Genomic DNA, 51293 nt, shown 5'->3' with positions numbered 1-51293 from the left:
TAGTAATACGTACTTCTTGGAATTTGTAGGACGTCACACATTGCTGATACCGAGTATTTGTGAGCATTATTGCGAATCACATCTACTTTCGTCCCATGATCAGCGCGGCTTGCTTTAAAATATCATTCTCCATTTCCAATTGTTGATTACGTTTCCTAAGCCTGATTAGTTCTTCCTGCTCGGGAGTTCGATTGTCTTTTTCTTCAAACGATCCAGAAGTCTTGTGTTGGCGAACCCATTTATCAAAGGCAGAAGGCGTCAGCTCATATTCTTTGATAATTTCGGCTCTTGATTTTCCTGAGGCATGAAGCTTAACAATTTGTTCTTTGAATTCTTTAGTGAATGTTCTTCGCTTTCTTTTAGTCATAGTTGATTCTCCTCCGATATCCGTTGAATCAAGTTTATATGACCTTAACGAATCTGTCTAGTTAAGTATAACCTATCCAATTCATAGTTGACTTATCGTAGGAAGAAGCTCAAAGTTTGATAGTTGCTGGGCGCTTTAGCTGGCTGGTGTCAGCACAGCACAAAAGCTTAAAAAGAGCCAAAGTTCTATACATTCTTACCCTTGAGAAAAAGGCTGTCTCCTTTATTATGAGACAGCCCTTTTGAATCTGTATTATTTCGTTTTGCTCAAAAAATCCAAACAAAAGATGCAATCCTCATTTTGTCTTGGGCTGCCAAATTCTAAGTTACAAATATGGAAGCCTTCCTCGTACAAACGGGCTAAATTGTCATAGCCTTCCCCTGGAATTCCTTTCACCGATTGCTGCTTAGCAATCTTCTGATCGGCATCCTCCTGGCTATCAAAATGCTCACGCAAATGATGATTTTCCATTGCCAACCGGTGATTTTCCTCTAACAAATCGCCAAGCTTTCCCTTTAGCTCACCTAGTCGTTCATACAACTCACCGATTTGCTTTTCCATATCCGACACCTGATCAAATATCTCTCTATTAGACTGCACGCCTTATCACCCCGCTACTCCGTGGCTTGCGCTATTTTGATGATTCCTTCTTCGACTAGCTCGTCTACTGTATATTCGATAACCCGTTCTTTCTCAGGAATTTCAATTTGCACCAAGCGCTCCAGCATATTCAATCCAACAACACGTCCTTTTCCGTAAGGCGTTTTAATGGATTGGCCAAGATCCGGAAGCTCCCGTTTTGCTTCCTCATACGCATCATTCTCATATTTCAAGCAACACATTAACCTGCCACAAAGACCAGAGATCTTTGCTGGGTTCAATGATAAATTTTGGTCCTTTGCCATTTTAATCGACACTGGCTCAAAGTCTCCAAGAAATGTCGAGCAGCATAGCATTCTACCACAAGGACCAATTCCACCTAACATTTTCGCCTCATCCCGGACACCAATCTGACGCAGTTCAATTCTTGTTTTGAACAATGCAGCCAAATCCTTTACTAGATTACGAAAATCCACGCGTCCATCAGCTGTAAAGTAGAAAATAATTTTATTTCGATCAAACGTATATTCAACATCCACTAGATTCATATCTAGCTGATGGTCCTTGATTTTATCCGTGCAAGTTGTAAAAGCATTATCTGCATACGCTTGATTTTCAAGCACGACAGCTTTATCCTTTTCGTCTGCGATGCGAATTACCTTTTTCAGAGGAAGCACAACATCCTCCTCATCGACGGTACGATCGGCAACAACAACCTTGCCAAACTCTACTCCTCTTACTGTTTCCACAATGACATAGCTGTCCTGTGGAATAGTATACCCATCAGGGTCAAAATAATATATTTTACCCGCTTTTTTAAAGCGGACACCAACAACATCTACCATTCTATGATTCACCTCTGTATTTGAAGCGTTAGTTGTTCCATTACCAAAGTAGCATGGACATTCTGCTTCAAATTCCGTTTTGCCTGCAGCAGTTCATGAAGGATGGTAATTAGTTTCTGCTGTGAGTAAAACATAACCAGCTGATTGAGTTGTTCAGCTGGCATATGCAGCATAGCTGTGTCCTCCCCACTGCCCAAATGCGCATACAGAATATCCTTAAAAGCTAGCAGTAGCAGATCCAAGCCCTGTTCTTGCTGGCTCCGTTCCTTAAAATGTGGAATCCAATGCTGATGTATAAATAAAAAGACATCCTCTGGTTTATGGACAAACATTTCAACCAATTGTACCACTAATTTTCGACCCTCTGCAAACCATGCATCGGTACTCCAAGCGATTGCATCGTCTACATTGTTTGTAAGGGCACTCATTAATACTGCATCCTGCTGCTGAAGCCCGGCATCCATTAGCTGCCTCTTGAAGGAGGTCGGATTCAATGGCTGTAAATCAATGACCTGACACCGCGAACGAATCGTTGAAATGATGGACTGACTATTTTCAGTCAGCATAATCGCCGTTGTCTGCTTACTTGGCTCCTCTAAAAACTTTAGAATTCGATTAGCAGCATTTAATGTCAACGTATCAGCAGCTTTAATAATATAGACCTTACGATTTGACTCCAGTCCGGAATAGGTGAATTCTTTTTGCAGGTTTTTAATTTGTTCTATTTTTATCGATTGACCATCTGGTTCAAGCCAATGCACATCGGGATGGTTTCTAGACTCAATCCGCCTGCACATGTTACAAACACCACACGGCTCAACATCTGATTTATTTGTACAAAACAGCCCCTTGGCTAATAAGAGCGCAATTGCCTCTTTCCCAGTTCCACGCTCACCCTGTAACAAATAAGCATGGGATATCCGCCCTTTTCGAATGCTGTTCATTAATATTTTACTTGCCAATGGCTGGACTTCCGAAACATCAGACCATGTTTTCATCATTTTCCTTCTCCGTTCATTTGGAACAGCTCACATATACAAATTAACTAGCAGACCTTTTATTTCACCTATCAATCCCAGTAGATCCACTGATTTTTTTTCATGGCTCATTATTTCCTCAGTTAATTGCAGTAGCTTTTCATCTATTTCTTGGATAATCGTTAAATTACGACTTTCCCCACTCAAACTAAAATGATGATTTTGCTTTAATTCAAGACCGTTCGAAACAGCCTCCTCCAAAAATCCTTTTACCAAACGCTTAAATTTCACTAGATCCCGTAAAGAACGATAACGGGCCAGCTTATTTCCCTGCACGGTTATTTCCTGTACGAGACGTTGTAACTCCTGATTACCTAATTTATTCGTATGAGACTGGACAAGTCCCTTGAAGGACGTATTTACCTCTCCCGTAGTTCGTGTATTCCGCTGGATGGTATCCAATTGTGTGCGCATATCCTGGTTGACCTTCATTGTCCAGCCTCCTTTCTAACCAAATCATTAAAATTGTAAAAACGATTCGATTGGCAGAATAAATACCGTAGCCCCACCAACCTCGACTTTAACCGGTTTTGGAATATAAGAATCAGCATTACCACCCATCGGTGAGATTGGTGCTACCATTTGCTGACGCTGTGAGCAATTATCGCGAATGATATTCAATGCTTCATCCACATACTCATCCTCACACCCAATCATGAGTGTCGTATTCCCTTCCTTTAAAAAACCTCCAGTTGTAGCTAGCTTCGTCGTTTGAAAATTACCCTTACCAAGGGCATCTGTTAAACGATTTGAATCCTTATCTTGAATGACAGCAATAATTAACTTCATCATCTTACCTCCTTTAAAATGGATGGTGCTTCAAAAATTCAGAAACTTGAAGAAGCGTTTCATTCTCAACCTGTTCAAGTGTTTGATCCGCCTGAATGGTTTGAATGCGATCGGAAAATCTTTCCACAACCAATTGATAGCCTTCATATACTTGTTTATGAAAGGATAACGCCTCCAAATCCAAACGGTTTCTTTCTCTATCTTTATTCACTGCAATTCGATTCAATCCCTTTTCCGGATCAATATCAAAAAACAGTGTTAAATCCGGCATGCAATCACGAATTGCAAACCGATTAATGGCAAACACTTCATCTATTCCAAGCCCTCTTGCATATCCTTGGTAAGCAAGGCTGCTATCAATGAAACGGTCACATAAAACAATTTTACCCGCTTGTAAGGCCGGTAATACCTTTTCGACTAAGTGCTGTCGTCTCGCAGCAGCATATAATAAAGCCTCCGTTCGGCCATCCATCATCGTATGTTCCGGCGTCAGGATAATATTTCTGATTTTCTCGGCAATCTCTATACCGCCGGGCTCTCTCGTTGTCAGAACAGCATAGCCCTGCTCTTTTAAATGATCTGCAAGTGCAGCGAGCACAGTCGTCTTACCCGCTCCCTCGCCACCCTCAAATGTAATAAAACATCCATGCATGCAAGTATGCTCCTTTATATGAAGTGTAACGTTAGTCGGCGAGCATAGCTTCTACCTCGACCGTCCTTGTAGCCTCCTGCCATCCTCCACCAAAAGGAATGAGGAATAGCTTGAAATGATTAAATACCAGTGAAAGCAGTATTGTTTTGTTCGATTAATTGATACGAACCTACACACAGACCCTTTGAAACTTAGTCAAATGTCAAATCACAGGATTTTTGAAAAAGCACCTATTTTAAAAATAGGTTATCCACTTCTATTGTATCATGCTTTTGCAACCTTTTTCACGTTTCAATATTCTTTTTCTGTTCCGATATCATTCATATGTAAAATGCTCATCATACACGATACAAATCTGCATGCCGATTACATTTCAAAAATAGATATACCAGTATCCAAAGCCCGATGCTGGAAGGTTGCACCCTGCATGTGCATTTGTTGAATCACATTAATATGATGGGATGTGATCCTTTCACCCTTTAGCAAAATAGGAATACCCGGTGGATATGGAATCACCGCTTCCGCTGCTACAAATCCAGCAGCAGCCGGAAGAGGAATCCTCCGCACTTTTAACGTTTGCATCTCCGGATAGGAATACGCCAACTGTTGAAACGTATGAGAAAAAAGATGCACAATTGGCATGGCTGCCTTTTCGATATCTTTTTTTAACCGCTCATCGACCTGTTTGATTGCTAACTGTAGCCGTTTCCTTTCCTCCAAGCAAGCCAAGCCATGGATAAAGAGCACCTCATGATCAGTTGCCAATTCCGGATAAATGCCTTCCTGTTCAAACGCATCTGCTATCTCATACCCTGTTAACCCAGCTGCAGCTTGCAAGGTAATCTTTAACGGATCATTACTATCAATTACCTGCCAGTTTTTCGCTGTTTGAAATAGCTTCCTAACCTCTTCTGCACTTGTTAAAATACTTGCCAATTTCTCCTTTGTCAGCGTTGCAAGATAAAATCGTGCCACATCCAAGGAGGCCATTAACGGATAGGAAGGACTACTAGATTGCAGCATTTGTAAATAATGTGCCAGCCGCTCCTTTGAAACAAGGTCGGATTGGCAATGCAAATACGAGGCCATTGTCATCGCAGGTGCCATTTTATGAGCGGACTGTACAACCACATCTGCACCAAGTTCGAGTGCAGTACGTGGAAATGGCTTCCCCAATGAAAAATGCACACCATGCGCTTCATCCACCAATACCGGCATGCCATAATCATGTGCCAACCTTGTTATGCTTTCCAAATCATAAATGGTACCAAAATAATCCGGATAGGTTAGCACAACCCCTTTCGCATCTGGATGCTGCTGAATGGCCTGCTCCAACCCTGCCTCATCCGGTGCAATATATCGCATTTTTTTATCGTCATATGTCGGAGAAATAAATATCGGTGCCGCGCCAGCCAATTCTAAACCATTCATAATGGACTTATGGCTATTACGCTGTACAATTAGCTTATCCCCCGGTTGACATACAGCCAAAATCATTGCCAAATTCCCTACTGTACTTCCACCCACCAGAAAAAAAGTTTGCGCAGCTTGAAAATACATGGCTGCCAGCCGCTCCGCATCCCCAATGACATCGGTTGGTGCATGCAAATCATCCAAGCCCGTTAACTCCGTCAAATCCATTCCAAGTATATTTGCAAAAGCATGTTCTGCTTCCCTTGGAAAAATCGTACCATTCTTATGCCCTGGGACATGGAATGATAAAGTGCGACGCTTACCAAATTCCTGCAATCTATTAAAAAGCGGCATCCGCCTCTGATCTATTGTCATGATTGAGTCCCCTTCTACACATGAAATTAAACTTATCTTAAGACAATAAAAAAAGCCTTTGCAAGCAAAGACCCTTTCCAATCTATGAAAATAAAGTTGGTTGGTTTATATTTTTTAGCTTATCCAAGTAATATTGATATTTTTCTTCACGCGGTTCAGTATGAATCATATTATACTCACATTCACAACAAATGAACATCGTATACAAATGAATCCCCCGCTCCTTCTTCTCCTCACAGATGCCACAGCGTTCCATATAAGTGGACTCCTTCATATTCCCACCTCCGTTAGCCATTAGCATCTCCCAATCTAGCGAAAAATATACCATGAAACTGGCAAACTTTTTTTAAACTCGCATGGTTAGAAGATAAACCACTGGATTGCGGCAAGTGACGCCAGACCAAACACACCTAAAAAACCGGATATTGCTGCAGTAAATAGATTAATTGGAATATGAAGTCCAAATGAGCCACCAATTACATTGATAAAAAACAATAACAGAATACCAATCCCAAACTTAACCGTCCCCGTTGCAATCAAACGCATCGGTTTCGCTGGAGCACCAATAAATAACAATAAAATAATCAGCCCAACTATGACTGAAATAACAATTACAGAGCTCACGTCAGCCTCTCCCTTCCCTTGTCCACCTAATATTATGTATGATGTAACAATAGAAAAAAGAACGGATTTGGCTTGATGACATCTGTTTCTTTATACCAAACCCGTTTATGGGCCATTTCTATCATCCATATTTTCCGTATAGGGTAGGTAATGAATTCATTTACGTCTGAAGGCACCAATTCATTACTTTTCTCCAACCGATTAATCAAAACCTGTAAGCGACCATTTGTATCCATGCGTAAACGTTTAAAAAGATCTTGGACCCGCTTAAATCCAGTTATCGAAGGTGTATCCAATGTCATGACATAATAGATAAGTTCAGACTCTGATAGCGCTGTAAATGTTTTTGAATCCATATGTGCTGGTAAATCAATAATCACCATGTCATATGCCCGTCGACAAGTGCGCAGTAAACGAATGATGTGGTCTTCTGTCATCCGTTCAGCCACCTCTGCATCCTGGGGGCTTAGTAATAAGTCGAGCTTGGAATTTGGCTCCTTTACAGCAACATTCCGAATATGGTTTTCATTGAGCTCGTCCATTACCGGAAGTAGCTCCGCATAGGAACGGATTTTTTCAATTCCAAGAAATGTTTCTGCTCCACCATATTGGATATTCAAATCGATAAATAATACTTCAGCTGTCGATTCAAACTTTATGGTTTGTGCATATAGCGTGGATAATAAGGAGCAACCAACCCCACCTTTTCCACTGTAAAATGCATGTATTTGTCCTTTACCTTTCTTGAAAGGCTGGGTTTGTCCAGTAGCAAGTGCCTCTGTTTGGTACTTAATTCGTTCCTTCACTACATACATCACGCGTTCCAGTCTTTCTTTCAGGCTTGGTAACTCTTCAGGAAGCACAAAATAATCATTTACACCTTCCCGTATCAATTCACGTAGCAAAGTAAAGTTTTGCAGGTTTGTAATATAAAAGAATACCGGCTCAAATGAATCACTAATTTCATGTTGAATATACTGAACTACTTCAATGTCCATCGCATGATCATAGTCTGCTAAAAGCACAATATGCGGTGAAATCCGATCAATTTCTGTTTTTATTTCTCTCGTTGATATTGCGCGAAGGGACGCATCATTTCTATTTATATACGATATGATTTGGTTTTTCAGATCCTTGTTATCACAAACTAGTAATATTCTCACTTGGGTATCCATTGTTTATCCTCCAAAGTCCATTCTTGAAATATCGACAAAATGACCATTACATATAATGAAAGCTAGTGGGGTTTTCCTTCTTCCCACACGATGGTTTGATGAACGATTTGGGTGTTCTTCCGTTATCTCCCACTTAACCTATGTTGAATCATCTAAAGTTTTGAGATGAGCGTTTTGCAGACGGTTCACAGGAGTACACGACCAATTGCTATTTTTGATCTTTGTCCTTCTTTTTATCTGTATTTTTATTGGTATCTTGTTTATCTTTCTTTTTGTCCTGCTTGTCGTCGGTTGAATCTTCAACCTGCTCTTCCATATGCTGATTAGATTCCTCCGACTCTATTACATCAGCTTGTACATCCCCGGGTTCTTCATCTTTCTGTTCTACTGCTTTGGTATCAGCAAGCTGTTTATCACCAGCACCTGATTTCAGAACCCTAATATAATCTGCATAATTTTCCATATGAATTAGTTCTGTTGCAGCCTCTGACTTTACTTCCAATGCAACACCACTCATGCCGCCATCGCCCATAAATACTTTTTGTACAGGCACATCCGCCATAAACAATTCTGTAATAGGGTCACCGTCCTCGTTGAAACTATGAGAAACGATGATATCCACTAAATCAAGGTATTCCAGTTCATCATCAAAATGTACATTGCCCTGTTCCAGGAGTATTTCCACCAGCCGATTCCCGTTTGAAGTTAAATCGGTATATGGTTTCAAAATGTTACTTGTAATAAGATCTCCTTCTTTTAATGGAATAATTGATACCTGATTTTCCAATTGATCAAGGGATAAAATATGTGCATCTGTTACATATCTGTTTGGTATTTCGATGCTTATCACATCATTCCCTTTGATTGTTTGTCGCGATGGAAGATTCTTCCCTGCCACATATACTTTTGTCATCTTTCCCAAATCTGCATTTAAGTCCTGGAATTTACTATAAAATAACGTACCCGCTATAACTGCTAGAATAAATGATAGGATTAAAAATATAAGTGCCCTTCGCTTCGATTCAAACATAAGTTTTATTCTACCTTTCCTTGTATATTTAATGGATTTACATAGATTATTCGGTTAGAATATTCAAAATAATAAAGTTGGAATTATACTGCTTGTAACATGTTCCTTAATCAAGGAAATCTCAATGTGGTCAAACCTATAAATGTATTTGGATTAAAAAGCAAGGGTTGGAGTTTATATCATGGGGTCATCAATCTGCAAGCCTTGTACACAAAGACTTCCATTGGGATTTTGGGTATAACATTTAGATATTTTTTCTTTCTGCGACAATCCTGATCAAAATGATTCATTTTGATCACGCCCATTTTATGGGGTATGGGTGCAAGGATGAAGCAGCTGGACTAGATGAAAAGCCATTTGGCTGATATTTACTTTTATTGCTAATTTAGTCTTATGGTAATCATACTAAATATAAAGTGTAAATGGAATTGGCAAAAAATGAATAACTTTACCTATATTAGCAAAAACAACAGAACTAAAATCAAAAATATGATGTTTGCAAAGAATTTTATTCGTCATTTTTATACATATTCACTCATTATTCGACATTATTCTAGATAAATTAAAAATGGATTGTCGTATTTAGGCGGAGCAAATAGGGTCCAAAGACCTTACCAATGATTATTTTCAGTAGGAATTAACTAGTAATTTAGTAATGTTAATTAAATAATCTAATATGAAAAGTGATAGATTATTAAAGCAAATAAAGGGAAAACTTCAATCAGTGGCGTTTATCCTTCACCTTCCACCGGAGATTAGTTGAACGAATTGGGAGGTTGGTGTTCATTAATCTGAGGTAGTTTTACAGACAGTTATACTGAAAAAAAAGAAGACATGCCAAATCAATAGTTTGGCGCGTCCTCTTTTATGGGGTACTTCCATTACAGATTAAGCATATGTTTTAATCGTTGGAGCTTGATAGGTATGGAACCGATCAAGTAACCGATTAGGCATAGATTCCACAATAGCCATGTCCCGATATTTCTCCTGTAAAAATGCTTCCGTTGTCATATGTTGGAACAGTTCCAATAATGGATCAAAATAATTGTTTATATTCAATAGGCCGCATGGTTTTTGGTGAAGTCCAATTTGAGCCCATGTGAACACTTCAAAAAATTCTTCCAGCGTGCCCGGTCCTCCCGGTAATGCAACAAATCCATCTGCCAGCTCAGCCATTTTTGCTTTCCGCTCATGCATGGAGTCGACCACAATCAATTTGGTTAAGCCTTCATGGGCAATTTCACGTTGCTCCAAAAAGCTCGGCATAATTCCAATAACCTGTCCACCTTCACTTAATACAGCATCTGCCACAGCGCCCATCACACCGACACTAGCACCACCATAAACAAGTGTAATCCCGCGCTTTGCCAATTCAATACCAAACTCCCTAGCACTTTCCACATATACCTCTGATGCTCCATTACTTGAACCACAAAATACTGCAATACTATTCACCATTACACCCTCCTAACCAATTAGCGTTTTCATTATACAAGAGTCTGTGTCATTTGTTAAACTTTACAAAGCAAAGCAGAAGGGAGAACTCATAATGGATGTGACAGAATTTCAGCAATGGGTAAAAGAATATTATGCATCACGAGGATGGTCTGATCTCGATATTTTTATTCGGATCGGCTTTTTGGCAGAAGAAACCGGTGAAGTAGCACGTGCAATTCGGGCACTGGAAATCGGCAGGGACAGACCCGATGAAGAAACGGAATCATATAAAAGCAACAAAACAGCTCTTATGGAAGAATTAGGAGATGTACTGGGAAACGTTATTGTAATTGCCAAAAAATACAATATCTCCCTGGAACAGGTATTTCAATTGCATCAAGAAAAGTGCAGTGCCCGTTCAGCAACGTACAAACTGGAGAGCTTCTGATGAGATAAAGGAAACTTGAAGAGCGGAAGCGATTCATAGTTGACTTATCGTAGGAAGAAGTTCGAAGTTTGATAGTTGCTGGGCACTTAAGCTGGACACCGCTATTGTAGCTGGACATCAATTAAAAGTCATAGTTATATTTATTTTTTGCATCAAGAAAAACTATCCAAAAGATATGCACAGGAATGAAAAGACAATTAAAAAAAGACAAGGGAAACCACATTCTTGTGCCCCTTGTCTTTTGATTGATTCACTTCGTATATCGTATCGCACTTATTTTGCGGCGACGAGCTTCACGCAGCAAAAATAAATACTTGGCTTGTGCGATTGCTTCTCTTTTTTGACCATCCACAGTTGGTTCAATACTCTTCTCTACAATAGAACGAATTTGCTTCCATTCAAATTCTACGTTAAAAATAGCAGCCAACAGCTCTTGATCAATATCTTTTTTCTTTACTTTTCTGCTTCTTCTCGCCATGATGTCACCTAAATTCTACAATTCTCTTCTTCCCTCGAGCGCCTTAGAAAGGGTTACTTCATCAGCATATTCCAAATCCCCGCCAACTGGTAGCCCATGTGCAATTCTGGTCGTTCGGATGCCAGATGGCTTCACAAGACGAGAAATGTACATTGCAGTTGCTTCCCCTTCAATATTTGGGTTCGTTGCAAGAATAAGCTCTTTTACTTCCTCATCCTTTAAGCGATTCAAAAGATCAGGTACATTGATATCCTCTGGGCCAATCCCATCCATTGGAGAGATTGCACCATGTAATACATGATATTTACCATGGAATTCCTTCATCTTTTCCATAGCAATCACATCCTTGGGGTCCTGTACCACACAAATGACGGATGAATCCCGTGATGTATCCTGACAAATCGCGCAAGGATCTTGATCGGTAATATGACCGCAAATACTACAATGCGATAGCTCGCGTTTAGCGTTTACCAATGCCTGGGCAAATTCCATTACATCATCATCGTTCATATTCAAAACAAAAAATGCCAGGCGGACGGCAGTCTTTGGGCCAATTCCCGGCAATTTTGTAAAGCTGTCTACCAGCTTTGAAATTGGTTCTGGATAATACATACGTTAAGCCTCCTAGAACATGCCACCAGGTAAACCTTTTGTAAATTGTCCCATCGTTTCATTCGTCTTATCATCAATTTGTTTCAGCACGTCATTCACAGCGGTTAAAATGAGATCCTGCAGCATTTCTACATCATCTGGATCGACAACCTCTTCATTTATCTTTACTTCTGTGATTTCCTTCTTACCATTGGCAAACACAGTTACCATGCCGCCACCAGCAGAAGCCTCAAAGCTCATTTCATGTAATTCATCCTGAGCCTTCATCATTTTCTTTTGCATTTTTTGCATTTGCTTCATCATATTACCCATATTTCCCATACCTTTCATGGAAAACGCCTCCTTTTATAAGTGAACAGTATTTGTCATTTCTAATCAATCATGGATTTCTACCAGATCATCCCCTACGAGCTTCCTTGCTTCATCAACCAGTGGATTGGCCGCTTGCTCTTGCTGGGGGTCTGATGGATCCTGATTCTTTATATATTCCTCCCGAAGCTCCGTCCATGCATGGATTGGAATTGGGATAATTGTCAGCTGCTTATTCATCGTACGAGCCAATACAGATTCCACTAGCTCCCGATTATCTAAAAACAACGAACAATGAATATCATATTTAAATGCCACGACAACAGCTTGCTCTGAACATGCAGCAGGCTTACTATCTATAATGGTTGCATGTGCCGGTGCATTCGTTGATTTCAATGTATTTAAAAATGTAGCCCATTGAGATTGTACTTCCTTCAGGGGTGGCTTTTGTGCTTCCTGTAAAACCTGACGAATTCGTTCATATGGAATTTTATATTGATTCTTCGAGGCACGCGGCTGTGGCTTTCTAACCGGTGCAGCAGCTGGTGCTCCCTGTGCTGGAGGCGCCTGCTTCAATGCTTGTAATTCCTTTTCCAAAGATGCTAGCTTCGCAGTCAGCCCCGAAATGGCCTCTGTATCAGCTGGCTGTGCTTGGTGCTCCACATGTCTATTGGTAATCGTTATAAGTGTAATCTCAATAAATACCTTTGGATTATTCGTCCATTTAATTTCCTGCTGACATTGATTCAGCTGCATAATGGCATCCTGTATCCAGCCTGCATCCACCTTTTCTGCAAGCTGCTTAAATGCATCATCCAATGCAGCACGCTCCAATATGTTTTCCAGTGATGGTGCACTTTTATAGAGTAGCAAATCACGTAGAAAATACAGCAAATCATACACAAATCGTCCCGGATCTTTTCCATTCTGAATCAAATCATCCAATAATGTTAATCCTTGTTTCATATCCCTCTGATACATGGATTGAACCATATCTGTCAAAATTTGCTGGGATACTCCACCAGTAACGGCCAGTACATCCTCCAGTTCAACAGCCGCGTCACTATAGGACACAGCCTGATCCAGAATACTTAATGCATCACGCATTCCACCTTCAGCAGCCAATGCAACAGCATCCAAAGCTTCCTTTGATGCAGACAATTGCTCTGCATCCATAATCGTCTGCATCCGCTCCACAATCGCCTGATTGGAAATTGGTTTAAAATCAAAGCGCTGGCAACGCGATAGGATGGTAAGCGGTATTTTATGCGGTTCTGTCGTAGCCAAAATAAATACGACATGCTTCGGCGGCTCTTCTAATGTTTTTAAGAGCGCATTGAAGGCATTCACTGAAATCATATGCACCTCATCAATGATGTACACTTTATATGGTACAACGCTGGATGCATATTTTACCTTATCACGAATCTCACGAATATCATCAACACTTGTGTTGGAGGCAGCATCAATTTCAATAACATCTGAAATAGAGCCATCTAAGATTCCCTTACAGGCCGCACATTCATTACATGGTTCCTTTGCAGGTGCATGCTCACAGTTGATTGTCTGGGCAAAAATTTTGGCTGCACTCGTTTTTCCTGTTCCACGAGGACCGGAAAAAATATAAGCATGTGAAAACTTTTGCTGGGCAATCGCATTCTGCAATGTACGAGTAATATGTGTTTGACCAACGACATCCTGAAATGTTCTCGGTCTCCATTTGCGATACAATGCTTGATAGCTCATAATGCACGTTCCCCTCCATGATTTCTCCTTAATTATACCGATTATTACGCAGAAAGTGAACCAATGGGAATGAAATTGACTAGGAAAATTGCTGCAAACTACATTCTTGATAGATACACCATATTTTATCTTGCATATAGATGATTGCAATACATTCACGATGTGTGGAATTAAAGAAGTGGAAAAGAATAACGTAGCATTTGAAATGTATGTTTAGCAAAAATCGCAAGCACCTGTTTAGCAACGGTTTTAGCTGAACTTCCAATTTATCTGACGAGATAAAGGAACTCGAAACGCTTTAGCGATTCATAGTTGACTTATCGTAGGAAGTTTTAAGGAAGGAAGGCTAAAATCGTCCCGTCCTGGGACAACGCCTTCATGACCTACATCGTGTAGGCCCAAGTTTGGGACTGCGCGATGCTCGCCCCATCAAAAGATCTGATCGTTGCTGGGTGCTTAAGCTGGACGATGCCATTGCTGTCAAAGTCTTAAAATAGCATCAGAACTAATACTTTCTTTTACTTGAAAAAAACCGCACCAGGGCTCCTCCCTGATGCAGCTTTTTTAGCTTATGTACGCCGTGCACCCACTCTCGATGCGACGTCCCTATGCGTTACTCTAGTTCATGGCTCGGCTCAGGTGACCCTGCGGCACACGGAAATGACCACTTACTGCTGCTTCCTTCCGGACCTGACAGGGTTCATGGGTTTCTGTTGCGCAGGACCTGTGCGTCAACACCAATTCCTAGAGGCAGACCATAAAATCGCCACACCTCAAATGGGAATTCAGCCTCGCTATAGCGGATTGCGAGTACAGGGCACCGCTAATTCCCCGCCTAGCACGACATTATTTATTATACCGATTTAATACCAAGATTGCAATGGAAATTCATGCGGTGATTACATCATCCTCTTTTTCAAAATGAAAATGAGACAAAATAACCCTTCCATAGCGGCTATTCTGTCTCCTCTTTATTTTTGAATAAAACAGGATTACCAAAATTTAGCTGCCACATCATTTTATCCAATACTAAAGATTGAATGAAGCAAATGCCACCGTTGTACCTTGATCACAGGATTGGAATCCATTTTTTTCATAAAAATGGCGGACATCTGGAGCTTCTTCTGTTAAAAGCACCTTTTGACGAACAGCTTTGTATTTCTCCATCACTTGTTTCATCATTGCAGAGGCAATCCCCTGATTCTGATACCGCCGCAACACTAGCACATCCTGAATATACAAAATGGTTAGTCCATCACCAACTGCCCTCAGCAAACCAACTAATTGCCCCTCATCCCATGCAGATAAAACATACAGAGAATTGCTTATGGCCTGTTGCAATTGGTCCACATCATTTGTATACGCATACCATTCGACATCTTCGTATAATGCCTTTAATTGAACCTGTTCAATATACTTATCTTCCCTAAAAACAATTGTCATATGAAACCCCTCCCCAAAATGTTTATTATTTTGAAGAGAAAATGCGTAATCGTTCCACTGTCTTATACCTCCCTGTAATTACGATGATAAAAAGAATGCCCTGGATTTGAGGAATTTGTACCTTTTCTTTATGGTATTATTTTTTTTTTGCTTTTCTTAACGCACGAAAAAAATCAGTCAGTAATGTGCGGCATTCGGCTTCCATGACACCAGCTTTCATTTCAACCTGGTGATTAAATCTTTTTTCATCTAATAGGTTCATTAACGTACCTGCACAGCCTGCTTTTGGATCTGTTGCACCGTATACAACCCGTTTGATACGTGATTGTACTATAGCTCCTGCGCACATCGGACATGGTTCAAGCGTCACATAAAGCGTACAATCCTCCAGCCGCCAGCTGCCGATATATTTATTTGCTTCCTCCATCGCAAGCAATTCTGCATGGGACAAGGTTGTTTGACTCGACTCACGCATATTAAACCCACGGCCAATAATTTTTCCATCATGGACGATGACCGCTCCAATTGGAACCTCCTGCTGTTCGCCGGCTTTTTTTGCTTCTTGAATGGCTTCCTGCATATATTGTTCATCTGTCATTATAATCACTGCTTTTCTGCTTAGAAATTGTATGCAAAGTCCTTCTGCTCATTATGTTACTGGCAATGAATTGCTTTGGCAAGCACGATGGCATGGGTAGAGAATGTATAGAAGAAAATATTCCTTCATATAGTGTAGGAGGATTGTTTTTTGATACAGAAGGGAGGAAATACAAATGCAAATTCATATTGTTGCTAGCGGAGATACAATTACGTCCATCGCTCAGCTGTATGGGGCCACATCCGCTGCAATTATAGAGGCGAATGAGCTTTCTACCCCTAATGAGCTCGTAATTGGCCAGGCGCTCGTTATTCCAATCATTGGTCAATTTTATTTTGTTCAGCCTGGGGACAGTCTTTATGATATAGCCCAGCGCTTCGGTACCACCTATCAAGCATTGGCAGAAATAAATCAAATCTCAGCCACCGCCACTTTGCCAGTAGGACTTCGATTATACATTCCACCACGACCAAAAAGGGAAATAATATCCATCGCTTACGTGGAACCGATGGGAGATACGGTCTCCACACCACTTATCCACGCCGTTGAAAACCATGCAGAAAAATTAACTTATTTAGCGCTGTTCAGCTATCGGGTTCAGCGTGATGGCAGTCTTGTTGCTCCACCGATAGATAATCTTGCTACAATTGCTGGCAATCATCAAACGGCATTGATGCTTGTCGTGACCAACTTGGAGGAAGGTGCCTTTAGTTCGGAGCTTGGTCATATCATTTTAACTGTCCAATCCGTTCAAAACACGCTATTGGATAACCTCGTAAATACGGCAACTTCCGGGGGATTCCACGATGTACATTTTGATTTTGAATTTTTACTGCCAGAGGACCGCGAAGCATATAATGATTTTTTACGCAAAGCCAAAACACGCTTTGCACAGGCGGGACTTACCCTATCCACAGCCCTCGCTCCAAAAACTAGCTCCACCCAAACAGGAATTGTATATGAAGCGCATGACTATGCAGCACATGGCGAAATTGCCGATTTCGTTATCCTGATGACATATGAATGGGGATATAGCGCTGGACCACCAATGGCAGTATCTCCTATCAATGAAGTTCGGAAAGTGGTTGATTACGCATTAACACAAATGCCAGCAGATAAAATCATCCTCGGACAAAATCTATATGGCTATGATTGGACCTTGCCTTTCGTTGCCGGCGGTCCATATGCACGCGCAGTCAGCCCCCAACAAGCAATCCAGTTAGCGCGTGAAAACAATGCCAGTATTTCTTATGATATCGTGGCACAGGCACCCTTTTTCCAGTACACAGCCGCTGATGGAAAAACACATGAAGTTTGGTTTGAAGATGCCCGCTCTATTCAAGCAAAATTTAATTTAATAGAAGAAAAACAACTCAGAGGGATTGCCTATTGGAAGCTTGGCTTATCCTTCCCACAAAACTGGCTGCTACTAACCGATCAATTCACCATTACGAAAGTCATTTAAGTTCGATTGACATCATTTGCGAAAAAAGCAGCAAATCACATCAAGTAAATGCTGTTTATGTTACTCCAATTTGGAAGATAAACGGTTTCGAGTAACTTAAATACTGTTTAACTTACGCCATTTTGGAAAATAAACGATTTCGCATCACTTAAATGCGGTTTATCTTACTCCATTTCAGAAAATAAACGATTTCGAGTAACTTAAATGCTGTTTATCTTACGCCATTTCAGAAAATAAACGATTTCGAGTAACTTAAATGCTGATTATCTTACTCCATTTCAGAAAATATATGATTTCGCATCACTTAAATGCTGTTTAACTTACTCCATTCAGGATTTAACCAAAAAACACAGGCTGGATTCCAATCAATGGGATTCAGCCTGTGTGTTTATTTCATAAAGGAAAGATTTTAAATAGCCGGGTCTGTTTTTCCTTGTTCTTCCCTTCGTTTTTCATTTTCAGAAATAATGTATGCACAAGCGGCGTCACCGGTAATATTAACGGAGGTCCGTAGCATATCTAATAGGCGATCCACACCGATGATGAGTGCAATTCCTTCTACTGGTAAGCCGACCTGCTTTAAAACCATTGCCAGCATAATCAAACCAACGCCTGGAACACCTGCCGTACCAATACTGGCAAGTGTAGCCGTAAGAATAATCATTAAAATAGCTGATACACCAAGGTGGACATCATAAACATTTGCGATGAAAACAGCCGCTACCGCCTGCATAATGCCGGTTCCATCCATATTAATCGTCGCACCGAGTGGCTGTACAAAGCTGCTGATTGATTTTTTGACACCGAGGTTCTCCTGGGCCGCCTTCATGGAAATTGGCAAGGTTGCATTGGAGCTCGATGTACTGAATGCAACGGACATTGCTGGGAAAAATCCTTTATAAAATTTAATCGGACTTGCTTTTCCTAATCCCCGAATGGCTACACTATACGTTACAAGTGCATGAATAAACAGTGCGAGGATAACGGCAATCATATACATCCCCATTGACCCAAGCGCACTAATGCCTGAATCCCCTACAGCAGAGGCAATTAAAGCAAAGGCACCATATGGAGCCGCTTTCATTACAAGGTTAACAATAAAAATTAACACTTCATTTGCTTGATCAAAGAGCTTTGTAATGCCTGCTGTCTTGTCACCCAAAATAGCGAGTGCGATTCCAACAAAAATCGCGAATGCAATAATCTGAAGCATATCTCCTCCTGTCATCGCTTCAATTGGATTCGATGGGATAATATTAATGATGGTTTCCATAATTGGCGGTGCAGCATTTGGCTCAAAATTGGCCGTATTCACATCAAACATACCTTCTTTTCCTGGCTGCAAAATAAATGCAACAGCAAGCCCGATAACAAGTGCAATAGCAGTTGTTACCAAATAAAACGTTATGGTCTGCACACCAATTCTTCCAAGTTTAGCAGGTTCCCCTAATCCTGCTGTTCCAAGCACAATCGACACAAATACAATCGGTACCACAATCATCATAATTAAATTCAAAAAGATTTTTCCAACTGGGTTGAGCAAATACGTATCAAGAAATGAAAATACATTTTCAGGCGCAAAGCTCAAACCAATCCCAACAATGACACCAAGAACCAAGGCAATCAGTATCTTCTTCGTCAGGCTCAATGTTATTACTCCCTTCTATAAAATAGGATGTCTTGTCTGTTATTCTATGATTCGAATATTATAAATAATCCTATTATTAAAAAGACATTCCCCGAATTCCCTTACATAAAACTAATATTTGGAAGCGCATACATACCAATCCATTCATATCATTCCATATTTCAGATAGCACACAACGTCGCCATTTATCCAGCAAAGCTGACTGTTAATCGGATAAAAAAAGAATTTTAAAAAACCGCCAGCAATGTGGCGGTCTCCCTCTTTTTCTTATTCATATTCGTCTCCATAAAATCTCACATAACGAAGCTTTAATTTGGTAAATAAATATTTAACCATTACTTTTAATATCGCATAACCCGGTATTGCTAAAATAACCCCAATGACACCAAATATTTTTCCAGCAATTAATAAGGTGAACATAATCGTGAGTGGGTGTATTTTCATTGTTTTTCCCATAATATTCGGGGAAATAAAGTGCCCCTCTAAAAACTGCACCACGAACCAGACGATAACTAATTTCAGCAGCATCCATGGTGAGGTAACCATCGCGATGATGATAGCTGGGGTAATGGCAATCATGGGACCCAAGTATGGTACAACACTTGTCACTGCAGCAACAATCGCTAGTGTGACAGCATAATTTAAACCAATGATCCAGTAACCAATAAATAATAACAAACCAATACAAAAGGCTACGAAAATTTGACCCTGAATATATGATCCAACCTGTGTATCCATTTGATGCAAAATCGTATCCAAATCATTTCTGAAACGCTTCGGAAATAACTTAACGAAATAGGACTTGAACTGTTTGCCATCCTTCAATAGGAAAAATAACACAAATGGAAAAGTAATGAATGAGATAACTATCGTGGTAATCGTATTCGCAAATCCAGAGATACTTTCCATTGCATTTCCAATATTGTCACCAATTTTGGATGGTAAATCACCTATTGTTTTGTCCAGCCATTGACGTCCTTCCTCAAAGTAATCCCCCAAGAAAGAGTTTCCGATAAATGCATGGATTCCATCATTTATATTGGCAATATAATCCGGAAAGTTATCAATTAATTCCAGAACCTGTGATTCTATTTTTGGAATCGTAATAATCAACAATCCTGTTACCGCACCTGTAAAGGCAATGATTAGCAGGATGATTCCCCAAAGCCGTCCAATCCGTATTTTCTCCAATGCATTTACAATCGGATTTAACAGATAAAAGGCAATCAACGCCATAATTACAGGTGGTGCAATCGTAGAAATAATAATAATGAACGGATGAAATATGAAAGAAACTTTGTTATATACTATAACCGTTAAGCCAATCAAAATCAGGGTGACAAAAAAGAATATGATATTTCTTCCACCCATAAATCGAATGAATGTATCTTTTCCCTTCATGGCCATCACAACCCTTTAACAAAATTACTATTTATTTCCCATGACCGCCGCTTTTGAAACCATGTTTAATGGAACGGCAGTGTGGTATATAGAATTATACAGTGTTTCCAATGAAGGAGGAATTAATATGAGTGATGGATTTAAAGATAAAGTAAAAGGTGCTGCCGACAAAGCAAAGGGCGAAGCAAAAGAAGCTTATGGCAAGGCAACCGACGACAAAAAGAAGCAAGTGGAAGGAAAAGTAGATAAAGCAAAAGGTGACGCCAAAGAAAAGATTGGCGAATTGAAAGACAAATTAAATCAGGATAAATAAACAAATCCCTCATGTCATTGGATATGGGGGATCATTTTTACATCATTAATTGCTACACAAAAGCGCCCTCGGCAGGATTCGAACCTGCGACGCATGGTTTAGGAAACCAACGCTCTATCCCCTGAGCTACGAGGGCAAATACATATGCAATGTTTTTATTATACAATAAAGCCATTCCAAAATTAAAGCGATATTTCTTTTGGTGAAGGACATTTCATACTGTGGTAAAATAAAAACATCTGTGTTGATGGAAGAATGGATTGGAGGTTTCAGAATGGAACAAGTTCCATTTATAGCGATAGAAGGACCAATAGGTATTGGAAAAACATCCTTAGCAAAAAAACTGGCTACCCATTTTCAGTACCATTTATTAAAGGAAATTGTGGAGGAAAATCCTTTTCTCGGCAAATTTTACGAATCAATTGAGGCATGGAGCTTTCAAACGGAAATGTTTTTTCTGTGCAACCGATTTAAACAGCTGGAGGACATTGAGGTTGACTATTTAAACAACCAAAAACCTGTCATAGCTGATTATCATATATCGAAAAACATGATTTTTGCGAAGCGTACACTTCCAGCGGACAAGCTCGAAAAATACAAACAAATTTATCAGATTTTAACGGCAGATATGCCCGTTCCTAATATGATGATTTATTTGCATGCAAGCCTGGATACCATTTTGAAACGAATTCAGCTTCGCGGAAGAGAGATTGAACAAAACATTCAACCCGCATACCTGAAGCAGCTTGCGGCAGATTATGAGGATTATATGAATGAATTTGAGAGATTACATCCAAACATACCTGTCATTCGGATTAATGGCGATGAATTGGATTTTGTTCAGCATCAGGACGATTTAAAACAAATTATTACGCAGGTGGAGGATTATTTAAAACCACGTGCTGCGGTGCCAAAATGAATAACAAGGGGAATACATCTATGAGTGTAAGAGATATGTACCAAATTCCACAAGACAGCGTGATCACGATTGCCGGGACTGTCGGCGTTGGAAAATCAACCATGACCAAGGCATTAGCCGATGCACTAAACTTTAAAACTTCCTTTGAAAAAGTAGATGCCAATCCATATTTGGAAAACTTTTATGCAGATTTCGAACGCTGGAGCTTCCATCTGCAAATCTACTTCCTGGCAGAACGCTTCAAAGAGCAGAAAAAGATTTTTGAATATGGTGGAGGTTTTATCCAAGACCGCTCCATCTATGAAGATACTGGTATCTTCGCAAAGATGCATTACGAAAAAGGCACCATGTCCAAAACGGATTATGAAACCTATACCAATTTATTTGATGCGATGGTTATGACACCATTTTTCCCGCATCCGGATTTATTGATTTATTTAGAGGGATCCTTCGATGAAATCCTTCGTCGCATTCAATTACGTGGTAGAGAAATGGAAAAAACAACACCCATTTCCTATTGGGAGGAAATGTACGAGCGGTATCAAAACTGGATTAATAACTTTAATGCTTGTCCAATTTTGCGCATTAATATTTCTGACTATGATTTGATGGAGCAAGAACAGTCCATCGAGCCTATTCTAGAAAAAATTGGCCACTTTATTGGTCAATCCCGTAGTTGGAAACGGCATGAACTCATGAAATAAAAGCCAAAAAGGAGCGTGTAATGGAATCATTGCATCAGCTCCTTTTTTTCATCCAAACGGTTCTTCTTCCTTGCTTAACTCGAGCATGAGCGGCTGAACCATCATGCTAACGAGAAAAAGGCCGATACCAAGGAACACCATACCAACTATAGATAGTTCACTGAACATGAATATAAGTATGATCACTGGCAAATAAAGGAGTGAGGACATACCATTCCAATTCCGCGATTTGGCAGTTAGATAATTTTTTTTCCCACATACCGGGCATTTTAAGGAAAAAAGTTGCTGCAACGTTTCCGTATAACGCCACTGTCTGTCACAATGGGCACACTTTGGCATAATAGGAGCCCCTTTCTGAACATTATTCTATTTTGCCCAGCTCCATTGATCTTTGGCAAGCTTGCTTTACACAAGCAACTATTGCTTCTTGAAAATACTGTGCTTCCAATGTACGTATCCCAGCCTCCGTCGTTCCGTTTGGACTGGTAATTTTTTCACGGAGCACAGCTGCAGGTTCATTTGTCTGCTTCAGCATCTCTCCAGCGCCAATAATGGTTTGGATAATTAAATCCTTGGCTATTTTGCCTTGTAGTCCCAGTTCCTCTGCTGCTTGTTCCAACGCTTCCACCATGTAATAAAAATACGCCGGGCCGCTTCCGGAAACACTTGTCACCGCATGCATCAATGATTCCTCTATTCGAACCGTTTCGCCAATCGTCTGAAATAATGTTTCTGCCAGCTGCATATGTGCCTCTGTCGCATATTCTCCTGGAGCTATTGCTGTGGCAGACTGCCCGATGGAGGCAGATGTATTCGGCATCGCACGAACAACCGCATGCTGATCACCTAATAACTTGCCAATATAGCCTGTTTCCATCCCAGCAATAACAGATAACACAAGCTGATCCGGTAAAATATAATCCTTCGTTTCTGCAATTGCATCCTGCATATCATAAGGCTTAGTAGAAAGAATAACGATGGATGCATCACGAATGATTTCCCTATCCTTAAAAATAGTTACACCATAGGTTTCCTGTAAATAGGTCAAACGATCACCATTTTGCTTATTCGTTACTAAAATTTGCTCCCTGGAGACAAAACCAGATTGGATGATTCCTGCAATCATCGCCTCAGCCATGGAACCAGCACCAATAAACACCATCTTCATATCCATTCTCTCCTCTCCAAAATAAAAAATACCCACTCCATCCAAATAAAAGGACGAAATGAGTTTCCGTGGTACCACCTAATTTGACATCCCGAAAGATGCCCACTTTCATTGATAACGCAGCTGTCTGCGATTGGTTTTGCCAATGACTCCAAGGTAGGTTCACAATTGCTGTACACGAGGGAATCTTTCAGCCGGTGAATCCCCATCTCTTTTCGGTCGCATAGATTGCTACTAGCCTTATCATCGTCTATCGATTTAGATATTGTTTGTTATCATATGCTGTATATTCCAAATTGTCAAGCACCTATTAAGTCCAGCATCTGACTGAAACGGTTTTTCAGTAGTTTTTTATTCACGGGCTGACTTATAATATACATATAGAATGGAAGAAAGAAGGTTTCACCAATGGCAATAGAACAGGATCAACTCCAATTACAGCGCATCAAACAATTTAAAGAAGAAATGACCCGATTTATGATGACATATAAATTTGGCTTGGATGAAATGAATACGAAGCTGATGATTTTACAGGAAGAATTTCAGCATTTTCATGATTATAATCCAATTGAACATATTAAATCACGAATCAAAACACCCGAAAGTATTATTCAAAAAATGTATCGCAAAAATTTAAATATGTCACTGGATTCCGTCAAACATCATATCCATGATATTGTCGGTTTTCGAGTTGTATGCTCGTTCGTCTCCGATATTTATCGACTAAGTGAAATGATTCAAAAGCAAAAAGACGTAACCCTCGTTACTTGTAAGGATTATATAAAAAATCCAAAGCCAAATGGTTACCAAAGTCTGCATCTAATCGTTTCCGTTCCAGTATTTATGTCTGATCGGGAAGAAAATGTCTTTGTAGAAATTCAGATTCGCACGGTTGCAATGGATTTCTGGGCGAGCCTGGAGCATAAAATATTTTATAAATATAATAAAGCCGTACCCGATCATTTATTGCAGGAGCTGCAGGAAACCGCTGCAATCGTAAATCAACTGGATCATCGAATGGAAGAACTCCATAAAGAAATTAATGAAATCAAACAGCTCCAACATGTGGAGGATAGTCCTATCTTGGAAATCAATAATGAAAAAATTCATCTTCCCATGAACATTTTAAAAACGTTTATGGATCAAGAAGATCTCTCCTAAATCATTCCATCCGTGTGATATGCATCACCGAAACATGTGCGTAATTAAGCTATAGTAGGGATGAAAACATATCCGAGGATGGAAAGGATGAAACAAGTGGCTCAAATTCGCATGGAAAAAAATGATTTATTACTTGAAGTGGATTTATCAGATTTACAGCCATTAATTGAAGAGGCCAATCGAAATATGGATTTGTACAAAGATGAGATTGCTGTCATTCATGAAAAAATGCCTAAATTCGATTACACTTATTTTTGCTTCTATGCATATTCAACCTATCGGCTACTCGAAGCGACATTTCAATTCGATACTGCTGAGGTTGGGCATTTCCGCCTGATTGCGCCAGATTCCTTTTACTACGCATTTTATGGCATGATTGAAACATTACATGCCCAACAAACTGCTAACGCTTGAGACAACCAGGGGCATATCTCCTTTTAAACTAAAAACCGCTGCAGCCTAAGCCGTAGCGGTTTTTATATCTCCAATTATTATGCGCTTTTAAAAAATGGAGGAGGTAGAGGGATTCGAACCCCCGCGCGGTTTGACCCGCCTGTCGGTTTTCAAGACCGATCCCTTCAGCCAGACTTGGGTATACCTCCGTAGCAACATTTTATAATATACAATATTTTATTTTCCGTGTCAACAAAAACTATAGCCTTATCGTTAATTATTTTTCCCCAAAAAAGAACTTGGGAAAATCTTGCGTCCCAAGTCCTTTTTACCTATTATTCTGCTTGCTTTCTATCTTCAAATTCCTGTCTAATTTCTTGATAAATAGCATCATTGGTTAGAAGCTGTAAAATGGTTAATGCAATTCCTTTCGCCCCTGTAATCAATGCTTCATCGCCTTTTTTGGATCGGGCAGCTTCCCGAAATGGCACGGTATGCCCGATTAAATCACTTGGTCCAATTTTGATATGTGGGTGAATGGTTGGAAGCACCTGACTAATATTCCCGCAGTCGGTGGAGCCAAGAGCCTCTTTCTTTCTCGTGCTTACCGTTTCTCCCAGTCCTTCGATAACCTCTTTAAATACTTGATCAAATCGGTCATTTTGGATAAAGTTATCGACTTCATTTTGAAAAGCAGAAATCTTTACCCTTGCTCCTGTTGTTAAGGATGCGCCTTCTGCAACCTTCTTTATTTTTTCCGACGTTTCATTTAGCACCGTTCTCGTCGCTGCCCGGATGAAGAATCTTGCTTTTGCATATTCTGGAACAATGTTTGGCGCATCTCCGCCATCTGTAATAATACCGTGAATACGAACATCAGAAGGAAGATGCTGACGCAGTGCATTAATTCCATTGAAAAGCTGGATCACGCCGTCCAATGCATTGATACCTTTATCTGGATGTGCAGATGCATGAGCTGGCTTTCCAAAGAATTCAAAATCGAGTGGATCGACGGCTAAGCTCGGTCCTGTCAGACTCGTTTCAGCAGCTGGGTGCACCATAATTGCCGCATCAATATCCTTTACCAATCCTGCCTTTACAAAGCTTCCTTTCGCACTACCATTCGGTCCGCCCTCTTCTGCAGGTGTTCCAAGGACAACCAGCTCACCGCCAACTTCATCTATCACCTGACTTAATGCAACTGCAGCTGCAACACTTGTTGTGCCAATGATATTATGCCCACATGCATGACCAATTTCCGGAAGCGCATCGTATTCAGCTAAGAAGCCTATTGTTAATCCAGGTTTCTTACCTTTTTTTCTGGCTAAAAAAGCTGTTTCATGTCCGGCTACCCCTTTGTCAACATGAAAACCTTCATCTGCCAATGTTTTTGTCAACAGCGATGCTGCGCGATATTCCTGGTTTCCGATCTCCGGATGGTCATGAATATCATGACTAATTGCAATGTACTTCTCCTGCTTTTGCTCAATATCCGCAATGATTTCCTTTTTAATTTGCTCCAACCCGTCTACAACTATTGTCATACCCTTCATCTCCCTTATATTTTTATTCATTTATAATTAATGTCCGATATTGCTGAGGGGTACAAATGTCGGAATAGAGTTTCCTTTGTATTCCTCAATGATAAAATCCTTCACATCATCTGATTGATAAATATCAACGATTTTATTTAACACCTCATCATCTTTGTCCTTGGCCTGCGTTGCGATGATATTAATATATGGCGTCGCTGTTTCATCCTCGTGAAAAATAGCATCATCCAATGGACTAAATCCTGCATCAACCGCAATCCCGTTATTAATAATAGAAGCATCTACATCCGGTAATACACGAGGGGTTTGTGCAGCAACGAGTAATTCAAATTTGAGATTTTTAGGATTTTCAACAATCTTATCGAGTGCACCATTGCCATCAAAGCCTTCCTCCAATTGAATTAGACCTGCTTCCTGCAATAGTAGTAATCCTCGGCCCATATTTGTTGCCTCATTTGCTAAAGCGATGGTTCCTCCCTCGGGAATATCTGATACATCATCATGTTTTTCAGAATATAGCCCCATTGGTGCAATCACCGTTGTCCCGATTGGAACGAGGTCCAAATCATGCTCCTTAATGAAAGCGTCAAAATAAGAAACTGTCTGGAATGCATTGGCATCAATCTCTCCTGCTGCTAATGCCATATTCGGCTGAACATAGTCAGAGAAACGGACAATTTCAATATTTATGCCTTCTTCCTTCGCCTGCTTCGATACATAATCCCAAACTGTAGTATCCGAGCCACTTATTCCAATTTTCACCTTGGAAGCTGCCTTACTGCTGGAGCAAGCTGTCCCGACCAATGCTACTGTAACAATCAATAAACCGAGTAATAACTTTTTCATATCCCAAAACACTCCTTTATCTTCTTCTAATTTTTTTAGATAAAATATTTCCCGCTGATTGAAGCCCCTGTACCATAAGGATTAAGATTCCTACCGTGATGAGCAGAACGATGGTATCAAAGCGTTGATAGCCAAATGTGATTGCTAAATCTCCAAGCCCTCCGCCACCAACTGCGCCAGCCATTGCAGATGCGCCAACAAGGCCAATGGTGGCAATCGTTAAACCGAGCAACAATGAACTGAGTGCTTCTGGAATTAAAAACTTGGTAATAATTTGTCTTGGTGTTGCTCCCATTGCCTGTGCCGCCTCCATCACACCCGGGTCTACCTCCAACAACGAATTTTCTATTAATCTAGCAATATATGGACCCGCGTATAATACCATTGGAACAATTGCAGCTGCTGTGCCAATGGATGTACCAACGACAAGCCGGGTAAATGGAATGACAGCAACCATTAGGATGATGAATGGAACAGATCGAAATATATTGACAATACCATTGAGCACATTGAATACAAAAGTATTTTCCAATAAATGACCCTTTCTCGTAATGACCAATAAAATTCCGAGTGGTAATCCAATCACAACCGAAAATAATAAGGAAAATGAAACCATAATCAATGTTTCCCATAAAGCTTCCACAATTTGTGGCCATTCAACTAACATGTTCAAATACCTCCTTCACTGCAACCTTTTGCTGGTTGATATGCATGATGACACGTTGAATTTCTTTATCTTCCCCTTTAAACTGCACGATTAAATTTCCAAATGGCGTTCCCTGCAGTTCAGTAATACTTCCAAACAAAACATTGATTTCTACGGGATAATGTTTGGCAATTTGTGATAAGAGGGGGGCTCCCGCTGATTCCCCAACGAAGACGATTCGATAAATCCGGTTGGCTTCATCCTGCGTTTCAAGCAGCTGATAAATGGAATCTGGAATATCATCATGCATTACAGTTTTAACAAAGTTCCGAGCGACCTTTGTTTGTGGCTGGGAAAATACGTCAAACACGGTACCAGCTTCCACTACCTTTCCGTGATCAATCACCGCAACCTTATCGCAAATTTCCCGAATTACGCTCATTTCATGGGTAATGATTAGAATCGTAATATCGTATTGTTCATTGATTTTTTTCAGTAGCTGTAAGATGGCATTTGTCGTTTCCGGATCCAGGGCGGATGTGGCTTCATCACAGAGCAGGATGGAAGGCTGCGTAGCCAATGCCCTCGCTATACCAACCCGCTGCTTCTGTCCACCTGATAACTGATCTGGATAGCTATCCGCCTTATCCGCCAATCCAACGAAATCCAACAGCTCCTGCACCCTTTGTTTAATTTCATCCTTGGGCTTTTTTGCCAATAGAAGCGGCATCGCAACATTGGTGAAGACCGTTTTTGAATTTAATAAATTAAAATGCTGAAAAATCATTCCAATATCGCTTTTTGCTTTCCGTAATTCCTTCGGTGATAAAGCCAATAAATCCTGAGAATTGACAATAACCTTTCCTGAAGTGGGACGTTCCAATAGGTTCACACAACGGATTAACGAACTTTTACCCGCTCCACTGAACCCAATCACACCATAGATTTCCCCCTTTTCGATATGTAAATCAACCTGATCCAGCGCCTTCACCTCTGCCGTCGGACTTTGATAAACCTTTGTGACATTTTCAAATGTAATCATCTATATCATTCCTTTCCTTTGCAATAAAAAAATGCCCCTTCTTTCTATTACGATAAGAAGAGGCATTACACGAATACACTTACGTCCTCTTCTTATCTTTCAAGCGATTGCTTGCTGGAATTGGCACGTTGCTTTTATAAAAAGCCGTTGCCGAGGTATCATTGGGCCAGTCCCTCCACCTCTCTGGATAAGAAGTAAATCAATATGCAATTGTTTTTGAGATTGATACGAAGTTTATGATACTTCGTTAAAATTTTTGTTCATATGACCAAAAGAAAAATCCCTTCCTGTAAAAAGAAGAGATTTGCATTCTATCCGCGCACTCTTCTTATTTACCAAGCATTTGCTTGTTGGAATTAGCACAGTACTTATAAAAAGTCCGCTGCCGAGGTATCGTCGGGCCAAGTCCCTCCACCTCTCTGAATAAGAAGTATATAATTTAATTTTTGAATTGCTATCTACATTACAACTGATTTTCGTATTTGTCAAATCTTTTTTTAAAATATTTTTTTAACATCGAAATCCTTCCAGCTAGTGGAGGGACCAGCAGCTTCATTTGGCATGCGAGTTTTGAACAGATATTGGAATCGGCGCGCCGATTCCTACATGCTTTAAAATTTCCCCTGTCAGACGATAAGGGTTGGACTGGGTTCATCACGCGAGTTGGGCACGTTAACGCGCGACTTCAGCTGGTCCATGCGCGAGTTTACCCTGACGGCGCGCGACTTCGGCCATTCCATGCGCGACCCGGTTGGCTCGGCGATTCCGTCCTAAACAGATGCAGAAATATGCAACAGCCGATTTCATCCTCATTTCAGCTTAGCGAATGATGTCTTTGCCACCCATGTATGGTCGGAGTGCTTCAGGGATGACGACAGATCCATCTTGCTGCTGATAGTTTTCCAGGATGGCTGCGACTGTACGTCCAATAGCTAGGCCGGAGCCGTTTAAGGTATGAACATATTCTGGTTTGCCATTTGCGCCACGGCGGAAGCGAATACCTGCCCGACGTGCCTGAAAGTCTTCAAAATTAGAGCAAGAAGAGATTTCACGATAGGTTTGCTGGCTTGGTATCCAGACTTCAATATCGTATTTTTTTGCAGCTGTAAAGCCTAAATCTCCTGTACACATGCTTAATACCTGATACGGCAGACCAAGCAATTGTAATACCTTTTCAGCATGACCGGTTAAAGTTTCTAATGCCTCATAAGAGTCTTCCGGCTTTACAAAATGTACGAGCTCTACTTTATGAAATTGATGCTGGCGAATGAGTCCACGTGTGTCACGTCCAGCAGAGCCAGCCTCAGAGCGGAAGTTCGCGCTGAATGCCGCATATCGCTTTGGTAAATCAGCTTCTTGTAAAATTTCATCACGATGGTAATTTGTTACCGGTACTTCAGCAGTTGGTATCAGAAAATAATCCCAATCTGCTAGCTTAAATACATCTTCTTCAAATTTAGGTAGCTGTCCTGTTCCAGTTAGGCTTGCACGATTGACAATCTGTGGTGGTAACATTTCCACATAACCATGTTCGTCTGCATGCAAATCCATCATAAAGTTAATGAGCGCTCTTTCTAATCTGGCGCCTAACCCTTTATAAAATACAAAGCGGCTGCCAGTTACCTTTGCAGCTCTTTCAAAATCAGTAATGCCTAGATTACCAGCAACATCCCAATGCGGCTGTGCTTCAAATGAAAACTCCGGTGTTTCTCCCCATGTACGAACAACAACATTATCCTCCTCATCCTCACCGACAGGTACACTTTCATGTGGGATATTTGGGATAGATAGCATGATATGGTTTAACTGCGCTTCTATTTCCTTCAAATCATGGTCTAATGTCGCGATTTGATCCCCGACAGCACGCATTTCCTTGATGGCTGGCTCTGCATCCTTTTTCTCTCTTTTCAACACAGAAATTTGTTTAGAAGCTTCATTTCGCTTTGCTTTTAATGCTTCTGCTTCAACAATGAGCTGACGGCGTTTTTCGTCTAATTCGCCAAAATGATCCAGCTCGGATAAATCCTCTCCACGATGGGACAGCTTTGCCTTTACCTCGTCAAAATGATTTCGTAAATATTTCATATCCAGCATGATTATTTCCTCCTACCAATCATATTTTTAAAAAAATATAAAAAACTCCCGTCCCTAAAAATAGGGACGAGAGTATGCTTCCCGCGTTGCCACCCTGATTGAAGAGAACATCTCTTCCGGCTTACAACTGGTAACGGTGTTTAACCGGGTTTGCTTAGCGGATGGCTCCATTTAACAAACCAGCTCCAGGATGGATTCACAGCATTCCAGCATCGATTTTCACCAGCCATCGACTCTCTACAGAAAGAATTACTGTTACTAATTCCCTTCAAAACTTTTCCATTCTTAATTATCAACTATCATAGCCAATATCGTGTCCAATTGCAAGCTTTTCATACGAAGATCACTTATACACCGCGATCTGACATACGCTCTTGAGGTGTCAATGTATTCAAATCAATACCTTTCATTGCAGAGCCCAGGTTTTTGGAAAGCTCGCCAATGAGCTCATAATCCTGATAATTTGCAGTCGCTTCGACAATTGCTTTCGCAAACTTCTCTGGGTTTTCTGATTTGAAAATACCGGAGCCTACAAAGACACCATCCGCTCCAAGTTCCATCATCAATGCAGCATCACTCGGTGTTGCAACACCGCCAGCAGCATAGTTGGATACAGGCAAACGTCCTTCTTTACGAATTTGTAAAAGCACCTCATAAGGTGAACCTGTTTCCTTAGCAAATACCATCACTTCATCCTCAGACATGGCAAGCAGCTTGCGAATATCTGCCTGTACTTGGCGCATATGGCTAACCGCTTCAACAATATTACCTGTTCCCGGCTCACCCTTTGTCCGCAGCATCAAAGCACCTTCCCCAATTCGACGTGTTGCTTCACCGATATTTCTGCAGCCGCAGACGAATGGTACAGTGAAATCGGATTTTTTCAAATGAAAGATTTCATCGGCTGGTGTCAGTACTTCACTTTCATCAATAAAGTCAACATCCATCGCTTCCAATACACGTGCCTCGACAATATGACCAATTCGTACTTTCGCCATTACCGGAATAGACACCGCTTGAATGACTTCTTCTACAATGGTTGGATCTGCCATTCGAGCTACTCCGCCAGCTTTACGGATATCTGAAGGAACACGCTCTAACGCCATTACCGCAACGGCTCCCGCTTGTTCTGCGATTTTTGCTTGTTCCGCGTTAACAACGTCCATAATGACGCCGCCTTTTTTAATTGCAGCTAAAACTTGATTAACATGTTCCTGATTCATCCTTTTTCCCCCATCCAAGTTATGATTCAATCTAGTCTCAGGTATAAGTTACCTATCGTAAAAAGCTAAGCCCATATAGAACTTAGGCATCTTAACCTCTGAATAAAACAGATACGATTTAGCTAAACCAACCTTTTACCATATCCACAATGGACGTGAATAAATTACTGAAAAAGTCGCCAATCGCACTTAAAGTAAGCATAAACCAATTTTTCTTTTCTACATCTTGCTTCGTAACAAGGTCCACTTCGATTTTTTTATCTTTACCACCGAAAATATAACCGAAATCATCACCTTCATAAACCAATTCAGCGGTTCCAACCTTACTGCCCTTTTTGATTGGTGCCACAAGGTTTCCTTCTTTATCCAATAAGGATTTATCGATATGATAATCAATGCTGTATTGATCCTCTTCCCCTTTAAGAATTGGAATTTGGAAGGCTTCTTTTGTCTCTATATCTACTGATTTTTCTTTCCCTTTAACAACTGGGATAGTTGATTTATTCTTCAATGTATAGCCAGCAGGAAATAGTTCTTTATCTTCAAATTGATCAAAACCAAAGTCCAATAGCTTAGCTGTTTCTTCAAAGCGCGCTTCCCGGGAATCTGTTTTCATTACAACAGTAATCAGACGCTTCCCATCCCGTTCCGCTGTTCCAGTAAAGCTATTACCAGCAAGCTCGGTAAAGCCTGTTTTCAAACCATCTACACCCTCATAGAAAAATGGTTTTAAGAATGAAGCATCATGCGGCAACATCCAGTTCCAGTTACGAATTTCCTGACCATCAAAATCCATTTCCGGGATACTGGAAATATCCAAGATTTCTGGATAATCATTTACCAAATAGTATGCCAATAATGCAGTAGAACGCGCAGATAATAGGTTTGTCGCTTTCTCATCTGTACCCTTTGGTCGCATATCTCCAAGTGATTCATTATCCAAGCCAGTAGAGTTCACGAATTCATAATCCGTTAATCCCATTTCCTCCGCCTTGGCATTCATCAGCTTCACAAAGTCTGTTTCTGTACCAGCAATTAATTCAGCTAACGCGATTGTTGTCGCATTATCAGAGTTAATCGCCATCGCTTCATACAATTCTTTTACCTGATAATCTTTATTTTGACGTAAACCTACGCCGGAAAAATATGCGTTTGCTGAGATACTATAAGCATAATCGCTAATTTGTGTTTTTGTATCCCAATCTATATCTCCATTTGCAATCGCCTCTTGTACGAGGTATTCTGTCATCATTTTTGTCATACTTGCAGGTGGCAAAACGAGGTCCGGATTTTTGGCAAATAATACCTTTCCTGTTTCCGCATCTACAAGAATGGCGGATTCTGCTTCCAAATCAAAAGATTTAGCCTGTGATGACATCGGTTGTCCAAACAAAGTTGCTAGCATGACCAGTAAACCAAGCATCAGTGCCATGCTTTTCTTTAGCTTATATTTCATTTCTTTACCTCCACTATATATAAAAACTTTCTCGTCAAACAGCGATGCATCATCCCCCAATTTTTTTTATATGGATGCAAAGCTGCACACATTATTTTACCATAAAAAAAGAATAGATAGAGAAGAATTTTTCTCTATCTATTTTCTCAAATGGTATATGCCTATTCACAGCGCGCATATAGACATGTTTTTTAAAAAAATTATATTTTATTGGACAGAATAATTCGGTGCTTCCTTCGTAATTTGAACATCATGTGGATGACTTTCACGTAAGCCAGCATTGGTAATTCGAATTAATTGTGCATGTTCACGAAGATCCTTCAGGTTTGCTGCGCCACAATAGCCCATTCCAGCACGCAAGCCACCAAGCAGCTGGTGTACTGTATCAGCGAGTGGCCCTTTATAAGCTACACGACCTTCAATACCTTCTGGAACCAATTTTTTCGCATCGTCTGTATCCTGAAAATAACGATCCTTGGAGCCTGCTTTCATCGCACCAACAGAACCCATTCCGCGATAAACCTTATACTGTCTGCCCTGATAAATTTCTCTTTCACCAGGACTCTCGGAAACACCTGCAAACATACTGCCTAGCATCACGACATGTGCACCAGCAGCTAATGCTTTGGCAACATCTCCTGAATACTTAATTCCACCATCGGCAATAATCGGTACACCATGTGGTGCTGCCGCACGTGCGCAATCATGAATCGCAGTAATTTGAGGCACACCAACACCAGCTACGACACGGGTTGTACAAATGGAACCAGGACCAATACCAACCTTTACAATGGTTGCTCCTGCTTCAATCAATGCTTCCGTTGCAGCTGCAGTAGCAACGTTACCAGCAATAATATTCAAGTCAGGAAATGCCTTCCGAACACGTGCCACCTGCTCCAATACACCTTTGGAATGGCCATGTGCAGTATCAATGACAATCGCATCAACACCAGCATCAACTAGTTTTTCAATTCGAACCATGGCATCAGCAGTTACACCAACTGCAGCACCAACTAGCAGACGACCTTGTTCATCCTTCGCTGCATTGGGGAATTCGATGACCTTTTCAATATCTTTGATGGTAATAAGTCCTTTTAAAATAAAGTTATCATCCACCAATGGCAGCTTTTCAATCTTATGCTGTTGCAAAAGCTGTTCTGCGTCCTTCAATGTTGTGCCAACTGGTGCAGTTACAAGGTTTTCACTCGTCATTACTTCAGAAATTTTTATAGAATAGTCTTGAATAAAACGTAAATCACGGTTCGTTAAGATACCGACTAATTTCTGCTCACTAAATGAATTAACAATTGGAACCCCGGAAATCCGATATTTTCCCATCAAATGCTCAGCATCAAATACTTGATGCTCGGGCGTTAGGAAAAATGGATTGGTAATGACGCCACTTTCAGAACGCTTTACGCGATCCACTTGCTCCGCTTGGTCTTCTACAGACATGTTTTTGTGAATGACACCAAAACCACCCTGTCTTGCCATAGCAATAGCCATTGCCGCTTCTGTAACAGTATCCATTCCGGCACTAATTAATGGCGCCTTTAACTTTAGAGTAGGCGATAATTCCGTTTCGATATTGACCTCTCTTGGTAATACATTGGACTCCGCAGGTATGAGCAGCACATCATCAAATGTTAAACCCTCTTGAATAAACTTATCTTCGCGCACTGTTAGGTTCCTCCTTGTTATTGTAATTCTTATTCCCATGCTGGCGGGTTATATAAATAAAGTACATTTGGTTAAACTAACTTAGAAAAATCTATTGTTAATACTTTACGTGATTCATATCGATTTTTCAATCAATTAAGCATGTAATTCAAAAGTAAATACTTTCAAAATCTTTGCATAGTTGGAAAGGTGGACATGATGCAATTAGACACCATTCAAAACCTATATCATTATCTTCATTCTCATCAAACTGCACGTCATTATTTACAAGGCTGCTATGAAAAACTTCCAAATATTGATGCCGAAGCAAAAAGCTATGAAAACTGCACTCCCTTTATGCATGAGCTTGCCCACGCACATGAATTTTATCAGCAAGCGCAAACAACCAAGCCATTGATCCAGCCGATTTTACTTTTTTATGGCATGGTCCATTTATTAAAGGCCGTCCTGCTCACAAGGCGACCATTTTATCCGGAAACAACTGCCATGCTTGCCCATGGGGTGTCTGCCAGAAAACGAAAAAAGAAATCCTATACCTTTTTACAGGATGAGGTTCGTCCACAGCTTCACGGCCTATTTCCTTATATTGCAGAACATCTTTTTTCCATGCGACAGCTATCCTTTGAAAAAATATCCATGCAAAGGCTGTTTCGGCTAGTTCCCGAACTGGCGCCATTATTTCACCTCGAAGGAAAGAAAAGTATGGTAGCTGTTGGCAACACACGCGAGAGCAGGACATTATCCTTTCCATTGCAGCTATTGGATACCTACCATCTAACAGCTAATGCATTTATACAACGGATTCAAATGCATCTGCCTGCCACAGCTTCCATCGATCAAACATCGAGTGATCTGAAGCTCTACCTAACCGAACCGCTCGTAGAAGAACAGGGAGCTTTTTTCATTCACCAGGATGGACGTATCTTTTTTCCCGTTGAACGTGATGATTATCTCCCCATTTCCGAGGTGCTCATTCATTATTTACTCCTCTACAACCTAAGCATGCTAAGTAGATATGAAGCAGAATGGTGGGGGGAATTAGTCAATACAAAGACAGATTTAGAATACCCATTAATCATTCAGTTCATGAATACAACTGCTAAAAAAATGCCGCTCCTACTTGGTAAAATGCTGTGGGAGCGACATATTGCCATTTAGTCTAATAGCTTAGCAACAGACAAATCCTTTTCTTTTGTCAAAGTAACCAATTCCTGTTCACCAGTAACCCGAACAATTGGCAACGCTGGCTGTTTTTCATTGAAATACACAATTTCCGCCTCACGCTGATCTGATAACACTACATGTTTACCAACTAAATGATTGGTCAAGGCTTTGATAATGACTTGTACCTTATCTGCTTCAAATTTGGAATATTGGTCTTTCACCAGTTCCTCCATTACGGTAAAAACAGATTGTCCTTTTTTATATGGTCTATCACTGACCATGGCTAAATAGCTATCTGCAACCGCTAGAATTCGACTATAGGAATGTATTTTATGCCCAACAAGACCAAGTGGATAGCCACTGCCATCCAAGCGCTCATGATGCTGCAGAATAGCTAATTTAGCCTTATCTGTCAACGCTGGTAATGATTCAACCATTCGATAGGAATGGCTTGGATGACGCTGCAGCTGCTCCTGTTCTACAGGATGTAGGGCTTCAGACTTCGTTAACATTTTCCCATCACCCTTTGCCATTCCGGCATCCTTGAGCATGGCAGCAAGTCCAATTTGAATCCATTCCTGTTTTGGATAGCCAAGTTTATTAGCAATATAAGCGGAAAGTGCTGCTGAAGCAGTGCTATGAAAGACAATATAATTCTTCGATGTTTGATACGTATGTAAAAGATATAGTTCTGCCTCAATTTCTGATTGTCGCTCCAGCAACGGAACGATCAATTCTCGAACAGCATATAAATCGATTGGTAAATTACCTTGCCAGCTGGAAAATATTTTTTGAAAACGGGTCTCTATAGTTGCGATATGTTCAGCCAGTGGCCAATCTGCTGGATGATCCTTCTGCGTTAATGGCGTTTTTGGCTTTTTTTCCAGTACCTGTTCCGGTGAAAATTTACTGCCGGACGCAAGGGTATGTGATACCTCTACTGCATCCACTAAGAAAAACTGCAGCATAGAAATATGTTCTTCCGTTAACACAGTCTGTTTCAGAATCATCGGATGCTTTGTTTTTCCCTTCACATCATGTAAAACAATACATCCAGGCACCAATTGATTTGTAGCTACACGCATTGGAATTCCCCCCCGATGGAAAAACAGGTGACCCAATCGGAATACAGTTCCCCCTGAGCCACCTGCAAATAAATGATTAACAAATGGGTGTTAAGCCACCGATTTTATGCTTCTGAATCAGAATCTGCTTCAGATGCTGTTTCATCATTTTCTGGTATACTTTCATCCTGTTGTTGTACTTCTTCCTCTTCTTCGTCTTCATGATCAATCTTCGCAACCGTAGCAACCTCTTCGCCATCCTGTAAGCGAATCAGACGGACCCCTTGTGTATTTCTACCTGTTTGGGAAATACCTTCGACAGGAATTCGAATGAGCACGCCGGCAACGGTAATAAGCATAATATCCTCTTCACCCGTTACTGCCTTCACGGCAACGACATGACCCGTCTCTTCCGTCAGCTTACAAGTAAAGATTCCTTTACCACCACGTCTAGTGATTCGATATTGATCCTCTGGTGTCCGTTTTCCAACACCTTTATTCGTCACATGCAATACTTGCAGACCAGGATCTAGGATTTCCATGGAAACGACCTCGTCTCCCTCACGTAAGGAAATTCCGCGTACACCTGCTGCGGTTCTTCCCATTGATCTTGCTTCATCCTCTGGGAAACGAATAATATATCCAAATTTCGTTGCGATAATAATATCTTTATGGCCATCTGTCAGACGAACAGAAATTAGCTCATCCTCGTCACGTAACCCAACTGCAATCAAGCCGCCCTTACGAATGTTAGCGAATTGCGATACTTGGGTTCGTTTCGAAATACCATGCTTGGTTGTAAAGAAGAAATACGTATCGTCACGGAATTCATTGACAGAAATGACCGCATTGATCCATTCACCTTTTTCAATTTGCAGCAAATTGATAATCGGAATTCCTTTAGCAGTCCGGCTGAATTCTGGTATTTCAAAGCCGCGCAATCGGTAGACCTTTCCTTTATTGGAGAAGAAAAGAATCGTATCATGGGTGGATGTTGAAACGAGATGTTCCACAAAATCATCTTCATTTGTTCCCATCCCTTGAATACCGCGACCACCGCGACGCTGTGTCCGATACGTGTTTGACGGCAAACGCTTGATATAGCCCTGATGTGTAAGGGTAATGACAATATTCTCTTCTGGAATTAAATCCTCGTCCTCGATGAAATCCAACCCGCCACTCATAATTTCAGTACGGCGTGAATCCCCATAACGTTCTTTAATTTCCATCAGTTCTTCACGAATAATTTCAAGTACCTTTTCTTCATCTGCTAGAATAGCCTTTAATTCAGCAATTAATTTAACAAGCTCGGCATATTCTTCTTCGATTTTTTCCCGCTCTAAACCTGTCAAACGCTGTAAACGCATATCCAGAATTGCCTGTGCTTGTTTTTCAGAAAGAGAGAAACGCTCCATCAAACCATTTCTAGCAATTTCTGCCGTTTTGGAATTACGGATTAAAGCAATTACTTCATCCAGATGATCCAGTGCAATACGTAACCCTTCCAAAATATGAGCACGGGCCTCTGCACGGCGCAATTCAAATGCAGTCCGGCGTTTAATGATTTCAATCTGGTGATCTAAATAATGCTCCAGACATTGCTTAATTGTCAATACTTTAGGCTGTCCATCAACAAGTGCCAGCATATTGATACCAAAGGTTGTTTGCAATGCTGTATATTTATATAAATTATTTAACACGACATTGGCATTCACATCACGACGTAATTCCATGACAATTCGCATACCCGTACGGTCTGATTCGTCACGAAGATCAGTAATACCTTCAATACGTTTTTCCCGTACATGCTCCGCAATTCGTTCAATTAATTTCGCTTTATTCACCTGATAAGGTAACTCTGTCACGATAATAGTGGACTTGCCATTCTTTTCTTCTTCAATATCGACTTTGGCTCGAACCGTAATGGTTCCTTTTCCAGTTTCATAAGCTCGACGAATACCACTTCTTCCCAATATCTGACCAGCAGTAGGGAAATCCGGGCCATGAATGTATTCCTCCATCAACTCATCAATCGTAATCTCCGGATTCTTACTCACAGCCAATACAGCATCAATCGTTTCCCCTAAATTATGCGGTGGAATATTGGTCGCCATACCAACTGCAATTCCGGCTGCACCATTAACAAGCAAGTTCGGAAAACGGGCTGGAAACACGACCGGCTCCCGCTCCGCTCCATCATAGTTATCCTGATAATCAATCGTATCCTTGTTAATATCCCGAAGCAGCTCCATGGAAATCTTGGACATTCTTGCTTCTGTATAACGCATCGCAGCAGCGGAGTCCCCGTCAACCGATCCAAAGTTACCATGCCCATCTACGAGCATATTACGGTAACTAAAATCCTGCGCCATTCGTACCATTGCCTCATAAACGGCATAGTCACCATGTGGGTGATACTTACCAATAACTTCCCCAACAATACGGGCAGATTTCTTATATGCTTTATCCGCATGCATTCCCAAATCATTCATAGCATATAAAATCCGGCGGTGCACCGGCTTGAGTCCATCTCGGACATCCGGCAATGCACGCGATACAATAACACTCATTGCATAATCTAGGAAAGACGTGCGGATCTCATCACTAATATTAATATCTTGAACATTTTGACGTTCCTGATCGGCCATTCTGTTACCCTCCTAATAAAAACAAACAAGCACTTATAGCATTCTATTTCCAATCAATCTGATAAGACATTTATGCGTAAATGGTTTACACGTCTAGATTCTTAACATACTGGGCGTTTTCTTCGATAAAGTTCCGGCGTGGCTCTACTTTGTCACCCATCAATACATCAAAAATTTGGTCTGCCTCCATCGCATCTACAAGATCTACGCGCAGGAGCGTACGGGATTCCGGCGCCATCGTCGTTTCCCATAGTTGGGTTGCATCCATCTCACCGAGACCTTTATAGCGTTGAAGTCCTGGCTTCGGAGCCTTTGGAATCTCTGCTAAAATCCGGTCTAAATCCTTATCATCATACGCATAATAAGCTGCCTTTCCTTGCTGAACCTTATAAAGTGGCGGCTGGGCAATATAGACGTAGCCATTTTCAACCAATGGCCGCATAAAACGATAGAAGAACGTTAATAACAAGGTTCTAATATGCGCACCATCTACGTCCGCATCCGTCATAATCACGATTTTATGGTAGCGAGCTTTCGTAATATCAAAATCATCTGCAATCCCTGTACCTAATGCTGTAATAATCGTGCGAATTTCGTTATTCGATAAAATCTTGTCCAAACGCGCTTTTTCTACGTTTAAGATTTTACCTCTTAATGGTAGAATAGCCTGAAAATGTCGGTCACGACCCTGCTTGGCAGAACCACCCGCAGAGTCCCCCTCCACGATATACAATTCACTAATCTCTGGATTTCTTGACGAACAATCCGCCAATTTACCCGGCAAATTAGATATTTCCAAAGCACTCTTACGGCGTGTTAAATCACGTGCTTTTTTCGCAGCTGCACGCGCACGTGATGCCATCAGCCCTTTTTCAACGATTGTTTTTCCGATTGTCGGATTTTCAAATAAATACTTGGAAAAGGCTTCACTGAAAACAGAATCTGTTACAGCACGGACCTCACTATTACCAAGCTTTGTTTTCGTCTGTCCTTCAAATTGCGGATCCGGATGTTTAATCGAAATGATGGCAGTAATCCCTTCGCGGACATCATCTCCAGTTAAATTGGCATCCGTTTCCTTAAATAAATTACTCTTTCGTGCATAATCATTAATGACCCTTGTCAATGCCGTACGGAATCCAAATTCATGGGTTCCTCCTTCATGGGTATTAATATTATTGGCGAAGGAATAAATATTGCTGGCAAAGCCGTCATTGTATTGCAGGGCAACATCGATAATAATGTCCTGATCCTCGCCCTCAGTGAAAAATGGCTCATGCAATACTTCCTTCGAACGGTTAATATATTCAACATAAGAGCTAATTCCACCCTCATAGTGGAAGGTTAATGGCTCTTCATCTGTACGCTTATCTTCGAGTGAGATTTTTAAACCTTTATTCAAAAACGCAAGCTCACGAATACGTTTTGATAAAATTTCTGCATCGTATTCTTGGCTTTCCGTAAAGATTTCCGGATCCGGAGTGAAATGTGTTACCGTCCCGGTGACATCTGTTTCTCCAACAACTTCCAGTGGTTTAACTAGATCTCCACGTGAAAAAGCAATATGGTGTATCTTACCATCCCGATGGACGAATACTTCCAATTTCGTTGACAGGGCGTTTACAACAGATGCACCTACACCATGCAGACCACCCGATACCTTGTAACCCCCGCCGCCGAATTTACCACCGGCATGGAGCACGGTCATAATGACTTCAACTGCAGGCTTACCCGTTGCATGCTGAATATCAACTGGAATACCACGGCCATCATCCTTGACGGTAATGCTATTGTCCTTTTCAATAATGACTTGAATATGACTGCAGTAACCAGCTAATGCCTCATCAATACTGTTATCCACAATCTCCCAGACAAGATGGTGCAATCCTCTGGCACTTGTTGAACCGATATACATTCCTGGTCTTTTTCTAACCGCTTCTAAACCTTCCAGCACCTGAATCTGATCGGCATTATATGTTTCTTGATTGTTCATCTCTTCCATTGCCATTATCCCACCTACAATTCTCCTGCAGCATTACTCCAGATCAAGATCATCGGAATAATCCGCAAGTTTGCTTATTGTTGAAATCATGCTTGCCCGCTTTTTTAAAGTTGGTACAGATAGCGGACTATAGTAAATGAAATCCTCCGTAATGACGATTGATTTCGCTTTTGTCTTTGATCCTTTAAGGTTTTTTTCATTATTTATGATCCATTCTTCCATCGTAATCGAGGAAGATATGATTTGTCGGTCAATAATTGAAATGATCGTACTTGTACGAATGACATTTCCATTTCCAATATGAATAAACATGTGTTCCTCCCACATCAGCCTACAGTTCGATTTTTCCGTCCCGCACCCGGTACAGTTCGGCCTGCTTTAGCGTTTCATGATCGATACCATCTACACTCGTAGTGGAAACAAAGGTTTGAACCTTTCCTTGAATGGTGTCTAACAAGTGGGACTGTCGATAATCATCCAGTTCACTAAGTACATCATCCAATAGCAGTACGGGGTATTCACCAACCTCATTATGAATCAACTCGATTTCCGCGAGCTTGAGGGAAAGTGCAGTTGTCCGCTGCTGTCCCTGTGATCCATAGGTTTGGACGTTTTTTTGATTTACGAAAAATAGTAAATCATCGCGATGTGGTCCTACTAAAGTCGTTCCACGTTCAATTTCTTTTTCTTCCAATTCATGAAATTTCTGCAAGTACATCATTTCTATTTTCTCCGCATTGGCATCTTCTAATACCTCAATAGTAGGTGCATAGCGGATTTCCAGCTGTTCCAATCCCCTGCTAATTTCAAAATGAATGGGGATTGCCCATTTTCGCAGTAGCTCCAAAAATAAAAAACGCCGCTCTAATATCGTTGCCGCATGTTCCAATAATTGTTCTGTAAGCACATGTAGCATCGTCTTATCATCTGATCGCCTGCGTTGCAATTGTTTGAGTAAATGATTGCGTTGACGTAGAATTCGTTGATATTGTGCCAAATGATAAATATAGCGTGGTTGGATTTGTCCAAGTTCCATATCGATAAATCTTCTTCGTATTTGCGGGGGGCCTTTCACAAGTGACAGGTCCTCCGGTGCAAACATGACAACATTTAATGTACCGATATAGTCACTTAAACGCCTTTGCTCCATACGATTGAGCTTTGCCTTTTTCCCTTTGGAAGAAATAATGACTTCTAACGGAAAGCTGCGATTTCGTTTGAGCAACCTGCCTTCAATTTTGGCAAACTCTGTGTCCCATTGAATCAATTCCCTTTCCTTGGATGTTCGGTGGGACTTGGTAAAAGCCAATAGATGGATTGCTTCCATCAAATTTGTTTTTCCCTGTGCATTTTCGCCAATAATGACATTCACTTTATCCGCAAACGAAATATCAAGTGATTCATAATTCCGAAAATGTTTCAGCTGTAATTGTTCAATATGCATGTCTATTCCTCATTACAAAACAACGATGCAATCTCCTCCACTTATTCGAAAAAGGCTGCATTCGGTTCAGAAATTTTACGGACATCGGATAGATAGTGGCTGCCATTATCCGCCCTTTGCCGAAACGATATAGGATCCAACACCATCTACTGTTACGACATCTCCCGGATATAGCTTTCGGCCGCGACGATGCTCTTGCTCCTCATTAACAAGCACGCCCTGCTCCTGTAAAAAGCCTTTAACCATACCACCAGATTCCAGTATATTTGCAAGTTTAATCAATTGACCAAGCGTAATGTACGCTGTATCAATTTCTACTTTTTCATTCATGCTGCTCACCAGCTTCTTTTTTTATATTCAGAACCATTGTTATCAATTGAATGAACATCTTTGATACGACAGTTCACTTATCCATGATTTATTTAACGTAAATTATTCACTGTGCAAATTCAGCTCTTAAAAAAGCCCTTAAACCTATTTTACTAAAGTTTTGGTGTTTAGGGAAGCTTTCCCCCTTATTTATCCGAAAAGCGCTTAAATACGTCTGAAATTATCTTTAAACAGGATATTTACTTAAAAAGTGAAGTTTTTTTACATTGGTCAGAAGAAAAAATGCGTATGATTTCAATAAAAAAAATAAAACTGCCTTGCCAACAATATTTCATGCTGACAATGGCAGTTTTAATTTGAGTTACATTTAGTACGTCCGAACAGGTAGGATAAGCTGCAAGATCGCTTCTCCGTTTTCCGGACGAATAATGAATGGGCGCATAGCACCAGTAAATTCAATTCGAACATCTTCTGCATCAATGGCCCGAAGTGCATCAAGCATATACTTGGAATTAAAAGAGATTTTTAATTCTTCCCCATCAATGGCATGCACATTCAAATCCTCTGTTACTTGACCAATTTCAGGTGAGTTACTTGTAATTTCCAACAGCTCGCCACCTTTTGTTGCCAGGCGTACAATATTTCCACTTTCCTCCCGAGCCAATAAAGATGCACGGTCGATGGTGTGAATTAAATTTTTTGTATGAGCTTTAATCGTTGTTTTGCTTTGTTCTGGAATCAATCTGGAAGTTTCCGGATACGTTCCATCCAATAATCTGGATAGAAAATTTAAATGCTTCGTACGGAAAAGAATTTGATTATTGGTTACACTGATTTCTACCGTTTCTTCATTGTCATTTAAAATTTTATTCAGCTCATTTAAGCTCTTTCCAGGAACAACAATATTAGAAAAGCTTAAGCTTGTACTAGAAATCGGCAGTTTACGAGATGCAAGTCGATGGCTATCTGTTGCCGTGAAATGCAATTCGCCATTTTCCAAGCTAATATTTACCCCTGTTAGAATCGGGCGTGTTTCCATCGTGGATACAGCAAAAACAGTCTGTTTGATCATACCTTTTAGTAAATCTATTGGCATATCAAAGCTATCATCCGTATTCACCTGCGGAAGCTGTGGATATTCTTCTGCATCCAGACCATTTAAGTTATATTCCGCGTTTCCAGATCGAATCGTTACCTTTAACTGATCATCGACATGGATTTCAACTGTTTTTTCAGGAAGCTTACGAATAATATCTGGAAAGTAACGTGCCTGTAAAACAATACTTCCTTCTTCAATATCTTCCACATATACGATGCCATCTGATTCTGCTGGTATGTAAGATTCAATTGAAATATCAGAATCACTACCTGTTAATGTTATTCCATGTTGTTTTGCTACCAGTTTAATACCTGTCAAAATTGGGATTGCCGTTCTTGGAGAAACAGCCTTCATGACATCCTGTACACTTGAAATCAACGTATCCCGCTGAATAATAAATTTCATGGATGAATATCCTCCTGCCAATAGTATATTATTTATTATTTTTATAAAAAAACCAGTAATAATAATAGTAAGCGCTGTGGATTTGTGGATAACTATTATTAATGAATATATTGCAAGGTTATCAACATGTGGATAACCTGTTGATGGATGGTACAACTTATTCTCACTATTCACATGTGGATGACTTTTACAGTGATTTAAGTTCTTCCATTATTTCATCGATATCTTTGCTGAAAACAGGATCATTTTCAATCATTTTAGAGATTTTTTCATGGGCATGGATAACCGTCGTATGATCCCTTCCACCGAATTCCCCACCAATTTTAGGTAAGGAGGAATCTGTCATTTCTCTGGAAAGATACATCGCAATCTGTCTCGGGAATGCGATGGACTGTGTTCTTTTCTTAGCAAGCATATCATCGAGCTTAATATGATACTTATCACTAACAAGCTCCTGAATCGTTTGGATCGTAATTACTTTTGGCTTATTGCTTGGAATAATATCCTTTAATGCATCTGCAGCAAGGGCAGCATCAATATCCTGGTTAACAAGTGATGAATAAGCAACCACACGGATTAAGGCGCCTTCCAGCTCACGAATATTCGTGTCGATCTGGTTCGCAATATAAAGCATGACTTCATTTGGAATATCTAATCCCTCTGCTTTTGCCTTTTTACTTAAAATAGCAATCCGAGTCTCCAAATCAGGTGGCGTAATATCTGTGATCAACCCCCACTCAAAGCGTGAACGCAAGCGGTCCTCCAAGGTCGGAATTTCCTTTGGTGGTCGGTCACTCGAGATAATAATTTGCTTATTTTCATCATGCAATGCATTAAAAGTATGGAAAAATTCTTCCTGGGTCGACTCTTTCCCAGCAATAAACTGGATGTCGTCAATCAGCAGCACATCTACATTACGGTATTTATTACGAAAATTAATGGTTTTATTATCCATGATGGCATTAATAAATTCATTCGTAAATTTTTCCGATGATAGATAAACGACATTCGCATCCTTATCATGCTCTCGGACATAATGGCCAATTGCATGCATCAAATGCGTTTTTCCGAGTCCTACACCACCATAAATAAATAACGGATTATATGCCTGTGCTGGAGCTTCTGCAACAGCCAAGGAAGCCGCATGTGCAAAACGGTTACCGGATCCGATAACAAATGTGTCGAATGTATATTTCGGATTCAGCATGGTTTTCGGTGGTACTTGGTTTCCTGTAATATTTTTCATCGTTTTTGGTGCAGGCTTAATATCTTTATCTTCTTTAACAGATTCAGGAATAACAAACCTCGTAATCAACTCTGCTCCGGTCAATTCAGTTAGAACATCACCAATTAATTCAGTGTACTGTTCCTCCAACCAATCACGGGCAAACTCATTCGGTGCAGAAACCGTTAATTTATTTCCTTCCAGTGACTTTGCTTCCGTATTTTTCAACCATGTATCAAAGCTGGGTTTACTAATTTGTTCTTCAATTTTCTCTAAGGCTGCTGACCATAAATCATTTATGTTTTCCAAAATTATTTCACCCCTCTCGAAAAATGGATTGTTAAAATACGGATGAGCGTTGCTGATGAAAAAATAAACACAGCTGCCTCCGTAACATTTGTTTGCATTCATTTGGTACATACGTGAGCCGAAGCATCTTTTTATTGCTTGCACTGCTGTTTTTTGAGAAAAAAAAACCTTTTTCTATCTTTAAAATAGGAAAGTATATAAAGATGGAAAAGGATGAAAAAAACTATTTAAGTGCTTGGTACATGCTTATAAAACCCGATCTAATCTTAACGGGACAGCATTTGATCGGCTAGTTATGTAGAAAATAAAAGTCGATGATAAAATAAACCACGTTTTATTCGCCTGTGGATACTTATAAATGATTATAACGCGTTTTGAAGAATTTATCAGCAATATCCACAATCTTGTTGATAAGTTCTTAAACAGATCTGTGAAAGGATGTCCACAGGTTATCCACAGTCTGTGAATAACTATGAAATAGAAATCACTTATCAACAGACTAAAACACATTAATCGTACCAAAAAAAAGCAAAGCTTGCAACGGTAGTTTGACAGTTATCCACAATATTCAACAGCTGTAGACAAAAATTATAAACATATGTAGAATTTGTGGGCAACCTGTCGATAGATGTTGTGGATATAAAAAATAGCATAAAATATAAAAACATCTGACTGTGGATAAAAAAGATAGACAAAAATAACGCCAAAAAAATTCAAAAAAGAAAATGACGGAAAAATTATTTGCAGCTCCAAAATGAATGATAAAAATTTGATCCTGTAAATTCGAAGTCGGCAAAAATTGTCGGCTGTAAATGCGGGATAAAAAATCGGTAAAGGATAAAAAAATAGATTTAAGAAAATGCTTAAGAAAAATGGAATCAAAAGTGGGGATAAAATATGATCGCAAAAACGGAAGCAGATTGGAAAGGATTAAAAGAAATTGGGAAAATTTGTGGAGAAATTCGAGATAAATTGGTCGATTGTACAAAGCCAGGTATGTCCACAAAAGAACTGGATGAAATCGCAAAAGAAATGTTCGACAAAGCAGGAGCACAATCAGCACCAAAAGGAGAATATGATTTTCCAGGATATACATGCATTAGCGTTAATCAGGAAGTAGCACATGGCATACCGAATAAGAAACGGATCATCCAAGCAGGAGATATCGTAAATATTGATGTTTCCGGTTCAAAAAATGGATACTTTGCAGATACTGGTATTTCCTTTGTTGTCGGAGAAGGCGAAGCAATATTATATAAAATATGTGAAGTTGCGAAAGAGGCTTTTGATGCTGGTCTAAAGTTGGCAAAACCTGGCGCGAGAAAGAGTGCATTGGGAAAAGCAGTACAACAAGTAGCAAAGCAGCACGGTCTCACCGTTATCAAAGATCTCACAGGACATGGTATCGGTCGCTCCATCCATGAAGCACCAGAACATATTTTCAATTATTTCACCAAATGGGATGATGAATGGTTAACAGATGGTATGGTCATTGCCTTTGAGCCGTTTATTTCTACATATGAAGAAACCGTTTTTCAAGCGGAAGATGGATGGACGCTCTTAACCAATGAAAGTGCTGTGGCACAATATGAACATACGATTATTATAACGAAGGATGGGCCAGTGATTACGACGATATAAGCTGGGAATAATCGGGGTTGGCAATACAGAACAGATATTTAAGAAATGGTGATTGAATCGGATACCGAAATAATTGGTATGGGTGAAATGTATTCAAATTCCTACTGGATGACCTTCTCAAAAATACAAGTTGACAGATGGTAGGGTCGTTCAGTATAATTACAAGGACTGTCTACTGGATAGGATTTAATCTGGATTTTTTGATCCCTCAGGGAGGTGCAAGATAGATGAAAAGAACATTTCAACCAAATAACCGCAAACGTAAAAAAGTACACGGCTTCCGTGCACGCATGAGCACGAAAAACGGACGCAAAGTTTTGGCTCGTCGTCGCCGTAAAGGAAGAAAAGTATTATCTGCATAAGCCACTGAGTTGTCAGTGGTTTTTTTCTAGTTTATAGAGGTAATATGATGCGTTAAAACAGCGGAATACAGTGGAACCGGCCATATGATAAAGCAGGTCTGCATGATCTACATTTGGACATGTTGTTGTACATACGTGTCATTTTAATAGTCGCGTTCGTAGCCTGTATCAGGAGCCACGTCCCGGTGAATTTACTGGTCGTGGCTTCCTTTGGCTATTCAGCAATTATATGCAGCATCATACACGGTGCGGTTGCTGGTAATTTGGGTAAAAGGTGATAGGATGAAAAAAGGTTATCGCATAAAGGACAATAAAGAATTTCAGCTGTTGTTTAAAAAAGGAAAATCCTTTGCCAATCGCCAGCTGGTGATTTATTATATGAAAAATGAAGAGCTGGAACATTTTAGAATCGGTCTATCTGTAGGGAAAAAAATAGGTAATGCCGTGACAAGAAACCAAATCAAACGATATTTGCGTCAAGCCTTTCATGAATTAGAGGAGCAAATAAAACCAGGTCACGATATCATCATCATAGCCCGTCAACCAACGAAAGACATGGGTTTTCATGAGATGAAAAAAAGTCTTATCCATTTACTTTCCAAACAAAAGCTATTCATTAGAAAATAAAATGTCATTAAAATAGAATCTTTTATTGCTTTAATGCTAATATAAAAATAGAATAGGACATGTGGGTAAATATCGTTCTTTATTGAATAGGATTGCCGTTACGCATCATGATCTGAAGAGAGTTAATGTCGGGTTTTTGTCCTGAGTTAGGAGGAAAGAATTTGCGTATGTTTCGAAATAAAAAGGTATTATTGGTTGTCGCCCTTATTGGATTGGTTGTTTTCTTATCTGGGTGTACACAAATTGACGTACCGATAACATCTGAGAGTACAGGTTTTTGGAATAAGTATTTTGTTTATCCCATGTCATGGTTAATCACGTACTTTTCCGATTTGTTCCATAATAATTATGGTTTGGCTATCGTTGTCGTGACGATCATTATTCGGTTGATTTTGCTTCCGCTGAACGTGAAGCAATTGAAGAGCTCCAAAGCAATGCAGGATATTCAGCCTGAATTGAAGGAAATACAGAAGAAGTACAGTTCAAAAGATGCGAATACACAACAGAAGCTGCAGCAAGAAACGATGGCATTGTTCCAAAAGCATGGTGTTAATCCGCTTGCAGGTTGTTTACCGATATTTATTCAAATGCCAATTTTAATTGCAATTTACCATGCAATTATGCGTACAGAGGCAATTAAACAAGGTAGCTTTCTATGGTTTGAGCTTGGGTCACCAGATCCATTCTATATTTTACCAATCATTGCAGCAGGGGCTACATTCCTGCAACAAAAACTAATGATGGCTGGAAGTCCAGCTGCGCAGAACCCACAGATGATGATTATGATGTATGTCATGCCAATCATGATCGGGGTATTTGCAGTATTTTTCCCAGCAGCATTAGCATTATACTGGGTAGTAGGTAACGTATTTATGGTCGCACAGACGATTTTCATTCGTAAACCAATGATGAAAGATGTCAGTACTGGAGGAGACAAAAAGTGAAAGAAGTCACTGCTAGTGGGCAAACGGTTGAAGAAGCGGTCCAATCAGCACTAGAGCAGTTGAATACTACCAGGGACCAAGTAGAAGTAGATATTATTGATGAAGGCAAAAAGGGATTGCTTGGCGTATTTGGATCCAAGCGCGCGATTGTGAAAGTCATCGTCAAGAAGAATCAGGTAGAAGAAGCGAAAAACTTTATTACCGAAGTGATTCGAAATATGGGAGTCGAAGCCCAAATTGATATGACGGTAGACAGCAATCACATTACCTTTGATTTAAGTGGTGAAAAAATCGCAGTATTGATTGGCAAGCGTGGTCAAACCTTAAATGCATTGCAAT

At 40.3% G+C, this 51293-nt stretch carries 51 protein-coding genes, 2 tRNA genes, 1 other RNA gene, 1 pseudogene, 2 riboswitches and 1 other annotated feature (1 of these 58 only partly in view); of the genes and pseudogenes, 13 read left to right on the top strand and 42 right to left on the bottom strand.

All coding sequences use genetic code 11. The features are described from left to right. The 13 genes and pseudogenes from DX933_RS01980 to DX933_RS01920 form a co-directional block, all read right to left on the bottom strand. Positions 1–367 (bottom strand): annotated as a pseudogene (locus tag DX933_RS01980) (transposase); the annotation flags it as partial. 252 nt (positions 368–619) lie between these two features. Next, positions 620–928 (bottom strand): DNA replication initiation control protein YabA, encoded by a 309-nt coding sequence (gene yabA, locus DX933_RS01975; RefSeq protein ID WP_123314797.1) that lies wholly within the window; start codon positions 926–928, stop codon positions 620–622. Positions 929–981: 53 nt separating this feature from the next. Continuing rightward, a complete protein-coding gene (locus tag DX933_RS01970) occupies positions 982–1812 on the bottom strand; it encodes a PSP1 domain-containing protein (RefSeq protein ID WP_123314796.1) in 831 nt (276 codons plus the stop codon). Positions 1813–1820: 8 nt separating this feature from the next. Continuing rightward, complete coding sequence (gene holB, locus DX933_RS01965) at positions 1821–2810, bottom strand: DNA polymerase III subunit delta' (protein ID WP_123314806.1); 990 nt, start codon at positions 2808–2810, stop codon at positions 1821–1823. A 30-nt stretch (positions 2811–2840) separates the two neighbouring features. Then, positions 2841–3281 carry a YaaR family protein gene (locus DX933_RS01960; RefSeq protein ID WP_123314795.1) on the bottom strand — a complete coding sequence of 147 codons (441 nt, stop codon included), beginning with the start codon at positions 3279–3281 and terminating at the stop codon, positions 2841–2843. Positions 3282–3308: 27 nt separating this feature from the next. Then, the gene (locus DX933_RS01955; RefSeq protein WP_123314794.1) at positions 3309–3638 is read right to left on the bottom strand and encodes a cyclic-di-AMP receptor; all 330 of its coding nucleotides are present in this window, start codon (positions 3636–3638) and stop codon (positions 3309–3311) included. 13 nt (positions 3639–3651) lie between these two features. After that, a complete protein-coding gene (gene tmk, locus DX933_RS01950; RefSeq protein WP_123314793.1) occupies positions 3652–4290 on the bottom strand; it encodes a dTMP kinase in 639 nt (212 codons plus the stop codon). 366 nt (positions 4291–4656) lie between these two features. Next, complete coding sequence (locus DX933_RS01945; protein ID WP_123314792.1) at positions 4657–6078, bottom strand: aminotransferase class I/II-fold pyridoxal phosphate-dependent enzyme; 1422 nt, start codon at positions 6076–6078, stop codon at positions 4657–4659. 82 nt (positions 6079–6160) lie between these two features. After that, entirely contained in the window at positions 6161–6373 is a 213-nt protein-coding gene (locus DX933_RS01940; RefSeq protein ID WP_223805843.1) for a sigma factor G inhibitor Gin, read from the bottom strand. Positions 6374–6438: 65 nt separating this feature from the next. Further along, positions 6439–6702: a pro-sigmaK processing inhibitor BofA family protein gene (locus tag DX933_RS01935; protein ID WP_123314790.1), complete on the bottom strand. Its 264-nt coding sequence runs from the start codon at positions 6700–6702 to the stop codon at positions 6439–6441. 32 nt (positions 6703–6734) lie between these two features. Further along, on the bottom strand, positions 6735–7877 hold the full coding sequence (locus DX933_RS01930; RefSeq protein ID WP_123314789.1) for an AAA family ATPase: 1143 nt from the start codon (positions 7875–7877) through the stop codon (positions 6735–6737). A gap of 208 nt (positions 7878–8085) precedes the next feature. Continuing rightward, positions 8086–8907, bottom strand: coding sequence for an SAF domain-containing protein (locus tag DX933_RS01925; RefSeq protein WP_123314788.1), 822 nt, complete (start codon positions 8905–8907; stop codon positions 8086–8088). An 888-nt stretch (positions 8908–9795) separates the two neighbouring features. Beyond that, positions 9796–10362: an LOG family protein gene (locus tag DX933_RS01920; RefSeq protein WP_123314805.1), complete on the bottom strand. Its 567-nt coding sequence runs from the start codon at positions 10360–10362 to the stop codon at positions 9796–9798. Between the two features lie 94 nt (positions 10363–10456). Here DX933_RS01920 and DX933_RS01915 point away from each other — a divergent pair, with 94 nt between their 5' ends. Continuing rightward, the gene (locus DX933_RS01915; protein ID WP_123314787.1) at positions 10457–10792 is read left to right on the top strand and encodes a MazG nucleotide pyrophosphohydrolase domain-containing protein; all 336 of its coding nucleotides are present in this window, start codon (positions 10457–10459) and stop codon (positions 10790–10792) included. A 250-nt stretch (positions 10793–11042) separates the two neighbouring features. Here the strand turns inward: DX933_RS01915 and DX933_RS01910 are convergent, their stop codons facing one another. The 7 genes from DX933_RS01910 to tadA all read right to left on the bottom strand — a co-directional run bounded on the left by DX933_RS01910 (position 11043) and on the right by tadA (position 15978). After that, positions 11043–11270 (bottom strand): YaaL family protein, encoded by a 228-nt coding sequence (locus DX933_RS01910; protein WP_123314786.1) that lies wholly within the window; start codon positions 11268–11270, stop codon positions 11043–11045. Between the two features lie 15 nt (positions 11271–11285). Further along, the gene (recR, locus tag DX933_RS01905; protein WP_123314785.1) at positions 11286–11882 is read right to left on the bottom strand and encodes a recombination mediator RecR; all 597 of its coding nucleotides are present in this window, start codon (positions 11880–11882) and stop codon (positions 11286–11288) included. Positions 11883–11894: 12 nt separating this feature from the next. Next, positions 11895–12212, bottom strand: coding sequence for a YbaB/EbfC family nucleoid-associated protein (locus DX933_RS01900; RefSeq protein WP_123314784.1), 318 nt, complete (start codon positions 12210–12212; stop codon positions 11895–11897). A gap of 45 nt (positions 12213–12257) precedes the next feature. After that, positions 12258–13937: a DNA polymerase III subunit gamma/tau gene (dnaX, locus tag DX933_RS01895; RefSeq protein ID WP_123314783.1), complete on the bottom strand. Its 1680-nt coding sequence runs from the start codon at positions 13935–13937 to the stop codon at positions 12258–12260. A gap of 578 nt (positions 13938–14515) precedes the next feature. Next, positions 14516–14781: signal recognition particle sRNA large type (ffs, locus tag DX933_RS01890), an RNA gene on the bottom strand. 185 nt (positions 14782–14966) lie between these two features. Further along, positions 14967–15380: a GNAT family N-acetyltransferase gene (locus tag DX933_RS01885; RefSeq protein ID WP_123314782.1), complete on the bottom strand. Its 414-nt coding sequence runs from the start codon at positions 15378–15380 to the stop codon at positions 14967–14969. Positions 15381–15516: 136 nt separating this feature from the next. Beyond that, positions 15517–15978, bottom strand: a complete 462-nt coding sequence (gene tadA / locus DX933_RS01880) for a tRNA adenosine(34) deaminase TadA (protein ID WP_123314781.1) — start codon at positions 15976–15978, stop codon at positions 15517–15519. A gap of 175 nt (positions 15979–16153) precedes the next feature. Between tadA and DX933_RS01875 the strand changes: the two genes are divergently transcribed. Continuing rightward, entirely contained in the window at positions 16154–17443 is a 1290-nt protein-coding gene (locus DX933_RS01875) for a glycoside hydrolase family 18 protein (protein ID WP_123314780.1), read from the top strand. Positions 17444–17852: 409 nt separating this feature from the next. Here DX933_RS01875 and DX933_RS01870 read toward each other — a convergent pair whose 3' ends face one another. Both DX933_RS01870 and DX933_RS01865 read right to left on the bottom strand, forming a co-directional pair. Further along, positions 17853–19091 (bottom strand): dicarboxylate/amino acid:cation symporter, encoded by a 1239-nt coding sequence (locus tag DX933_RS01870; protein WP_123314779.1) that lies wholly within the window; start codon positions 19089–19091, stop codon positions 17853–17855. A gap of 267 nt (positions 19092–19358) precedes the next feature. Beyond that, positions 19359–20492, bottom strand: a complete 1134-nt coding sequence (locus DX933_RS01865) for an AI-2E family transporter (RefSeq protein ID WP_123314778.1) — start codon at positions 20490–20492, stop codon at positions 19359–19361. 127 nt (positions 20493–20619) lie between these two features. On the opposite strand from DX933_RS01865, the gene DX933_RS01860 reads away from it, so the two are divergent. After that, the gene (locus DX933_RS01860) at positions 20620–20805 is read left to right on the top strand and encodes a CsbD family protein (protein WP_397315663.1); all 186 of its coding nucleotides are present in this window, start codon (positions 20620–20622) and stop codon (positions 20803–20805) included. Positions 20806–20868: 63 nt separating this feature from the next. Here the strand turns inward: DX933_RS01860 and DX933_RS01855 are convergent. Next, positions 20869–20941: transfer RNA gene (locus tag DX933_RS01855), tRNA-Arg, on the bottom strand. A gap of 138 nt (positions 20942–21079) precedes the next feature. Here DX933_RS01855 and DX933_RS01850 point away from each other — a divergent pair. Together DX933_RS01850 and DX933_RS01845 are read left to right on the top strand one after the other, a co-directional pair. Beyond that, complete coding sequence (locus DX933_RS01850) at positions 21080–21724, top strand: deoxynucleoside kinase (RefSeq protein WP_123314777.1); 645 nt, start codon at positions 21080–21082, stop codon at positions 21722–21724. A gap of 20 nt (positions 21725–21744) precedes the next feature. Then, entirely contained in the window at positions 21745–22428 is a 684-nt protein-coding gene (locus DX933_RS01845) for a deoxynucleoside kinase (RefSeq protein WP_123314776.1), read from the top strand. Positions 22429–22476: 48 nt separating this feature from the next. Here the strand turns inward: DX933_RS01845 and DX933_RS18845 are convergent, their stop codons facing one another. Together DX933_RS18845 and proC are read right to left on the bottom strand one after the other, a co-directional pair. After that, positions 22477–22767 carry a TIGR04104 family putative zinc finger protein gene (locus DX933_RS18845; protein ID WP_123314775.1) on the bottom strand — a complete coding sequence of 97 codons (291 nt, stop codon included), beginning with the start codon at positions 22765–22767 and terminating at the stop codon, positions 22477–22479. A 22-nt stretch (positions 22768–22789) separates the two neighbouring features. Then, positions 22790–23596: a pyrroline-5-carboxylate reductase gene (gene proC, locus DX933_RS01835; RefSeq protein ID WP_123314803.1), complete on the bottom strand. Its 807-nt coding sequence runs from the start codon at positions 23594–23596 to the stop codon at positions 22790–22792. Positions 23597–24004: 408 nt separating this feature from the next. Here proC and DX933_RS01830 point away from each other — a divergent pair, with 408 nt between their 5' ends. Together DX933_RS01830 and DX933_RS01825 are read left to right on the top strand one after the other, a co-directional pair. Then, positions 24005–24757, top strand: a complete 753-nt coding sequence (locus DX933_RS01830; protein ID WP_123314774.1) for a GTP pyrophosphokinase — start codon at positions 24005–24007, stop codon at positions 24755–24757. 87 nt (positions 24758–24844) lie between these two features. Then, positions 24845–25171, top strand: a complete 327-nt coding sequence (locus tag DX933_RS01825) for a hypothetical protein (protein ID WP_123314773.1) — start codon at positions 24845–24847, stop codon at positions 25169–25171. A gap of 95 nt (positions 25172–25266) precedes the next feature. On the opposite strand, the gene DX933_RS01820 is transcribed toward DX933_RS01825, so the two are convergent. From DX933_RS01820 to guaB, 9 genes are all read right to left on the bottom strand, one after another. After that, positions 25267–25359, bottom strand: a tRNA-Ser gene (locus DX933_RS01820). Positions 25360–25485: 126 nt separating this feature from the next. Beyond that, the gene (locus DX933_RS01815) at positions 25486–26694 is read right to left on the bottom strand and encodes a M20 family metallopeptidase (RefSeq protein WP_123314772.1); all 1209 of its coding nucleotides are present in this window, start codon (positions 26692–26694) and stop codon (positions 25486–25488) included. Positions 26695–26730: 36 nt separating this feature from the next. After that, complete coding sequence (locus DX933_RS01810) at positions 26731–27549, bottom strand: MetQ/NlpA family ABC transporter substrate-binding protein (protein WP_123314771.1); 819 nt, start codon at positions 27547–27549, stop codon at positions 26731–26733. Between the two features lie 16 nt (positions 27550–27565). Next, positions 27566–28216 (bottom strand): methionine ABC transporter permease, encoded by a 651-nt coding sequence (locus DX933_RS01805; RefSeq protein WP_123314770.1) that lies wholly within the window; start codon positions 28214–28216, stop codon positions 27566–27568. Beyond that, positions 28206–29237: a methionine ABC transporter ATP-binding protein gene (locus DX933_RS01800; protein WP_123314769.1), complete on the bottom strand. Its 1032-nt coding sequence runs from the start codon at positions 29235–29237 to the stop codon at positions 28206–28208. Before DX933_RS01800 ends, DX933_RS01805 begins: the two co-directional genes overlap by 11 nt. Before the next feature lie 89 nt (positions 29238–29326). After that, positions 29327–29431, bottom strand: a riboswitch (SAM riboswitch). A 131-nt stretch (positions 29432–29562) separates the two neighbouring features. Then, positions 29563–29667, bottom strand: a riboswitch (SAM riboswitch). Between the two features lie 389 nt (positions 29668–30056). Next, positions 30057–31331: a serine--tRNA ligase gene (gene serS / locus DX933_RS01795; protein WP_123314768.1), complete on the bottom strand. Its 1275-nt coding sequence runs from the start codon at positions 31329–31331 to the stop codon at positions 30057–30059. Between the two features lie 59 nt (positions 31332–31390). After that, positions 31391–31612 (bottom strand) — a binding site (T-box leader). Between the two features lie 66 nt (positions 31613–31678). Continuing rightward, positions 31679–32554, bottom strand: coding sequence for a pyridoxal 5'-phosphate synthase lyase subunit PdxS (pdxS, locus tag DX933_RS01790; protein WP_123314767.1), 876 nt, complete (start codon positions 32552–32554; stop codon positions 31679–31681). Between the two features lie 118 nt (positions 32555–32672). Beyond that, the gene (locus tag DX933_RS01785; RefSeq protein WP_123314766.1) at positions 32673–34010 is read right to left on the bottom strand and encodes a serine hydrolase; all 1338 of its coding nucleotides are present in this window, start codon (positions 34008–34010) and stop codon (positions 32673–32675) included. 207 nt (positions 34011–34217) lie between these two features. Next, on the bottom strand, positions 34218–35690 hold the full coding sequence (gene guaB / locus DX933_RS01780; protein ID WP_123314765.1) for an IMP dehydrogenase: 1473 nt from the start codon (positions 35688–35690) through the stop codon (positions 34218–34220). 195 nt (positions 35691–35885) lie between these two features. Here guaB and DX933_RS01775 point away from each other — a divergent pair, with 195 nt between their 5' ends. Next, positions 35886–36848, top strand: coding sequence for a YaaC family protein (locus tag DX933_RS01775; RefSeq protein ID WP_223805842.1), 963 nt, complete (start codon positions 35886–35888; stop codon positions 36846–36848). On the opposite strand, the gene DX933_RS01770 is transcribed toward DX933_RS01775, so the two are convergent. From DX933_RS01770 to dnaA, 8 genes are all read right to left on the bottom strand, one after another. Continuing rightward, positions 36845–37939, bottom strand: coding sequence for an HD-GYP domain-containing protein (locus DX933_RS01770; RefSeq protein WP_123314763.1), 1095 nt, complete (start codon positions 37937–37939; stop codon positions 36845–36847). The genes DX933_RS01775 and DX933_RS01770 overlap by 4 nt on opposite strands. Positions 37940–38043: 104 nt before the next feature. After that, positions 38044–40566 (bottom strand): DNA gyrase subunit A, encoded by a 2523-nt coding sequence (gene gyrA / locus DX933_RS01765; RefSeq protein ID WP_123314762.1) that lies wholly within the window; start codon positions 40564–40566, stop codon positions 38044–38046. 85 nt (positions 40567–40651) lie between these two features. Next, positions 40652–42559 carry a DNA topoisomerase (ATP-hydrolyzing) subunit B gene (gyrB, locus tag DX933_RS01760; protein WP_397315676.1) on the bottom strand — a complete coding sequence of 636 codons (1908 nt, stop codon included), beginning with the start codon at positions 42557–42559 and terminating at the stop codon, positions 40652–40654. Between the two features lie 42 nt (positions 42560–42601). Next, positions 42602–42880, bottom strand: coding sequence for an extracellular matrix regulator RemB (gene remB, locus DX933_RS01755; RefSeq protein ID WP_123314760.1), 279 nt, complete (start codon positions 42878–42880; stop codon positions 42602–42604). Between the two features lie 19 nt (positions 42881–42899). Beyond that, a complete protein-coding gene (gene recF, locus DX933_RS01750; RefSeq protein ID WP_123314759.1) occupies positions 42900–44012 on the bottom strand; it encodes a DNA replication/repair protein RecF in 1113 nt (370 codons plus the stop codon). Positions 44013–44117: 105 nt separating this feature from the next. After that, positions 44118–44342 (bottom strand): S4 domain-containing protein YaaA, encoded by a 225-nt coding sequence (gene yaaA, locus DX933_RS01745; protein WP_123314758.1) that lies wholly within the window; start codon positions 44340–44342, stop codon positions 44118–44120. 367 nt (positions 44343–44709) lie between these two features. Then, positions 44710–45846, bottom strand: coding sequence for a DNA polymerase III subunit beta (gene dnaN, locus DX933_RS01740; protein ID WP_123314757.1), 1137 nt, complete (start codon positions 45844–45846; stop codon positions 44710–44712). Positions 45847–46033: 187 nt separating this feature from the next. Continuing rightward, positions 46034–47380, bottom strand: coding sequence for a chromosomal replication initiator protein DnaA (gene dnaA / locus DX933_RS01735; RefSeq protein ID WP_123314756.1), 1347 nt, complete (start codon positions 47378–47380; stop codon positions 46034–46036). 897 nt (positions 47381–48277) lie between these two features. Between dnaA and map the strand changes: the two genes are divergently transcribed. From map to jag, 5 genes are all read left to right on the top strand, one after another. Continuing rightward, positions 48278–49021, top strand: a complete 744-nt coding sequence (gene map / locus DX933_RS01730) for a type I methionyl aminopeptidase (RefSeq protein ID WP_123314755.1) — start codon at positions 48278–48280, stop codon at positions 49019–49021. 227 nt (positions 49022–49248) lie between these two features. After that, complete coding sequence (rpmH, locus tag DX933_RS01725) at positions 49249–49383, top strand: 50S ribosomal protein L34 (RefSeq protein ID WP_010094630.1); 135 nt, start codon at positions 49249–49251, stop codon at positions 49381–49383. Positions 49384–49665: 282 nt separating this feature from the next. After that, the gene (gene rnpA, locus DX933_RS01720) at positions 49666–50010 is read left to right on the top strand and encodes a ribonuclease P protein component (protein ID WP_123314802.1); all 345 of its coding nucleotides are present in this window, start codon (positions 49666–49668) and stop codon (positions 50008–50010) included. Between the two features lie 167 nt (positions 50011–50177). Continuing rightward, a complete protein-coding gene (gene spoIIIJ, locus DX933_RS01715; RefSeq protein WP_123314801.1) occupies positions 50178–50954 on the top strand; it encodes a YidC family membrane integrase SpoIIIJ in 777 nt (258 codons plus the stop codon). Beyond that, positions 50951–51293: the 5' portion of an RNA-binding cell elongation regulator Jag/EloR gene (gene jag, locus DX933_RS01710; protein ID WP_123314754.1), read on the top strand. It continues 272 nt past the right edge of the window; 343 of the gene's 615 nt are visible here — the first part of the coding sequence; the start codon lies at positions 50951–50953; the stop codon falls past the right edge of the window. Before spoIIIJ ends, jag begins: the two co-directional genes overlap by 4 nt.

This window comes from Ornithinibacillus gellani (assembly GCF_003730295.1).
GTDB classification, from domain to species: Bacteria; Bacillota; Bacilli; order Bacillales; family Amphibacillaceae; genus Ornithinibacillus_A; species Ornithinibacillus_A gellani.
This window is presented reverse-complemented; position numbering and strand designations above follow the sequence as displayed.

Excerpts from the sequence above, each read along its gene's own strand:
- yabA (WP_123314797.1), bottom strand. The coding sequence starts at position 928 with ATGGAAAAGCAAATCGGTGAGTTGTATGAACGACTAGGTGAGCTAAAG.
- DX933_RS01970 (WP_123314796.1), bottom strand. The coding sequence starts at position 1,812 with ATGGTAGATGTTGTTGGTGTCCGCTTTAAAAAAGCGGGTAAAATATAT.
- holB (WP_123314806.1), bottom strand. The coding sequence starts at position 2,810 with ATGAAAACATGGTCTGATGTTTCGGAAGTCCAGCCATTGGCAAGTAAA.
- DX933_RS01960 (WP_123314795.1), bottom strand. The coding sequence starts at position 3,281 with ATGAAGGTCAACCAGGATATGCGCACACAATTGGATACCATCCAGCGG.
- DX933_RS01955 (WP_123314794.1), bottom strand. The coding sequence starts at position 3,638 with ATGAAGTTAATTATTGCTGTCATTCAAGATAAGGATTCAAATCGTTTA.
- tmk (WP_123314793.1), bottom strand. The coding sequence starts at position 4,290 with ATGCATGGATGTTTTATTACATTTGAGGGTGGCGAGGGAGCGGGTAAG.
- DX933_RS01945 (WP_123314792.1), bottom strand. The coding sequence starts at position 6,078 with ATGACAATAGATCAGAGGCGGATGCCGCTTTTTAATAGATTGCAGGAA.
- DX933_RS01940 (WP_223805843.1), bottom strand. The coding sequence starts at position 6,373 with ATGGCTAACGGAGGTGGGAATATGAAGGAGTCCACTTATATGGAACGC.
- DX933_RS01930 (WP_123314789.1), bottom strand. The coding sequence starts at position 7,877 with ATGGATACCCAAGTGAGAATATTACTAGTTTGTGATAACAAGGATCTG.
- DX933_RS01925 (WP_123314788.1), bottom strand. The coding sequence starts at position 8,907 with ATGTTTGAATCGAAGCGAAGGGCACTTATATTTTTAATCCTATCATTT.
- DX933_RS01915 (WP_123314787.1), top strand. The coding sequence starts at position 10,457 with ATGGATGTGACAGAATTTCAGCAATGGGTAAAAGAATATTATGCATCA.
- DX933_RS01910 (WP_123314786.1), bottom strand. The coding sequence starts at position 11,270 with ATGGCGAGAAGAAGCAGAAAAGTAAAGAAAAAAGATATTGATCAAGAG.
- recR (WP_123314785.1), bottom strand. The coding sequence starts at position 11,882 with ATGTATTATCCAGAACCAATTTCAAAGCTGGTAGACAGCTTTACAAAA.
- DX933_RS01900 (WP_123314784.1), bottom strand. The coding sequence starts at position 12,212 with ATGAAAGGTATGGGAAATATGGGTAATATGATGAAGCAAATGCAAAAA.
- dnaX (WP_123314783.1), bottom strand. The coding sequence starts at position 13,937 with ATGAGCTATCAAGCATTGTATCGCAAATGGAGACCGAGAACATTTCAG.
- DX933_RS01885 (WP_123314782.1), bottom strand. The coding sequence starts at position 15,380 with ATGACAATTGTTTTTAGGGAAGATAAGTATATTGAACAGGTTCAATTA.
- tadA (WP_123314781.1), bottom strand. The coding sequence starts at position 15,978 with ATGACAGATGAACAATATATGCAGGAAGCCATTCAAGAAGCAAAAAAA.
- DX933_RS01875 (WP_123314780.1), top strand. The coding sequence starts at position 16,154 with ATGCAAATTCATATTGTTGCTAGCGGAGATACAATTACGTCCATCGCT.
- DX933_RS01865 (WP_123314778.1), bottom strand. The coding sequence starts at position 20,492 with ATGAAGGGAAAAGATACATTCATTCGATTTATGGGTGGAAGAAATATC.
- DX933_RS01860 (WP_397315663.1), top strand. The coding sequence starts at position 20,620 with ATGAGTGATGGATTTAAAGATAAAGTAAAAGGTGCTGCCGACAAAGCA.
- DX933_RS01850 (WP_123314777.1), top strand. The coding sequence starts at position 21,080 with ATGGAACAAGTTCCATTTATAGCGATAGAAGGACCAATAGGTATTGGA.
- DX933_RS01845 (WP_123314776.1), top strand. The coding sequence starts at position 21,745 with ATGAGTGTAAGAGATATGTACCAAATTCCACAAGACAGCGTGATCACG.
- DX933_RS18845 (WP_123314775.1), bottom strand. The coding sequence starts at position 22,767 with ATGCCAAAGTGTGCCCATTGTGACAGACAGTGGCGTTATACGGAAACG.
- proC (WP_123314803.1), bottom strand. The coding sequence starts at position 23,596 with ATGAAGATGGTGTTTATTGGTGCTGGTTCCATGGCTGAGGCGATGATT.
- DX933_RS01830 (WP_123314774.1), top strand. The coding sequence starts at position 24,005 with ATGGCAATAGAACAGGATCAACTCCAATTACAGCGCATCAAACAATTT.
- DX933_RS01825 (WP_123314773.1), top strand. The coding sequence starts at position 24,845 with ATGAAACAAGTGGCTCAAATTCGCATGGAAAAAAATGATTTATTACTT.
- DX933_RS01815 (WP_123314772.1), bottom strand. The coding sequence starts at position 26,694 with ATGACAATAGTTGTAGACGGGTTGGAGCAAATTAAAAAGGAAATCATT.
- DX933_RS01810 (WP_123314771.1), bottom strand. The coding sequence starts at position 27,549 with ATGAAAAAGTTATTACTCGGTTTATTGATTGTTACAGTAGCATTGGTC.
- DX933_RS01805 (WP_123314770.1), bottom strand. The coding sequence starts at position 28,216 with ATGTTAGTTGAATGGCCACAAATTGTGGAAGCTTTATGGGAAACATTG.
- DX933_RS01800 (WP_123314769.1), bottom strand. The coding sequence starts at position 29,237 with ATGATTACATTTGAAAATGTCACAAAGGTTTATCAAAGTCCGACGGCA.
- serS (WP_123314768.1), bottom strand. The coding sequence starts at position 31,331 with ATGCTGGATATGAAATATTTACGAAATCATTTTGACGAGGTAAAGGCA.
- pdxS (WP_123314767.1), bottom strand. The coding sequence starts at position 32,554 with ATGAATCAGGAACATGTTAATCAAGTTTTAGCTGCAATTAAAAAAGGC.
- DX933_RS01785 (WP_123314766.1), bottom strand. The coding sequence starts at position 34,010 with ATGAAATATAAGCTAAAGAAAAGCATGGCACTGATGCTTGGTTTACTG.
- DX933_RS01775 (WP_223805842.1), top strand. The coding sequence starts at position 35,886 with ATGATGCAATTAGACACCATTCAAAACCTATATCATTATCTTCATTCT.
- DX933_RS01770 (WP_123314763.1), bottom strand. The coding sequence starts at position 37,939 with ATGCGTGTAGCTACAAATCAATTGGTGCCTGGATGTATTGTTTTACAT.
- gyrA (WP_123314762.1), bottom strand. The coding sequence starts at position 40,566 with ATGGCCGATCAGGAACGTCAAAATGTTCAAGATATTAATATTAGTGAT.
- gyrB (WP_397315676.1), bottom strand. The coding sequence starts at position 42,559 with ATGAACAATCAAGAAACATATAATGCCGATCAGATTCAGGTGCTGGAA.
- remB (WP_123314760.1), bottom strand. The coding sequence starts at position 42,880 with ATGTTTATTCATATTGGAAATGGAAATGTCATTCGTACAAGTACGATC.
- recF (WP_123314759.1), bottom strand. The coding sequence starts at position 44,012 with ATGCATATTGAACAATTACAGCTGAAACATTTTCGGAATTATGAATCA.
- yaaA (WP_123314758.1), bottom strand. The coding sequence starts at position 44,342 with ATGAATGAAAAAGTAGAAATTGATACAGCGTACATTACGCTTGGTCAA.
- dnaN (WP_123314757.1), bottom strand. The coding sequence starts at position 45,846 with ATGAAATTTATTATTCAGCGGGATACGTTGATTTCAAGTGTACAGGAT.
- map (WP_123314755.1), top strand. The coding sequence starts at position 48,278 with ATGATCGCAAAAACGGAAGCAGATTGGAAAGGATTAAAAGAAATTGGG.
- rpmH (WP_010094630.1), top strand. The coding sequence starts at position 49,249 with ATGAAAAGAACATTTCAACCAAATAACCGCAAACGTAAAAAAGTACAC.
- rnpA (WP_123314802.1), top strand. The coding sequence starts at position 49,666 with ATGAAAAAAGGTTATCGCATAAAGGACAATAAAGAATTTCAGCTGTTG.
- spoIIIJ (WP_123314801.1), top strand. The coding sequence starts at position 50,178 with ATGTTTCGAAATAAAAAGGTATTATTGGTTGTCGCCCTTATTGGATTG.